The sequence below is a fragment of the Paenibacillus tyrphae genome, from assembly GCF_000722545.1.
GTDB classification, from domain to species: domain Bacteria; phylum Bacillota; class Bacilli; order Paenibacillales; family NBRC-103111; genus Paenibacillus_G; species Paenibacillus_G tyrfis.
On record NZ_JNVM01000039.1, the window covers coordinates 1 to 55,344 of the forward strand.

72 protein-coding genes and 1 other annotated feature (1 of these 73 only partly in view) are annotated in these 55,344 nt (G+C 50.6%); of the genes, 2 read left to right on the forward strand and 70 right to left on the reverse strand.

Annotation, left to right across the window (positions count from 1 at the left end):
* Positions 1–359: 359 nt before the first annotated feature.
* Both ET33_RS30965 and ET33_RS30970 read right to left on the reverse strand, forming a co-directional pair.
* Positions 360–578, reverse strand: a complete 219-nt coding sequence (locus ET33_RS30965) for a hypothetical protein (RefSeq protein ID WP_036691499.1) — start codon at positions 576–578, stop codon at positions 360–362.
* Positions 579–767: 189 nt separating this feature from the next.
* Positions 768–1,379 carry a stage II sporulation protein M gene (locus ET33_RS30970; protein WP_036691362.1) on the reverse strand — a complete coding sequence of 204 codons (612 nt, stop codon included), beginning with the start codon at positions 1,377–1,379 and terminating at the stop codon, positions 768–770.
* A gap of 99 nt (positions 1,380–1,478) precedes the next feature.
* Here ET33_RS30970 and pdaB point away from each other — a divergent pair, with 99 nt between their 5' ends.
* Positions 1,479–2,264, forward strand: a complete 786-nt coding sequence (gene pdaB / locus ET33_RS30975) for a polysaccharide deacetylase family sporulation protein PdaB (RefSeq protein ID WP_036691364.1) — start codon at positions 1,479–1,481, stop codon at positions 2,262–2,264.
* Between the two features lie 36 nt (positions 2,265–2,300).
* Here the strand turns inward: pdaB and ET33_RS30980 are convergent, their stop codons facing one another.
* Positions 2,301–2,897 (reverse strand): KinB-signaling pathway activation protein, encoded by a 597-nt coding sequence (locus ET33_RS30980; RefSeq protein WP_036691366.1) that lies wholly within the window; start codon positions 2,895–2,897, stop codon positions 2,301–2,303.
* A 135-nt stretch (positions 2,898–3,032) separates the two neighbouring features.
* Here ET33_RS30980 and gerD point away from each other — a divergent pair, with 135 nt between their 5' ends.
* Positions 3,033–3,719: a spore germination lipoprotein GerD gene (gene gerD / locus ET33_RS30985; protein ID WP_036691368.1), complete on the forward strand. Its 687-nt coding sequence runs from the start codon at positions 3,033–3,035 to the stop codon at positions 3,717–3,719.
* Positions 3,720–3,750: 31 nt separating this feature from the next.
* On the opposite strand, the gene ET33_RS30990 is transcribed toward gerD, so the two are convergent.
* The 67 genes from ET33_RS30990 to clpC form a co-directional block, all read right to left on the reverse strand.
* Positions 3,751–4,857, reverse strand: coding sequence for an Mrp/NBP35 family ATP-binding protein (locus ET33_RS30990; protein ID WP_036691502.1), 1,107 nt, complete (start codon positions 4,855–4,857; stop codon positions 3,751–3,753).
* Positions 4,858–4,917: 60 nt separating this feature from the next.
* Positions 4,918–5,673 (reverse strand): N-acetylmuramoyl-L-alanine amidase CwlD, encoded by a 756-nt coding sequence (gene cwlD, locus ET33_RS30995; RefSeq protein WP_036691370.1) that lies wholly within the window; start codon positions 5,671–5,673, stop codon positions 4,918–4,920.
* A gap of 69 nt (positions 5,674–5,742) precedes the next feature.
* A complete protein-coding gene (gene sat / locus ET33_RS31000; protein WP_036691373.1) occupies positions 5,743–6,918 on the reverse strand; it encodes a sulfate adenylyltransferase in 1,176 nt (391 codons plus the stop codon).
* Between the two features lie 30 nt (positions 6,919–6,948).
* Positions 6,949–7,641 carry a phosphoadenylyl-sulfate reductase gene (locus ET33_RS31005; RefSeq protein ID WP_036691375.1) on the reverse strand — a complete coding sequence of 231 codons (693 nt, stop codon included), beginning with the start codon at positions 7,639–7,641 and terminating at the stop codon, positions 6,949–6,951.
* A 199-nt stretch (positions 7,642–7,840) separates the two neighbouring features.
* Entirely contained in the window at positions 7,841–8,233 is a 393-nt protein-coding gene (gene rpsI / locus ET33_RS31010) for a 30S ribosomal protein S9 (protein ID WP_010498826.1), read from the reverse strand.
* An 18-nt stretch (positions 8,234–8,251) separates the two neighbouring features.
* Positions 8,252–8,689, reverse strand: a complete 438-nt coding sequence (gene rplM / locus ET33_RS31015; RefSeq protein ID WP_036691379.1) for a 50S ribosomal protein L13 — start codon at positions 8,687–8,689, stop codon at positions 8,252–8,254.
* 156 nt (positions 8,690–8,845) lie between these two features.
* Positions 8,846–9,622, reverse strand: a complete 777-nt coding sequence (truA, locus tag ET33_RS31020) for a tRNA pseudouridine(38-40) synthase TruA (protein WP_036691381.1) — start codon at positions 9,620–9,622, stop codon at positions 8,846–8,848.
* A gap of 101 nt (positions 9,623–9,723) precedes the next feature.
* A complete protein-coding gene (gene rplQ / locus ET33_RS31025; protein WP_010498832.1) occupies positions 9,724–10,089 on the reverse strand; it encodes a 50S ribosomal protein L17 in 366 nt (121 codons plus the stop codon).
* 49 nt (positions 10,090–10,138) lie between these two features.
* Positions 10,139–11,083: a DNA-directed RNA polymerase subunit alpha gene (locus ET33_RS31030; RefSeq protein WP_036691383.1), complete on the reverse strand. Its 945-nt coding sequence runs from the start codon at positions 11,081–11,083 to the stop codon at positions 10,139–10,141.
* 125 nt (positions 11,084–11,208) lie between these two features.
* Positions 11,209–11,604: a 30S ribosomal protein S11 gene (gene rpsK, locus ET33_RS31035; protein ID WP_010498836.1), complete on the reverse strand. Its 396-nt coding sequence runs from the start codon at positions 11,602–11,604 to the stop codon at positions 11,209–11,211.
* Between the two features lie 22 nt (positions 11,605–11,626).
* Positions 11,627–11,995, reverse strand: coding sequence for a 30S ribosomal protein S13 (rpsM, locus tag ET33_RS31040; protein ID WP_036691386.1), 369 nt, complete (start codon positions 11,993–11,995; stop codon positions 11,627–11,629).
* A gap of 16 nt (positions 11,996–12,011) precedes the next feature.
* A complete protein-coding gene (gene rpmJ / locus ET33_RS31045) occupies positions 12,012–12,125 on the reverse strand; it encodes a 50S ribosomal protein L36 (protein ID WP_003333770.1) in 114 nt (37 codons plus the stop codon).
* Between the two features lie 122 nt (positions 12,126–12,247).
* Positions 12,248–12,466 carry a translation initiation factor IF-1 gene (gene infA, locus ET33_RS31050; protein WP_009676800.1) on the reverse strand — a complete coding sequence of 73 codons (219 nt, stop codon included), beginning with the start codon at positions 12,464–12,466 and terminating at the stop codon, positions 12,248–12,250.
* Positions 12,467–12,468: 2 nt separating this feature from the next.
* Entirely contained in the window at positions 12,469–12,777 is a 309-nt protein-coding gene (locus ET33_RS31055) for a KOW domain-containing RNA-binding protein (protein WP_036691389.1), read from the reverse strand.
* A 6-nt stretch (positions 12,778–12,783) separates the two neighbouring features.
* Positions 12,784–13,536 (reverse strand): type I methionyl aminopeptidase, encoded by a 753-nt coding sequence (gene map, locus ET33_RS31060; protein WP_010498845.1) that lies wholly within the window; start codon positions 13,534–13,536, stop codon positions 12,784–12,786.
* A complete protein-coding gene (locus ET33_RS31065; protein ID WP_036691392.1) occupies positions 13,536–14,186 on the reverse strand; it encodes an adenylate kinase in 651 nt (216 codons plus the stop codon). The genes map and ET33_RS31065 overlap by 1 nt, the downstream gene beginning before the upstream one ends.
* A gap of 84 nt (positions 14,187–14,270) precedes the next feature.
* Positions 14,271–15,572 carry a preprotein translocase subunit SecY gene (secY, locus tag ET33_RS31070; RefSeq protein WP_036691395.1) on the reverse strand — a complete coding sequence of 434 codons (1,302 nt, stop codon included), beginning with the start codon at positions 15,570–15,572 and terminating at the stop codon, positions 14,271–14,273.
* Positions 15,572–16,012 carry a 50S ribosomal protein L15 gene (gene rplO / locus ET33_RS31075; protein ID WP_036691397.1) on the reverse strand — a complete coding sequence of 147 codons (441 nt, stop codon included), beginning with the start codon at positions 16,010–16,012 and terminating at the stop codon, positions 15,572–15,574. Before rplO ends, secY begins: the two co-directional genes overlap by 1 nt.
* Positions 16,013–16,045: 33 nt before the next feature.
* The gene (gene rpmD / locus ET33_RS31080) at positions 16,046–16,234 is read right to left on the reverse strand and encodes a 50S ribosomal protein L30 (protein ID WP_010498853.1); all 189 of its coding nucleotides are present in this window, start codon (positions 16,232–16,234) and stop codon (positions 16,046–16,048) included.
* A gap of 10 nt (positions 16,235–16,244) precedes the next feature.
* Complete coding sequence (gene rpsE, locus ET33_RS31085) at positions 16,245–16,742, reverse strand: 30S ribosomal protein S5 (RefSeq protein WP_010498854.1); 498 nt, start codon at positions 16,740–16,742, stop codon at positions 16,245–16,247.
* A gap of 29 nt (positions 16,743–16,771) precedes the next feature.
* Entirely contained in the window at positions 16,772–17,140 is a 369-nt protein-coding gene (gene rplR, locus ET33_RS31090; protein ID WP_010498856.1) for a 50S ribosomal protein L18, read from the reverse strand.
* Positions 17,141–17,205: 65 nt separating this feature from the next.
* Positions 17,206–17,748, reverse strand: coding sequence for a 50S ribosomal protein L6 (gene rplF, locus ET33_RS31095; protein ID WP_036691401.1), 543 nt, complete (start codon positions 17,746–17,748; stop codon positions 17,206–17,208).
* Positions 17,749–17,779: 31 nt separating this feature from the next.
* A complete protein-coding gene (gene rpsH, locus ET33_RS31100) occupies positions 17,780–18,178 on the reverse strand; it encodes a 30S ribosomal protein S8 (protein ID WP_010498862.1) in 399 nt (132 codons plus the stop codon).
* A gap of 33 nt (positions 18,179–18,211) precedes the next feature.
* The gene (locus ET33_RS31105) at positions 18,212–18,397 is read right to left on the reverse strand and encodes a type Z 30S ribosomal protein S14 (protein ID WP_010498863.1); all 186 of its coding nucleotides are present in this window, start codon (positions 18,395–18,397) and stop codon (positions 18,212–18,214) included.
* A gap of 51 nt (positions 18,398–18,448) precedes the next feature.
* Positions 18,449–18,991 carry a 50S ribosomal protein L5 gene (gene rplE, locus ET33_RS31110; RefSeq protein ID WP_036691402.1) on the reverse strand — a complete coding sequence of 181 codons (543 nt, stop codon included), beginning with the start codon at positions 18,989–18,991 and terminating at the stop codon, positions 18,449–18,451.
* A 32-nt stretch (positions 18,992–19,023) separates the two neighbouring features.
* Positions 19,024–19,377, reverse strand: coding sequence for a 50S ribosomal protein L24 (gene rplX / locus ET33_RS31115; protein WP_081481723.1), 354 nt, complete (start codon positions 19,375–19,377; stop codon positions 19,024–19,026).
* A 57-nt stretch (positions 19,378–19,434) separates the two neighbouring features.
* Positions 19,435–19,803: a 50S ribosomal protein L14 gene (gene rplN, locus ET33_RS31120; protein ID WP_010498867.1), complete on the reverse strand. Its 369-nt coding sequence runs from the start codon at positions 19,801–19,803 to the stop codon at positions 19,435–19,437.
* 41 nt (positions 19,804–19,844) lie between these two features.
* Positions 19,845–20,108, reverse strand: a complete 264-nt coding sequence (gene rpsQ / locus ET33_RS31125; protein WP_013921152.1) for a 30S ribosomal protein S17 — start codon at positions 20,106–20,108, stop codon at positions 19,845–19,847.
* A 24-nt stretch (positions 20,109–20,132) separates the two neighbouring features.
* Entirely contained in the window at positions 20,133–20,333 is a 201-nt protein-coding gene (rpmC, locus tag ET33_RS31130) for a 50S ribosomal protein L29 (protein ID WP_010498869.1), read from the reverse strand.
* Positions 20,323–20,757, reverse strand: coding sequence for a 50S ribosomal protein L16 (gene rplP, locus ET33_RS31135; protein ID WP_036691403.1), 435 nt, complete (start codon positions 20,755–20,757; stop codon positions 20,323–20,325). The genes rpmC and rplP overlap by 11 nt, the downstream gene beginning before the upstream one ends.
* 2 nt (positions 20,758–20,759) lie before the next feature.
* Positions 20,760–21,425: a 30S ribosomal protein S3 gene (gene rpsC, locus ET33_RS31140; protein ID WP_036691406.1), complete on the reverse strand. Its 666-nt coding sequence runs from the start codon at positions 21,423–21,425 to the stop codon at positions 20,760–20,762.
* Positions 21,426–21,438: 13 nt separating this feature from the next.
* Positions 21,439–21,774: a 50S ribosomal protein L22 gene (rplV, locus tag ET33_RS31145; protein WP_036691409.1), complete on the reverse strand. Its 336-nt coding sequence runs from the start codon at positions 21,772–21,774 to the stop codon at positions 21,439–21,441.
* Positions 21,775–21,819: 45 nt separating this feature from the next.
* Positions 21,820–22,101 carry a 30S ribosomal protein S19 gene (rpsS, locus tag ET33_RS31150; RefSeq protein WP_010498873.1) on the reverse strand — a complete coding sequence of 94 codons (282 nt, stop codon included), beginning with the start codon at positions 22,099–22,101 and terminating at the stop codon, positions 21,820–21,822.
* 39 nt (positions 22,102–22,140) lie between these two features.
* Positions 22,141–22,971, reverse strand: a complete 831-nt coding sequence (gene rplB, locus ET33_RS31155) for a 50S ribosomal protein L2 (RefSeq protein WP_036691412.1) — start codon at positions 22,969–22,971, stop codon at positions 22,141–22,143.
* 26 nt (positions 22,972–22,997) lie between these two features.
* Positions 22,998–23,294, reverse strand: coding sequence for a 50S ribosomal protein L23 (gene rplW, locus ET33_RS31160; protein ID WP_010498877.1), 297 nt, complete (start codon positions 23,292–23,294; stop codon positions 22,998–23,000).
* Positions 23,294–23,917, reverse strand: coding sequence for a 50S ribosomal protein L4 (rplD, locus tag ET33_RS31165; RefSeq protein WP_036691415.1), 624 nt, complete (start codon positions 23,915–23,917; stop codon positions 23,294–23,296). Before rplD ends, rplW begins: the two co-directional genes overlap by 1 nt.
* Positions 23,918–23,941: 24 nt before the next feature.
* Positions 23,942–24,568 carry a 50S ribosomal protein L3 gene (rplC, locus tag ET33_RS31170; RefSeq protein WP_036691417.1) on the reverse strand — a complete coding sequence of 209 codons (627 nt, stop codon included), beginning with the start codon at positions 24,566–24,568 and terminating at the stop codon, positions 23,942–23,944.
* A 54-nt stretch (positions 24,569–24,622) separates the two neighbouring features.
* The gene (gene rpsJ / locus ET33_RS31175; protein WP_006212922.1) at positions 24,623–24,931 is read right to left on the reverse strand and encodes a 30S ribosomal protein S10; all 309 of its coding nucleotides are present in this window, start codon (positions 24,929–24,931) and stop codon (positions 24,623–24,625) included.
* 245 nt (positions 24,932–25,176) lie between these two features.
* A complete protein-coding gene (tuf, locus tag ET33_RS31180; protein ID WP_036691420.1) occupies positions 25,177–26,367 on the reverse strand; it encodes an elongation factor Tu in 1,191 nt (396 codons plus the stop codon).
* A 33-nt stretch (positions 26,368–26,400) separates the two neighbouring features.
* Positions 26,401–28,476, reverse strand: a complete 2,076-nt coding sequence (fusA, locus tag ET33_RS31185) for an elongation factor G (RefSeq protein ID WP_036691423.1) — start codon at positions 28,474–28,476, stop codon at positions 26,401–26,403.
* A 35-nt stretch (positions 28,477–28,511) separates the two neighbouring features.
* Positions 28,512–28,982, reverse strand: coding sequence for a 30S ribosomal protein S7 (rpsG, locus tag ET33_RS31190; RefSeq protein ID WP_010498883.1), 471 nt, complete (start codon positions 28,980–28,982; stop codon positions 28,512–28,514).
* A gap of 42 nt (positions 28,983–29,024) precedes the next feature.
* Complete coding sequence (gene rpsL, locus ET33_RS31195; protein WP_010498884.1) at positions 29,025–29,444, reverse strand: 30S ribosomal protein S12; 420 nt, start codon at positions 29,442–29,444, stop codon at positions 29,025–29,027.
* Positions 29,445–29,568: 124 nt separating this feature from the next.
* Positions 29,569–29,820: a ribosomal L7Ae/L30e/S12e/Gadd45 family protein gene (locus ET33_RS31200; RefSeq protein ID WP_036691426.1), complete on the reverse strand. Its 252-nt coding sequence runs from the start codon at positions 29,818–29,820 to the stop codon at positions 29,569–29,571.
* 149 nt (positions 29,821–29,969) lie between these two features.
* On the reverse strand, positions 29,970–33,590 hold the full coding sequence (gene rpoC / locus ET33_RS31205; RefSeq protein WP_036691428.1) for a DNA-directed RNA polymerase subunit beta': 3,621 nt from the start codon (positions 33,588–33,590) through the stop codon (positions 29,970–29,972).
* A gap of 89 nt (positions 33,591–33,679) precedes the next feature.
* The gene (gene rpoB, locus ET33_RS31210) at positions 33,680–37,234 is read right to left on the reverse strand and encodes a DNA-directed RNA polymerase subunit beta (RefSeq protein WP_036691431.1); all 3,555 of its coding nucleotides are present in this window, start codon (positions 37,232–37,234) and stop codon (positions 33,680–33,682) included.
* A gap of 551 nt (positions 37,235–37,785) precedes the next feature.
* Entirely contained in the window at positions 37,786–38,382 is a 597-nt protein-coding gene (locus ET33_RS31220) for a class I SAM-dependent methyltransferase (protein WP_036691437.1), read from the reverse strand.
* Positions 38,383–38,464: 82 nt separating this feature from the next.
* Positions 38,465–38,827 (reverse strand): 50S ribosomal protein L7/L12, encoded by a 363-nt coding sequence (gene rplL, locus ET33_RS31225; RefSeq protein ID WP_036691439.1) that lies wholly within the window; start codon positions 38,825–38,827, stop codon positions 38,465–38,467.
* A gap of 58 nt (positions 38,828–38,885) precedes the next feature.
* A complete protein-coding gene (rplJ, locus tag ET33_RS31230; RefSeq protein WP_036691441.1) occupies positions 38,886–39,395 on the reverse strand; it encodes a 50S ribosomal protein L10 in 510 nt (169 codons plus the stop codon).
* Positions 39,396–39,546: 151 nt separating this feature from the next.
* Positions 39,547–39,694 (reverse strand) — a sequence feature (ribosomal protein L10 leader region).
* Between the two features lie 54 nt (positions 39,695–39,748).
* A complete protein-coding gene (gene rplA / locus ET33_RS31235; protein ID WP_010498897.1) occupies positions 39,749–40,441 on the reverse strand; it encodes a 50S ribosomal protein L1 in 693 nt (230 codons plus the stop codon).
* 58 nt (positions 40,442–40,499) lie between these two features.
* Positions 40,500–40,925, reverse strand: coding sequence for a 50S ribosomal protein L11 (gene rplK / locus ET33_RS31240; protein ID WP_036691446.1), 426 nt, complete (start codon positions 40,923–40,925; stop codon positions 40,500–40,502).
* A gap of 41 nt (positions 40,926–40,966) precedes the next feature.
* The gene (gene nusG, locus ET33_RS31245) at positions 40,967–41,500 is read right to left on the reverse strand and encodes a transcription termination/antitermination protein NusG (RefSeq protein WP_010498900.1); all 534 of its coding nucleotides are present in this window, start codon (positions 41,498–41,500) and stop codon (positions 40,967–40,969) included.
* 28 nt (positions 41,501–41,528) lie between these two features.
* Positions 41,529–41,741, reverse strand: a complete 213-nt coding sequence (gene secE / locus ET33_RS31250; protein WP_010498901.1) for a preprotein translocase subunit SecE — start codon at positions 41,739–41,741, stop codon at positions 41,529–41,531.
* 17 nt (positions 41,742–41,758) lie between these two features.
* Positions 41,759–41,908 carry a 50S ribosomal protein L33 gene (gene rpmG, locus ET33_RS31255; protein WP_025851018.1) on the reverse strand — a complete coding sequence of 50 codons (150 nt, stop codon included), beginning with the start codon at positions 41,906–41,908 and terminating at the stop codon, positions 41,759–41,761.
* Positions 41,909–42,338: 430 nt separating this feature from the next.
* Complete coding sequence (gene sigH, locus ET33_RS31260; protein WP_025851016.1) at positions 42,339–42,983, reverse strand: RNA polymerase sporulation sigma factor SigH; 645 nt, start codon at positions 42,981–42,983, stop codon at positions 42,339–42,341.
* 130 nt (positions 42,984–43,113) lie between these two features.
* Complete coding sequence (locus tag ET33_RS31265) at positions 43,114–43,629, reverse strand: NYN domain-containing protein (RefSeq protein WP_036691451.1); 516 nt, start codon at positions 43,627–43,629, stop codon at positions 43,114–43,116.
* A gap of 24 nt (positions 43,630–43,653) precedes the next feature.
* On the reverse strand, positions 43,654–44,394 hold the full coding sequence (rlmB, locus tag ET33_RS31270) for a 23S rRNA (guanosine(2251)-2'-O)-methyltransferase RlmB (RefSeq protein ID WP_036691455.1): 741 nt from the start codon (positions 44,392–44,394) through the stop codon (positions 43,654–43,656).
* 1 nt (position 44,395) lies between these two features.
* Positions 44,396–44,863, reverse strand: coding sequence for a Mini-ribonuclease 3 (locus ET33_RS31275; protein ID WP_036691458.1), 468 nt, complete (start codon positions 44,861–44,863; stop codon positions 44,396–44,398).
* A 4-nt stretch (positions 44,864–44,867) separates the two neighbouring features.
* A complete protein-coding gene (gene cysS / locus ET33_RS31280) occupies positions 44,868–46,265 on the reverse strand; it encodes a cysteine--tRNA ligase (RefSeq protein WP_036691461.1) in 1,398 nt (465 codons plus the stop codon).
* On the reverse strand, positions 46,255–46,905 hold the full coding sequence (gene cysE, locus ET33_RS31285) for a serine O-acetyltransferase (RefSeq protein ID WP_036691510.1): 651 nt from the start codon (positions 46,903–46,905) through the stop codon (positions 46,255–46,257). The genes cysS and cysE overlap by 11 nt, the downstream gene beginning before the upstream one ends.
* A 427-nt stretch (positions 46,906–47,332) precedes the next feature.
* Positions 47,333–48,784, reverse strand: a complete 1,452-nt coding sequence (gene gltX, locus ET33_RS31290; protein WP_036691464.1) for a glutamate--tRNA ligase — start codon at positions 48,782–48,784, stop codon at positions 47,333–47,335.
* Between the two features lie 73 nt (positions 48,785–48,857).
* A complete protein-coding gene (gene ispF, locus ET33_RS31295) occupies positions 48,858–49,343 on the reverse strand; it encodes a 2-C-methyl-D-erythritol 2,4-cyclodiphosphate synthase (RefSeq protein WP_036691468.1) in 486 nt (161 codons plus the stop codon).
* On the reverse strand, positions 49,340–50,047 hold the full coding sequence (gene ispD, locus ET33_RS31300; RefSeq protein ID WP_036691470.1) for a 2-C-methyl-D-erythritol 4-phosphate cytidylyltransferase: 708 nt from the start codon (positions 50,045–50,047) through the stop codon (positions 49,340–49,342). Before ispD ends, ispF begins: the two co-directional genes overlap by 4 nt.
* An 85-nt stretch (positions 50,048–50,132) precedes the next feature.
* Positions 50,133–51,230: a PIN/TRAM domain-containing protein gene (locus ET33_RS31305; protein ID WP_036691473.1), complete on the reverse strand. Its 1,098-nt coding sequence runs from the start codon at positions 51,228–51,230 to the stop codon at positions 50,133–50,135.
* Positions 51,231–51,395: 165 nt separating this feature from the next.
* Positions 51,396–52,130, reverse strand: a complete 735-nt coding sequence (pssA, locus tag ET33_RS31310; protein ID WP_036691478.1) for a CDP-diacylglycerol--serine O-phosphatidyltransferase — start codon at positions 52,128–52,130, stop codon at positions 51,396–51,398.
* A gap of 75 nt (positions 52,131–52,205) precedes the next feature.
* Positions 52,206–53,285, reverse strand: a complete 1,080-nt coding sequence (gene disA, locus ET33_RS31315) for a DNA integrity scanning diadenylate cyclase DisA (protein ID WP_258959319.1) — start codon at positions 53,283–53,285, stop codon at positions 52,206–52,208.
* A gap of 192 nt (positions 53,286–53,477) precedes the next feature.
* Positions 53,478–54,845, reverse strand: a complete 1,368-nt coding sequence (gene radA, locus ET33_RS31320; protein ID WP_036691481.1) for a DNA repair protein RadA — start codon at positions 54,843–54,845, stop codon at positions 53,478–53,480.
* A gap of 178 nt (positions 54,846–55,023) precedes the next feature.
* Positions 55,024–55,344, reverse strand: the end of a protein-coding gene (clpC, locus tag ET33_RS31325; RefSeq protein WP_036691483.1) for an ATP-dependent protease ATP-binding subunit ClpC. The gene runs 2,124 nt beyond the window's last position; 321 of the gene's 2,445 nt are visible here — the last part of the coding sequence; its start codon lies beyond the right edge, outside the window — the gene reads right to left on this strand; its stop codon occupies positions 55,024–55,026.

Genomic DNA, 55,344 nt, shown 5'->3' on the forward strand with positions numbered 1-55,344 from the left:
TCGGCAGCGTTCGTCCTGAGCCAGGATCAAACTCTCCATTAAAGAAAAGCTGATTAAAGCTCAAAATTTACTACTGACGAGAATTTGCATTCTCTTATATGACACTCACTCGATGTTCAGTTTTCAAAGGGCAATTTCCTTCAACAAGTGCTGCGTTATCAAGCTCTGCAGCCTTTGTTTCTTGTTGTCACCTTGTTTAGCGGCGACTTTTATAATATATCACATTCGCCTATCGAAAAGCAAGCACTTTTTTTATTTCTTTTTGTTTCCAGAGGTGAAGCTGCTCGCTTGCAAAAGGAGAACGAGTAATAAAATATCATAAGAGCGCACCGGAAGTCAAGCGATTTTTCGATTTTATTTTAATGGTACATCCGGTTTCTTGCGTATTTCGAAATTTCTTTTGGCGAGGCTAGGCGGGCATACATGCGGAAAATGACTTTGTACCGCGATTCGATCGCCGTTTTGATGTCCGCATCGATTCTCTTGTCACTCAAGTCGAAGAGCATTTCATCCAGTTCCTTGCGCAGGACGTAATCCAGTTCTCTGCATTCCCGTTCGTTAAACAAAAAGCCAAGCATGCCGATGTGGCCCCTTTCCAAAATGAAGTGCGCAAATGCAAAAAAGATATGCAGCTTAAGCGTAATCGAATCCAAACCAAGAAAGTTCGGCGCTTGTCTGCATACCTCTTTATATCGCCAAAACCGATCTTGTGTTTTACTGTTATGCACAGTTTTGGGCATTTTTATGAGTTTGCGTTTCATTTATTTTTATCCGCGGGCCAACCATAAGGTTAACGTGCTTTCGATTAGCGCGGCTACGAACAGCACGGCTACGAGCATTACACTGACAGGCAGCAGCGCTTTGATAAACAGAAGAAACTGTTCTCTTGTCTTGACGGAACGGGTCGGACTAAGTGCGGAAAGCAGCATCTTCAGCACTATCACGCCCAATCGCAGCCCGAAGGCACAAGCCACGATAATCGCCGGAATCTCCAGGATCCCGTGGGGAAGGATTGTTTTGATCACATACAGCCAGGATTGCTTCTGGGCCGACACCGTACATACGTAGCCAAGCAGCAAGCCGTTGGCAAGAAGAAAAAACAGCGGGAATACTCCGAAAAACAATCCCAAGGCAATGATCAATAACGATTTGGAAGCATTATTCCAAAAAATGAGCCAAAATAAAGACCATTGCTGATTCGGCTTGCTTGCAATGGAATCCGAGATTTGTTTTAACGCTTCGAGCTGGCCGTTGATAAACGCATGAAACTGGCTTGAGTACAGCGCGCCCATGACGATACCGGTGACAAATACCAAGGTGGATGCAATAAAGTAATGTTTCATCAGCTTCATTTGCGTAAATGCATTTTTCCAATTCAAAAGAGAGTCCCTCCTTTTTAAGCATAAGATATCGGTACGAGCATACACATCTATTAATACAAGCCTTTTCGGACGAGATGGGCAAAGGAGGCCTAGCCAGTGAATTATTTTTATGTCATGAACGGCAAAAAACTAAAACAAGCGCTAATTATTACCGTTGCTGTCCTGTTCGCCATCGGCATCATTTATTCGGAAAGGGAAAATGTTTCGGTCTTCTCCCAATACGAACCCGCTGCGGTCTACAGTATTCCCACGGAAAGAAAGCTGATCGCTCTCACCTTCGATATCAGCTGGGGGGATACGCGCACGGAGCCGATTCTTCAAATTCTGGAAAACAAAGGAATTCGAAACGCAACCTTTTTCTTATCGTCACCTTGGACCAAAAGTCATCCCGATACCGTAAGCAAAATCGTCAAAGGCGGGTGGGAAATCGGCAGTCACGGACATAAGCACGTGAATTACAGCAGCTTGAACGATGAGGAAATTCGTGCCCAAATTAAGACGGCTCACCAAATCATTCAGGAAGTTACCGGTACAAGTCCGAACCTGCTGCGGCTTCCGAACGGCGATTTTGACAAACGCGTGCTGCAGATCGCTAACGAACTTCGTTATACGGTCATTCAATGGGATACGGATTCTCAGGATTGGATGAATAAAGGAGTCGACACGATCATCAACCGCGTCTTATCTAAAGCGCATCCCGGCGATATCATTTTATTTCACGCCAGCGACTCCGTGAAGCAAACCCACGAAGCGCTCCCCGTTATTATCGACAAATTACGCGAAAAAGGTTACGAGTTCGTGACCGTCAGTCAATTGATGAAGCAAACGAAGGTCAGCAATCAGCCGCCTGTCGAAGATCAAACGATGAAGCCTGTACGTTAACCCCGCTTCTTACATATGAAAAAACAGCAAGAGCCGTTACATCGGCTCTTTATTTGTGTTCAGCACTTTGCTAAGGATCAATATTTGCCAAGCATTACACAAGTACAGCGGAACCATCATAAAGATGGTGGAAGCTGCGTTGTCGAGCCGCAGGGAAGGAATAGCTTCGATCGCCGTGACCGCGATCATAAAAAATAATGTCGGAATAGCTGCGCTCCGATTCGTCATTTTTACTTTCCACCAAGCTACGCCGATCGACACTATAATTAGCGAAAGCGGAAGGATCATATACACGCCCCAGCTCATCTGCTGCTCACTGCTAACATAGCGCAAATAGATCAGATCGAACAAGACGATCACCGTAATGATCACTTGGACGATATCCCAGGCCCATTTTCGAAGGATGCCGCCGATAATATACCGCACAATCAAATAAGCGAAAAAACCCATCTGGCTCAACACACTGATCGTGGCACCGCCAAGAATCATCGTGATCATACTAAAGCCGATTTGTTTTCCGCCGAGCTCAACCTGTTGGTCCGTCAATTGTAGTACAAGCCCGGCAATAACGGCCGCCACCGCACCGATCAGCAGCGTGGTCCAAAATAAATAAAACCATTTTCTTAACGTCACGACCGCTATACCCCCAATAAGTCATTTCAACAGTTAATTGTACCAACCTTCACAATAAAAAGCTAACAACAATTGTGTTAATCCCCGGGTACGTAACAAATACTAACGGCAAAACAATGAAAGGAGCCCGAACTGATGATAGCGCGATGGATTCGTTTTTTACCCGCCGTCCTAATCGTCGGCTTCTTGACTTCCTGCGGTTCCGAATCTAAAGCTTCATCCGCCGGTGGCGGGAATACTTACAAAGACACCAAGTCGATGGTTCTCGATATTTTGAAGACCGAAGACGGGCGGAAAGCTATCCAAGAGGCTACCATACATGAGAACAGCAAGCTCCAATTATTATCGGCCGGCGATACGCAGCAGCTGCAGCTAGCGGTAAAGGATGTGCTGACCGATACGGAGAGCAACCAGTTTCTGCAAAAAATGATCAGCGATCCGAAATTCGCCGGCCAATTCGCCAAAGCCATTCAAAAAGATACCAAACAAATTCATAAGGATTTATTAAAGGACCCCGAATATCAAAAAGCCATGATGGATGCCATGAAAAGCCCTGATTTTGAATCGATGCTGATGGATACGTTGAAGGGAACAGCCTACCGCACTCAAACCAAAGCTGTCATTCAGGAATCACTGCAAAGTCCGATTTTCCGCTTGGAAATGATGGATTTGATGAAAAAGGTGCTGCAGGAAGAATCGAAGCCTAAGGAGGAGAAAGGCAAGAAGAAGGGCGGTGAAGGCGAAGGCAAGGGTAAGCAAAAAGGAGGACAAGGCAAGCAAGGTGGCGGATCTAAGCAAGGCGGCGGAAGCGGTGGAGGTTGACATTAAAGCTTAAAAAAAAGGATCGGCCTCGTCAGGCTGATCCTTTTTCCTCTAATTGTTGAATAAGTTGCTCCGCCATATCGCGGTAAATGAGCCCTGTCTCGGTATCGGCTTTATAAACCGAAGGAGAATAATCCAGCTCGGCCACATGGTTGTCCGGAACGCCCAGAGGAATTTGCGCCAGCAGCTTCGTATGCAGCTCCTCAGCTAGCTTGCCGCCGCCTCCGCGGCCGAACACATAGTCTTTATTGCCGCATTTGCCACAGGCATAGTACGACATATTCTCAACAACGCCGATAATCTCATGCTCCGTATGAATGGCCATCGCTCCTGCCCGTGCCGCTACAAAAGCTGCTGTAGCATGGGGCGTGGTAACGATAATTTCTTTGCTGTGCGGAATCATCTGATGGACGTCAAGGGCCACATCTCCGGTCCCCGGGGGCAGATCCAGCAAAATATAGTCAAGCTCGCCCCACTCCACTTCGTTAAAGAAGTTGCGAAGCATTTTGCCCAGCATCGGACCGCGCCAAATGACCGGTGTATTTTCTTCGACAAAAAAGCCCATGGAAATCACTTTAACGCCGAACCGCTCAACCGGAATAATCCGGTTGTTCACAAGCTGCGGCCGTTCTTCGATGCCCATCATATCGGGAACGCTAAATCCGTAAATATCGGCATCGACCAAGCCGACTTTCTTCCCTAATCTTGCTAACGCTACGGCCAAGTTGACCGTGACTGTCGATTTCCCGACGCCGCCTTTTCCGCTCGCAATAGCAATGAAACGCACTCCCGATTGCGGGTCAAGCACATTGACAGAAGGCTCGGAAGGTTGTTCGGTTTTTTCGTGAACAGAAGCGGATTCTTGAGTCTTACGCGCCGCTTCGTTGCGCTCGAATTCAGACAGCAGCCGAAAGCGCAGGTGAACGTCCGCAGCGCCCGCTTGTTTGAAAGCTTCAGCAACCTGATCCTGCAGCTGCTGCTTGTACGATTCGTTATCATTGGACAGCAGTACGGTAGCCGACACATGTTGTTCCTTGATCATGATATCGCGAATAAAATTCAAATCGGCTAAGCTTAAGCCAAATTCCAGGTCCTTCAGCGGGCTTATGGAAGCCAGCAATTGTTCTTTGGTTAGCACGATGTCACCTCGGCGATCCATTGTTTAAGTTCTACTGCGGTATATTATACCACAAATTCATCAGGAACCCACTTTTTCACCCGAGTAGTACCGGAGAATGCCTTGATAAATGGAAGTCGCTATCTTTTTCTGGTAAGCCGGATCTCGAAGGAGCTGAGCCTCGCCCGGATTGGATAAAAATCCGACTTCGACGAGAGCGCTTGGGATGGTCATCGCTTTAAGCAAATAGATTTCTTTGTCGGCCTGCTTCGCGACCCGATCCGTATTTTTCAAATTCCTTTTAATCTCCTCCTGAATCAACGTTGCCAAGGTCGAATTGTCGGCATGATTCGGATAAAAGAACGTCTGGGCACCCGACCAGCGGGGGGACGGGATGCTGTTCAGATGGATGCTAACGAATAGATTGGACTTTTGCTTGGAAACAAACTCAGCCCGTTTCAACAGATCTTCGGTTTTGCGTTTACTGTACCCTTTCGTTTCCGGAGAGGCCAGGTCCCGATCGTCCTCCCGGGTCATGACCACCAATGCTCCCGACTGCTGCAAATAATCCCGAAGGTGCAAGGCAATGGCCAAATTGACATCCTTCTCCTCCAACCCATCCTTGCTTCGAGCGCCTCCATCCGGCCCGCCATGCCCGGCATCCAATGCGATGATTTTGCCGGACAGCGGCATCGTCCAATACGTCCATGTTTTGGTGGATGGGAGCTCGTAGGTGAACATGAACAGCATGAGCGCCACCAACAAGGCTGACATCACGATTTTGATTCCGCTATGCATGGTCAGCCAAACGATGACCCTCTTTCTTTTTCCGAACATGAAAAAATCCACCTCACATCCCTAGACTCTCTTTCATCTTATGGGACGAGGTGGACAATTATACCTTACTTATACCTGATATTCGGGGTCCTTCATACCTTGGATCAACACTTCCGCCACTTCCGGCCGCGTGAACTGCGGTGGAGGGCATTGGCCGTCACGCAGCAGCGCACGAACTTTTGTTCCGGAGAGATGCAAATGGTCTTCTTTGCCGTGCGGACACGTCTTGCTGGAAGCCATGTTAGCGCATTTCGTGCAAAAGAAGCTGTGCTCGAAGAACAGCGGCGTGATGCCAAGCTCTTCGGGAGTGAAATTGCTGAAGATTTCCTGGGCTTCATACGTTCCGTAATAGTCGCCTACGCCCGCATGATCGCGCCCAACAATAAAATGCGTGCAGCCGTAGTTTTTCCGGACCATTGCATGGAAGATCGCTTCGCGCGGACCGGCATAGCGCATCGCCGCGGGGAATACACCCAAAAATACGCGGTCCTTCGGATAGTAATTTTCCAGCAGGACCAAATAGCTGCGCATCCGGACGTCGGCCGATATATCGTCAGACTTGGTCTCGCCCACGAGCGGGTTCAAAAAGAGCGCATCGACGATTTCCATCGCGCTTTTTTGAATGTATTCATGCGCCCGATGAACCGGATTCCGAGTTTGAAAGCCGACTACGCTCTTCCAGCCCTTTTCAGAAAAAAGCTGCCGCGTTACGGCCGGGTCGTAGTAAAACTCCTCGAATTTATCCGGCTTCGGACGGTTCAATACTTGGATCGGCCCGCCGATATAAGTCGACGGTCTGGAGAACAGCTTCTGGACGCCGGGATGCGCTTCGTCGTCGGTTTTAAACACGTTCAGCGCTTCTTTGCGCTGGTCAACATGATAAATGCTTTGGACCTCAATAATGCCGTAGATGATGCCGTCTTGCGCCCCTACAAGTGCTACTTCCTGTCCAATGGCGAAGTCACTAGCGATTTGCGGCTCGACGGCTAACGTAATCGGAATGCTCCAGACCGTCCCGTCTTTCAAACGCATACGTTCCACGACCGAATGATAATCCTGTTCACCCAAAAAGCCAGTAAGCGGCGAAAAAGCACCGACACCGATCAAATCAAGATCGGAAATCGTCCATGCGTCAATGTTAAGCGAATATAACGTTGCTGCATGCTCCAGCTGGCTTGTTCTTTTCTCGCCCTCAATCACCCGATTAATGAGCGCCCCGCCATGTGGTCGAATGGTTTCTCCCATCGCTATTGCTCCTCCTATTGCTCTCTCTGCTTATTTATGAAGTCCGCATTCCGTCTTCTCGAAACCGGCCCAACGGCCCGTTCTCGGGTCCTCACCCGCCGCTACTGGACGAGTACAGTGCTCACAGCCGATACTTGGATAGCTCCGGTCATGAAGCGGATTATAAATAATGTTGTTACTTCGAATATAATTCCAAACGTCTTCAGATGTCCAGCCGGCGAGCGGATTGAATTTGACAAGACCGAACTTGACGTCATATTCGGCCTTCTTGGAGTTAGCGCGTGTCGGAGCTTGGTCACGGCGAATTCCTGTGATCCAGGCATCGTAGTTTTTGAGGATGTCCGTTAATGGATCGACTTTGCGGATGTTGCAGCATTGGTTTGGAGCGCTCTTCCACAGTTCTTCGCCAAACTGCTGGGCCTGCTCCTCCAACGTAAGCTTCGGAAGCACTTGAACGAATTCGACTCCATAGTGCTGCTGCAGACGGTCGCGGGTTTCATAAGTTTCCTGAAAATGCACGTTCGTATCGAGGTAAAAGATATCGGTTTTGGGGCTGATCTTCTGGAGCATATCGACCAATACGACGTCCTCTGCTCCGAAACTACAGGCTAAAGTGATATTGGGGAATCTTTCTACCGCCCAGGATAAAAGTGCCTCCGGGCTTTGGAATTCAAAATCCTCTGCTGCTTGACGGATTAACTCTTCTTTCTCAAATAAATTCATGGCTTTTCGCACCTCCAGCAATTTAATTCCGAGTATATTTATGTGTTTTATTTTATTTATCTTAATTATAAACAACGGACCCTTTTTGTCAATTTAAAATTTTCTCTAGGCTTCTGCCTTATTTTATTGCTTTCCGGCTTGTTCGGTGAAAATAAAAAAACCTTTCCGACGTGAATCGGAAAGGTTCGTTGAGTCGATATTAACGTTTGGAGAATTGAGGAGCGCGACGTGCAGCTTTCAAGCCGTACTTTTTACGCTCTTTCATCCGCGGGTCACGAGTCAGGAAGCCCGCTTTTTTCAGGGCTCCACGGAATTCCGGATCTGCTTTCAACAGAGCGCGGGAAATCCCGTGACGGATCGCGCCGGCTTGTCCGGAGATCCCGCCGCCATGAGCCAGAACCAATACATCGTACTTGGACAATGTTTCGGTCAGGTTAAGCGGTTGTTTTACGATCAATTTCAGCGTTTCCAGACCAAAGTATTCGTCCAGCTCGCGTTTATTAATCACGATACGGCCTTCGCCCGGTACCAAACGTACACGTGCTACCGAATGCTTACGACGACCAGTGCCATAATATTGTACTTGTGCCACAAGACAGTCCTCCCTTTATTAACCGCGAAGTTCCCAAACTTCAGGTTGTTGTGCTTGATGCGGATGTTCCGAACCTGCATACACTTTCAGCTTCGTTTTCAGGCGGTTGCCTAAACGGTTTTTCGGAAGCATACCGTGAATCGCCAGTTCCAACATACGCTCAGGCTTGTTGTTCAGCATATCTTGAGCCGAAGTCACTTTCAGACCGCCCGGATGCAGGGAGTGACGATAGTACATTTTGTTTTGCAGTTTTTTACCTGTCAAAACGATTTTCTCAGCATTGATGACAACGACGAAATCGCCAGTGTCTACATGCGGAGTAAATTGAGGCTTATGTTTGCCGCGCAGAATGCTTGCCGCTTCGCTGGCCAGACGTCCGAGCGTCTTGCCGGTAGCATCGATGATGTACCATTTGCGTTCAACTTCACTAGGCTTCGCCATATATGTGGTACGCATGTTAATGTTCCTCCTAAATCTATCTTCATCACAGGTCATTCATAGTCATGGTTATAGGTTAAAACAAGTTGGTTGGCCGTTTCATTGACCCGGGGCCGTGGGGTAGCCAGTCATAAGAAACACCATCTGTTATTTTACTACATCCGCATGCAGTAATCAAGCATTTGGCGCATCTTTTCCGTAAAAAACTTCCCACAGCATAAGCCCGTGCGCCATCGCCGTCGGCCCTGCCAAAGCCCTATCTTGCGCCGCCAATACGTCACGAATACTAGACGGGCTCCGCTTCCCTTCGCCAACCTCAATCAAGGTACCTACAATGATCCGCACCATATTATATAAGAAACCGCTGCCGGTCAAATAAATGTGGATAGCGTACGACTGCAAGTGCGGCTCCGTCGGCTCGCACTCCAAGCGAGCTTCGAAGATCGTGCGAACATGGCTATCTGCCGATGATCGGCTCGAACAAAACGAAGTGAAGTCGTGCTCGCCGATAAAGCAGCTCAGCGCGTCCTGCATGGACGTTATATCAAGGGGAGTGGGATGGTGAAACTCCGTGTGCCGCTTAAACAGGTCCGGATATTTCCCGCATCGCATCGTATATCGGTACGTCTTGCGCTTAGCAGACCTTCGGGCATGAAAATCATCCGGCACCAACTTAGCATCCCATACCACAATATCATCCGGCAATCGCGAGTTCATCGCCATGCACCAGCGTTCAATCGGGATTTGAGAACCGGTCTGAAAATTAAAGACCTGTCCCCGCGCATGAACCCCCGCATCGGTCCGCCCCGAAGCCGTCACTTTGATCTCCTCAAAGGTGAGCTGATGCAAAGCTTGTTCCAGCTGTTGCTGAATGGTAATCTTCTGAGGCTGCGTCTGGAAGCCATGGTAGCTCGCCCCGTTATAGGATACCGTCATGCAGATGTTTCTCACGGCAGTCCTCCGTGCTTGGAAAAACGAATTTTCGATCCTACAAAAAAAAGGGTTTCATCAGAATCGTAAGATCCCGTCCACCCTTTCCCATCCTTTTTCTCTTAAGCCCGGTCTACAAGCTCCAAGTAAACCATTGGAGCAGCATCGCCGCGACGAGGTCCAAGCTTCAAAATGCGGGTATAGCCGCCTTGACGCTCAGCGTAGCGAGGAGCCAGATCGGAGAAAAGCTTTTGAATCGCATCTTGGTTTTCGTTTGCCGCTTCGCGACGAACGAAGGAAGCCACTTGCCGACGTGCATGCAAGTCACCACGTTTTGCCAAGGTGATCAATTTTTCTGCGATGGAACGAAGTTCTTTGGCTTTCGCTTCCGTCGTTTGAATGCGCTCATGTATGAACAAGTCGGTTACCAGATCGCGAAACAAAGCTTTACGCGCGCTGGAGTCACGACCCAACTTTTGGTATGCCATGTGAGCAACCTCCTTCTGCTTGATTGGTCAGAGGTGCGCGACTTGAGACTTAATCTTCCATTCTCAGGCCAAGACCAAGCTCTTCGAGCTTCTCTTGAACTTCCTCCAGAGATTTGCGACCCAAGTTGCGGACCTTCATCATGTCTTCTTCCGTTTTCGTAATCAATTCCTGCACCGTATTGATGCCGGCGCGCTTCAGGCAGTTGTAGGAACGAACCGAGAGATCGAGTTCTTCGATAGTCATCTCCAGAACTTTCTCTTTCTTGTCCTCTTCCTTCTCCACCATAATCTCGGCGTCCTTGGCTTCGTCGGTCAGACCGACGAACAGCATCAGATGCTCCGTCAAAATTTTGGCGCCCAAGCTTACGGCTTCTTCCGGGCGGATGCTTCCATCCGTCCAAACTTCAAGGGTCAACTTATCATAGTTGGTAACTTGACCGACGCGAGTATTTTCTACGCTGTAATTGACACGAGTAATCGGAGTGTAGATCGAATCGATCGGAATCACGCCGATCGGCTGATCCTCTTTTTTGTTCTTGTCTGCCGATACGTATCCCCGGCCGCGGCTCGCATGAATTCTCATATGCAGCCTTGCATCGGAGGACAGCGTAGCAATGTGCAAATCCGGGTTTAAGATTTCCACATCGCTATCGCCGCGAATATCGCCAGCCACAACAGCCCCTTCACCTTCGGCATCAATCTCGAGCACTTTCTCCTCATCGGAGTGAATCTTGAGCGATAGCCCTTTCAGGTTCAGGATAATCTCCGTAACATCTTCCATGACACCCGGAATGGTGGAGAACTCATGCAGCACGCCGTCGATTTGCACGGACGTCACAGCGGCGCCCGGCAAAGACGAAAGCAAAATTCTGCGAAGCGAGTTCCCAAGAGTCGTTCCGTAGCCTCGTTCCAATGGCTCTACAACAAACTTGCCGTAGGTGCCGTCTTCGCTCAATGATACGGTTTCTATTTTCGGCTTTTCGATTTCGATCATGGTTACACCCTCCTTCAAACGTCGTTTCCCTTTGGATAACTTAAGACGTATAAACGCGCAGTATGCCTATCCAAATAGTATTCACAACTTTTGGAAAAATATACCGCTTGGCTTAGCGATCCTAATTAGACACGACGACGTTTCGGAGGACGGCAACCGTTATGAGGAATCGGTGTAACGTCTTTAATCAGGTTTACTTCCAAACCTGCAGCTTGCAGCGAACGAATCGCAGCTTCGCGACCTGCACCCGGTCCTTTAACCATAACCTCAACTGCTCTCATGCCATGCTCCATCGCAGCTTTTGCCGCAGATTCGGCAGCCATTTGCGCAGCAAACGGAGTGCTTTTACGCGAGCCTTTGAACCCGAGGTTACCGGCACTTGCCCAGGAGATTGCATTCCCGTGCGGGTCGGTAATGGTTACGATAGTGTTGTTGAACGTAGAGCGGATATGAGCCACTCCGGAGTCGATATTTTTCCGATCACGACGTTTTGTACGAACGACTTTTTTAGGTTTAGCCATTTTTAAAGGTTACCCCCCTTTACTATTTTTTCTTATTAGCTACCGTACGACGAGGACCTTTACGCGTACGAGCATTTGTTTTAGTACGTTGACCGCGAACAGGCAGGCCGCGGCGGTGACGAACGCCACGATAGCAGCCGATCTCGATCAGGCGCTTAATGTTCAGCGAGATTTCACGACGCAGGTCGCCTTCCACTTTCAGCGTTTTGTCGATGACGTCGCGGATTTTGCTTACTTCGTCTTCTGTCAAATCGCGAACGCGAGTATCAGCATTGATACCGGTTTGAGCCACGATTTTCTGAGCAGTCGTGTTACCGATCCCGAAAATGTAGGTCAGCGCGATTACTACTCGTTTGTCACGAGGCAAGTCTACACCAGCAATACGTGCCATTTAACACAGCACCTCCTTAACCTTGTTTTTGTTTGTGTTTCGGATTTTCGCAGATTACCATAACGTTGCCTTTGCGGCGAATGACTTTGCATTTTTCGCAAATCGGCTTGACCGACGGTCTAACCTTCATGGTGTTAACCTCCTCAAAGTTTTCGTGAGAAAACTTACATCGTAAGAGTTAGCTGAGTTTTCGATAGAAAACTTACTTCGTAAGCGTTAGCTGAGCTTTGTGAGAAAACTGACTTCGTACATTTATTTAAAACGATAGGTTATACGGCCTCTGGTCAAATCATAGGGCGAGAGCTCGACCGTCACTTTATCGCCGGGCAGGATCCGGATAAAGTGCATTCTGATTTTACCGGATACGTGAGCAAGTATCTTATGACCGTTCTCCAGTTCAACCTTAAACATTGCATTCGGAAGAGGTTCAATCACTGTACCTTCAACTTCAATCACATCTTCTTTGGCCACAGTCATTCTCCTTTCTCTTGCGCTTTCGCTGATTCATGGTCCGCATACTTCGTCAATGCAAACCGCAGCTTTCCGTTGGTGACTCGACCGGTAGTCATAATACTATCAGCCACTTCACTGCTGATCGCCAGCAGAAGCTCAAGATGAATCACGTTTTTCTTTTTGGGTGCGTCTGATTTCCGTTTTCCGCCGTCTGCAATCCACACGTACCGTTGGTCTACGACGCCGATTATGACAGCGTACGATCCGGATTCCCGTCCCCGATTCACCCTAACGATTTGTCCGATTTGGGGCATGTTCGATGTTGCCATCGTGCTTTACTTACCGGGCAGCGTAAAAATCTCGTAGCCGTCCGGCGTAATCGCTATGGTATGCTCAAAATGCGCGCACAGTGTGCCATCCACCGTCACAACCGTCCAATTGTCTGCAAGGGTCTTCACATAACGTTCGCCCACGTTGACCATTGGCTCGATTGCAAGTACCATACCGGGCTTCAGCCGCGGACCGCGCCCTGGAATGCCGTAGTTCGGAATCTGCGGCTCCTCGTGGAGCTTCGTTCCGATGCCATGTCCTACGTATTCCCGAACAACCGAAAAACCTTCATCTTCAATCACTTTTTGAATGGCGTGGGATATCGTGTACAGTCTGGCGTCCGGTTTGGCTTCGGCAAGTCCTGCATAAAGCGACCTTTCGGTTACTTCGAGCAGCTTGCGGGCCGTATCGGAAATCTCGCCAACACCGTAGGTCCATGCGGAATCTCCATGATATCCTTTGTACTCTGCACCGATGTCGATACTGATGATGTCACCGTCTTTAAGCTTTCGTTGACTGGGTATGCCGTGAACCAGTTCGTCGTTGACCGAAGCGCAAATACTGCCAGGAAAACCATTGTAGCCTTTAAAAGACGGAATTGCGCCCTGACTGCGAATAAAATCTTCTGCGATCTGGTCGAGCTGTTTCGTTGTAATATCGGGCTGAATGGCTTGCCGCAGCACCCGATGCGTTTCGGCGACAATCCGTCCCGCCTCCCGCATCAATTCCAATTCAGCAGCTGACTTACAGATGATCATTACGCAAGCCCCCGCAATTGTGAACTGATTTGTGCAGTAACCGTATTAATCTCTTGCTCACCGTTAACCTCACGCAATATTCCCTTGTTACGATAATACTCCAAAAGCGGAGCGGTTTTATTGGTATACTCGTCCAAACGAGTCCCTACCTTTTCTTCGGTGTCATCCGAACGCTGATACAACTCACCAGAACATTTGTCGCAAACATGCTCACGTGCAGGAGGGTTAAACAAGACATGATACGTAGCACCGCAGGATTTACAGATCCGGCGACCTGTCAAACGGGCAAGCAGCAAATCCCGATCCACTTTCAGATTGATCACGTGCTCGATGGTTTTATCCAGCGATGCCGCAATTTCATCCAAAGCTTCGGCTTGGGAGATGGTTCTTGGAAAACCGTCCAGCAAAAAGCCTTTGCTGCAGTCCGGCTGCTGAAGGCGTTCGCGAACGATCCCGATCGTAATTTCATCCGGTACGAGCAAACCTTGATCCACATACTTCTTCGCTTCGAGCCCGAGCGGCGTTTCCTGCTTCATCGCCAGCCGAAAGGCGTCTCCCGTAGAAATATGCGGAATTTGAAACTCATCAACGATTCGTTCCGCCTGAGTACCTTTTCCTGCACCCGGGGGCCCCATAAAGATGACGTTCATCAGACTTCCTCCCCACTGGCATCTATCGATACTAACAGCACAATAGGTGCCGATAGCTAAAAGCTCACTATCAGTACCTATTTGCTATTTATTAATGAAGCCTTTGTAGTGGCGTTTGATCAGTTGGCTCTCGATTTGTTTCATCGTCTCAAGTCCTACACCGATAACGATCAGCAAAGACGTTCCGCCAATGGTAACCGAGTTCGGCAGTCCAGCCACAGAACCGATAATCATTGGAAGGATCGAGATGGCAGCCAGGAACAGCGCACCGGACAATGTAATTCGGCTCATGACTCGCGTCAAGTAAACCGAAGTGGTTTTACCCGGACGAATCCCTGGGATATATCCGCCGTTTTTCTTCATCTGATCCGCCATTTGCACAGGATTCATCTGTACAAACGTGTAGAAATACGTGAAGCCGATGATCAACAAAACGTACAGCACCATACCGAGCGGATGCGTGTAGTTCAAGTTGGTGATAATCCATTCCGCCACCGCATTGCCTCTCCAGAAGCTTGCGATCGTCGGAGGAAACACCAACAACGAAAGCGAGAAGATGACCGGAATGACGCCCGCCGCATTCACTTTAAGCGGAATATGCGTCGACTGTCCTCCGAACATTTTTCGGCCTACCACCCGTTTTGCATACTGCACCGGAATTTTACGAACGCCCTGCTGGACGAAAATCACACCGGCGATCAAAGCAATGACCACGACGGCAATAATGGCGATCTTCAAGATGTTAAGGAAGAGCGCGCCGCCTGCATCTGCAAATTGCGTTTGGTATATTTGTCTGATGCCAGTCGGGATTGCCGCGACAATCCCTGCGAAGATGATAATGGAAATACCATTTCCAATGCCATTTTCGGTGATTTGTTCCCCTAACCACATCAGAAAAGCAGTCCCAGCCGTAAGAACGATCGCGATCAACGCATACGTCGTAAAGTTCGGATTGATCACAAGACCGGCATATAGACGGTTAAATCCGATCGCCAGACCAAAAGCTTGAACGATTCCCAGCACAATGGTCCCGTAACGGGTGATCTGGCTTAACTTCTTTCTGCCGACTTCTCCTTCTTTAGCCCATTGCGTGAATGTCGGAATGACATCCATGGAAAGAAGCTGCACGATGATGGATGCCGTGATATACGGCATAATCCCCATCGCGAAGATGGAGAATTGGAACAACGCGCCGCCGGAGAATGTATTCAGCAAGCCGAATACACCACCTGCGTTAGCTTGGTCTTGAAGCTTGAGAATGTCTGTGTTGATGTTAGGTACCGGAATAAAAGCACCAATTCTGTAGACGATCAGCACCAGAAGGGTGAACAGGATCCGTCTCCTCAGATCGTCTACTCTCATAATATTGGATATGGTACGAAACATTAAATCACCTCGGTTTTACCGCCGGCAGCCTGGATTTTCTCTACCGCAGATTGGGAGAACTTGCTAGCCTTAACGTTCAACTGAACCGTGATTTCACCGTTACCCAAAATTTTGATGCCATCTTTAGGGTTTTTCACGATGCCGGATTCCAAAAGAACTTCAGGAGTTACTTCCGTACCTGCTGCAAACTTGTTCAAATCCTCTACGTTGATAACCGCATATTCCGTACGGAATCTGTTGTTAAATCCACGTTTTGGCAAGCGACGATAAAGCGGGTTCTGACCGCCTTCGAAGCCCGGACGGACACCGCCGCCGGAACGGGCGTTTTGACCTTTGTGACCGCGAGTAGCTGTTTTACCCATCCCACTACCGATACCACGACCTACACGCTTGCGCGTATCGCGGGAACCTGAAGCGGAAGAAAGCTCATGCAATTTCATCGTTTGCACCTCCTCTAGCTATATGTTAAAACCTTAAGCTTCAATTTCTTTAACTTCGACCAAGTGACTTACTTGGTTAACCATGCCGCGAATCGCAGCATTGTCTTGTTGAGTAACGGATTGATGCAATTTGCGAAGTCCGAGAGCCGTAACCGTACGACGCTGAGTTTCAGGACGACCGATCAGGCTGCGCTTGAGGGTAATTTGCAGTTGCTTAGCCATGGTATCCCTCCTAACCTAAGAGTTCTTCTACGGTTTTACCGCGAAGCTTAGCAACCTCTTCCGCACGCTTCAGGCGCTGTAAGCCTTCCAGAGTAGCGTTAACCATGTTGATGGAGTTCGAAGACCCGAGGGACTTCGTCAGAATATCGCCTACGCCTGCCAGTTCAAGAACCGCACGAACTGGGCCGCCGGCGATAACTCCGGTACCTTTCGAAGCAGGCTTAAGCAATACGCGTCCTGCGCCGAAATGTCCGATCACCATGTGAGGAATTGTCGTTCCGACGATAGGAACGTGAATCAGGTTTTTTTTCGCATCTTCGATACCTTTGCGAATCGCATCAGGTACCTCGGAAGCTTTACCGATTCCCGCGCCTACCCAACCTTTGCCGTCGCCCACAACCACGAGTGCGCTAAAGCTGAAACGGCGACCGCCCTTTACGACTTTAGCTACGCGGTTAATATGAACGACTTTTTCAGTCAGTTCTAATGTATTGGGATCAATACGCAAGTCCTTTACCTCCTTATTGATGAATTGGATTAGAATTCAAGACCTGCTTCACGAGCAGCGTCTGCAAGTGCTTTAACACGTCCATGGTACAGGTAACCGCCGCGGTCGAAAACGACTTTCACGACACCTGCTTTTTTCGCACGCTCAGCGATCAGAGCGCCTACTTTCGAAGCTGCTTCTGCGTTACCGCCGTTTCCGAGCCCTTCTTTGAGCTCTTTGTCCTGCGTAGAAGCCGCTGCGATCGTTACGCCTTTAACGTCGTCGATCAGTTGTGCGTACATATGCTTAGAGGAACGGAAAATGTTCAAACGAGGACGTTCCGTCGTTCCTTGAATTTTCTTACGAACGCGAAGATGTCTTTTCAAACGCGCTTTGTTTTTATCGCCTTTAGTAATCATTCGAGGTTCACTCCTTTCGAGTTGGATCATCCGAAGTTCGGATTATGCGATCAGCTTAAGCAGCCTTATTTCTTCTTACCGGCTTTACCTTCTTTGCGAAGGATACGCTCGCCTTCGTACTTGATACCTTTACCTTTATACGGCTCAGGCTCACGAACGGAACGAACTTTTGCTGCTGTAGCTCCAACTAACTCTTTGTCGATCCCTTTAACGATGATCTTAGTGTTGGAAGGAACTTCGAACTCGATACCGTTCTCCGGCTCGATTTCAACCGGGTGGGAGTAACCAACGTTCAGAACCAGCTTGTTGCCGGATTTGTTCGCACGGTAACCTACGCCGACGAGATCAAGATTTTTAGCAAAACCATCAGTTACTCCGCTAACCATGTTTTGTACGACACTGCGGGTCGTACCATGCAGAGAGCGGTGCAATTTATTGTCGGAAGGACGTTCTACGGTCAGAACATTGTCCTCAACGCTGATCTTCATATCTCTATGCAATTCACGGCTCAAAGTGCCTTTCGGACCTTTTACCGTAATGAGTGTATTGTCAATAGTCACGTTTACTCCGCTTGGGATCGTGATCGGTTTGCGACCAATACGGGACATGTTGTGCACCTCCGTTCATTCAAAATCTAGATTACCAAACGTAGCAGATTACCTCTCCGCCAGCTTTGGATTGACGAGCTTCTTTATCCGTCATCACGCCTTTGGACGTGGACAGAATTGCGATTCCCAAACCGCCAAGTACGCGAGGCACTTCTTGGCTTTTCGCGTAAACGCGAAGACCCGGTTTGCTGATTCTTTTGAGTCCTGTAATAACGCGCTCATTGTTAGGGCCGTATTTCAGGAACAAGCGGATGATGCCTTGCTTGCTGTCTTCGATATATTCAGCGTCACGAATGAAGCCTTCCTTCTTGAGGATCTCAGCAATTTCTCTTTTGACCTTCGAAGCCGGAATTTCGACAGTTTCATGACGAACGACGTTAGCGTTGCGGATGCGTGTAAGCATATCTGCAATTGGATCGGACATAACCATGTGTAGTGAACCTCCTTCCCGAGAGCTTAAAGTTTACCAGCTTGCTTTCTTCACGCCAGGAATCTGGCCTTTGTATGCCAATTCGCGGAAGCAAATTCTGCAAATTTTGAATTTCCGTAGTACGGAATGCGGGCGACCGCAGCGTTCGCAGCGTGTGTAAGCCTGCACCTTGAATTTCGGAGGACGCTGCTGCTTAATCTTCATCGAAGTTTTTGCCACTTCAGTTTACACCTCCAAAGTCTCCATTAGGAAACTTGCTTCGTAAGCATGTTATTTGGAAAACGGCATGCCCAATTGAGCCAACAATTCGCGGGACTCTTCGTCCGTTTTAGCCGTTGTGACGATAACGATATCCATACCGCGCACTTTATCCACTTTATCGTACTCAACCTCTGGGAAGATGAGTTGTTCTTTCAAACCGAGCGTGTAGTTACCGCGGCCGTCAAAAGCCTTGGTGGAAACGCCGCGGAAGTCGCGTACGCGAGGAAGAGCAACGTTGAACAATTTATCCAAGAAGTGATACATACGCTCGCCGCGAAGTGTAACTTTCACACCGATCGGCATATTTTCACGCAGCTTGAAGCCTGCGATCGATTTTTTCGCTCTGGTGATAACCGGCTTTTGTCCGGAGATCAACTGCAGATCGTTAACAGCGGTATCGAGCACTTTGGAGTTAGCAACTGCTTCACCAACACCCATGTTGATAACCACTTTTTCAATTTTCGGAACCTGCATCACCGTGGTGTAGTTGAATTTCTGCATCAGGGCAGGCGTAATTTCGTTCAAAAAGCGACCTTTCATTCTTGCAGCCATGAATCCGTGTACCTCCTTTCTTACTTATACGATTAGTCGATAACTTCGCCGGATTTTTTCGCAACGCGAACTTTTTTACCGTTGTCCAGCACTTTGTAACCTACGCGAGTAGGTTGGCCGCTCTTCGGATCAACCAGCATCACGTTGGATGCGTGGATCGGAGCTTCTTGCGTGATAATGCCGCCTTGCGGATTTTGTTGGGAAGGCTTCGAATGCTTCTTGATCATGTTCACGCCTTCGACCAGCACACGGTTTTCACGAGGGAATGCTGCGATAACGCGGCCTTTCTTCCCTTTGTCTTTACCGGTGATAACAAAAACCGTATCGTCTTTTTTCACGTGCAATTTATTGTTATGAGACTCGAGTTTCTTCGGTTGTTTTGGCACTGTGTACACCTCCTACAAACTTTCCTATGAAAGCCGACTTCGTAAGCAGCTGGTTTATTAGATAACTTCCGGAGCCAGAGAAACGATCTTCATGAAGTCTCTGTCGCGAAGTTCGCGAGCAACCGGTCCGAAGATACGTGTGCCGCGCGGGCTCTTATCTTCTTTTACAACTACGGCTGCGTTCTCGTCAAAGCTAATGTAGGATCCGTCCTTACGGCGAGCACCGCGTCTCGTACGCACGACTACTGCTTTAACAACGTCGCCTTTTTTGACAACGCCACCTGGTGTTGCTTCTTTCACGGAGCAGATGATCAGATCACCGATGTTAGCCGTACGACGACCCGTACCACCCAACACGCGGATACACATCAGTTGCTTCGCACCAGAGTTGTCAGCTACGTTCAAACGAGTAAATGGTTGAATCATTGTGTATTCCCTCCTTCCGGAATTGATGCCCGATGCTTATATTAAACGATAACCGCTTTTTCTACGACTTCGACCAGTCTCCAACGCTTGTCTTTGGAAAGCGGACGAGTTTCCATGATTTTAACAACATCACCGATTTTCGCTTCGTTGTTTTCGTCATGAGCTTTGAACTTCTTCGTATATTTAATGCGTTTGTGGTACAAGTCGTGTTTTTTGTAGGTTTCTACAGCCACAACGATGGTTTTGTCCATTTTGTCGCTTACGACTTTACCCAGCTGCGTTTTACGCTCGTTGCGTTCAGCCATTCTGAGATCCTCCTCTCTCATTCATTAACTAGTGATTCCCAATTCTCTTTCACGCAAAACAGTCTTTGCCCGGGCAATCTCTTTGCGGACTTTTTGAATTTGTACGGGATTATCCAGTTGACCTGTAGCCAGTTGAAAACGGAGGTTAAAGAGCTGCTCTTTAAATCCGGAAATCTTTTGTTCGATTTCAGCAGTGGTTAAGTTGCGAAATTCACTAGCTTTCATTTACTTCACCACCTACTTCTTCTCTTTTCACAAACTTCGTTTTCATCGGCAGCTTGTGAGAGGCGAGACGCATAGCTTCACGGGCGATTTCTTCGCTTACGCCGGCCAGTTCGAACATAACTTTGCCAGGTTTAACGACAGCAACCCATTTTTCTACGTTACCTTTACCGCTACCCATCCGAACTTCAAGCGGCTTTTGGGTGATCGGTTTGGAAGGGAAAATCTTGATCCAAACTTTACCACCCCGCTTGATGTAACGAGTCATCGCAATACGGGCAGCTTCGATTTGACGGTTGGTTACCCAAGCCGGCTCCATTGCTTGCAAGCCGTATTCACCGAAATGAACTTCCGTGCCGCCTTTAGCGCGACCGCGCATTTTGCCGCGGTGCTCTTTGCGGTGTTTCACACGTTTAGGAACTAACATGATTAGTTGCCTCCTTCCGTAGCAGCCTTTTTCTTAGCCGGTGGAAGAACTTCGCCACGATAGATCCATACTTTTACGCCGATCCGACCGTAAGTGGTGTGAGCTTCTGCCGTACCATAGTCGATGTCCGCACGCAATGTATGAAGAGGAACCGTACCCTCGCTGTAACCTTCCGTTCTGGCGATTTCCGCTCCGCCCAGACGACCGCTGACCGATGTCTTAATCCCTTTTGCACCGGATCTCATCGTTCTTTGAATCGCTTGTTTCAGTGCACGACGGAACGATACGCGACGCTCCAATTGTTGTGCAATGCTTTCAGCAACCAAGATTGCATCCAGTTCTGGATGTTTCACTTCAGAGATGTTGATGTGTACTTTTTTGCCGTTCGTCAGCTTAGTCAGGTAACCGCGAATCACTTCAACCTCGGAACCGCCTTTACCGATAACCATGCCTGGCTTCGCCGTATGAATCGTCACGTTCACGCGATTAGCGGCACGTTCGATTTCAATGCGGGAAACGGCAGACTCTTTCAACTTTTGTTTCAAATATTCACGGATTTTTACGTCTTCCATCAGCAGATCGCCGAAATCTTTGCCGGCGTACCATTTGGATTCCCAATCACGGATAATGCCGATACGAAGTCCTACCGGGTTTACTTTTTGACCCACACGTTGTCCCTCCTTATTTCTCAGATACCACTAATGTAATGTGGCTGGTACGTTTATTGATGCGGCTCGCACGACCCATCGCACGAGGACGGAATCTCTTCAAAGTCGGGCCTTGGTCCACAAATGCTTGCGAAACCACCAGACTATTAGGATCCATGGAGTAGTTATGCTCCGCATTGGCAATAGCCGAGTTGAGCAATTTCTCAACGATCGGGGAAGCCGCCTTCGGCGTGTGACGCAGGATTGCGATCGCTTCGCCCACTTGCTTGCCGCGGATCAAGTCAACAACGAGTTGCGCTTTGCGCGGAGCAATTCGAACGTATCTTACAATAGCTTTAGCTTGTTGCATGGATGTACCTCCTCTCATTCACAAACTGATCTGTAGGTTCCGAACCTAGCGTTTACCCGTCTTCTTATCGTCGTCGTGTCCTTTGTAAGTACGGGTTGGTGCAAACTCACCGAGTTTATGTCCGACCATATCTTCCGTTACATATACCGGAACATGCTTTCTGCCGTCATACACACCGAACGTGTGACCGATGAATTGCGGGAAAATCGTGGAGCGGCGAGACCAAGTTTTGATCACTTGCCTCTTCGCGCCCTCAACGTTCATGCCTTCGACTTTCTTCAAAAGGTAGCCATCTACGAAAGGCCCTTTTTTCAAACTGCGACCCATGTTTCGTTCCTCCCTTCTTTAACCGAACCGAAAAAGTAATTACTTCGTGCGGCGACGTACAATATATTGATTGGAAGCTTTGTTTTTCTTCCGCGTTTTGTATCCGAGCGTCGGTTTGCCCCAAGGAGACATCGGGGATTTGCGTCCGATCGGGGAACGACCTTCACCACCACCGTGCGGGTGATCGTTCGGGTTCATAACGGAACCGCGAACTTCCGGTCTTTGACCGAGCCAACGGGAGCGACCGGCTTTACCGATCTTCACGAGTTCGTAATCTTCGTTACCTACGGAACCGATTGTCGCGCGGCAAACTTTGAGGATTTTTCTCATTTCGCCGGAAGACAAGCGAACCGTTACATACTGCTCTTCTTTACCGAGCAATTGAGCTTCCGTACCAGCTGCGCGAACCAATTGTCCGCCTTTGCCAGGCTTCAGCTCGATGTTGTGGATAACCGTACCTACCGGAATGTTTTCCAAAGGAAGCGCGTTACCGATTTTGATGTCGGCATCCGGACCGGATACGACTTGATCGCCCACTTTCAAGCCTTTCGGAGCGATAATGTAGCGTTTCTCGCCATCCACGTAGTGGATCAGTGCGATGTTAGCGGAACGGTTCGGGTCGTATTCGATTGTAGCAACGCGACCAGGTATTCCATCTTTGTTCCGTTTGAAATCGATGATGCGGTATTTACGTTTGTGTCCGCCGCCTTGGTGACGAACCGTAATTTTACCTTGGTTGTTCCGACCCGCTTTTTTGCTCAAAGGAGCCAAAAGCGATTTCTCCGGTGTGGACGTTGTGATTTCTTCAAAAGTAGAAACCGACATCGCACGTCTTGCAGGAGAGGTTGGTTTATATTTTTTAATTGGCACGTGGATTCCCTCCTTACTTCAAAAAATTAAACTTGCGAGTTTTCAAAGAACTCCAGTTCTTTGCTGTCTGCGCTTAAAGTGACGATCGCTTTTTTCCATTCGGACGTATATCCGGAATAGCGGCCATAACGCTTCGGCTTCGCCGGCATTCTGAGCGTATTCACGTTCGTTACTTTTACTTTGAAGATTTGCTCGATCGCTTGTTTGACTTCCGTTTTATTCGAACGGATGTCCACTTCGAACACATATTTCTTTTCCGCCATCATTTCGCTGGAACGTTCGGTAATGACCGGGCGCTTAATAATATCGCGAGGGTTCTTCATTACGCAAACACCTCCTCTACCTTTTGCACCGCATCCTTCGTAATGATCAGCTTGTCGTAAACCATAACATCAAGCACGTTGATTCCTTCGGCAGCAACAAACTTCACGCCAGGAATGTTACGTGCGGACAATGCTACGTTTTCGTCATACGCGGCCGTCACAACCAAAGCTTTACGATCCACTTTGAGGTTATTCAAAATCGCTGCAAATTCTTTCGTTTTCGGTTGAGCCAATTGCAATTGGTCAAGCACGATAATTTCGCTAGCCTTCACCTTGGAAGACAACGCGGATTTGATCGCCAGACGACGAACTTTCTTAGGCAGTTTGTAGGCATAGCTGCGAGGTGTCGGACCAAAAACGGTACCGCCGCCTTTCCATTGCGGAGAGCGAATGCTACCTTGACGAGCACGGCCTGTGCCTTTTTGTTTCCACGGTTTACGGCCACCGCCGCGAACTTCGGAACGACCTTTCGTTTTATGCGTACCTGCACGAAGGGACGCACGCTGCATCAATACCGCTTCATTCAATACATGAACGTGCGGCTCGATTCCGAACACGCTATCCGCGAGTTCCACTTCGCCTACTTGGGCACCACTAACGTTAAACACTGCTACTTTTGGCATTTGTTATCCTCCTTTCCTACTTTCTTACTTCTTCACTGAAGACTTTATCGAAACGAAGCTGTTTTTAGGACCCGGAATGGAGCCTTTGATCAGAAGAACGTTGCGTTCAACGTCTACTTTCACAACTTCGAGCTTTTGAATCGTAACGGTTTCCGTACCCATGTGACCTGGCAATTTTTTGCCTTTAGGAACACGGTTAGCTTGGATGGAACCCATCGAACCCGGGCCGCGGTGGTAACGGGAACCGTGAGCCATCGGACCAGTGGATTGGTTATGTCTTTTGATAACGCCTTGGAATCCTTTACCTTTGGACGTTCCTGTTACATCAACGAATTCACCTTCGGAGAATACGTCGGCTTTGATTTCTTGGCCAACTTCATACTCGGAAATCTGAACGCCGCGAAACTCCTTAACGTAGCGCTTAGGCGTTGCGCCCGCTTTTTTCGCATGGCCCAACTCAGGTTTGTTCGCGTTCTTTTCTTTCTTATCGGCAAAACCGATTTGGATGGCTTCGTAACCGTCGTTCTCCGAATCCTTCTTCTGCAGCACTGTGCAAGGACCCGCTTGAATTACAGTTACCGGTACAACCAATCCTTCTGGCGTAAATACTTGAGTCATCCCAAGCTTTTTACCTAAGATACCTTTTGTCATCGTTGACACCTCTTTTCCTCTCTTGCTTGTCGCTTTTTTATCCACAAACGTATATTACAGTTTGATTTCGATATCCACACCGGACGGCAGATCCAGACGCATCAGCGCATCAACGGTTTGCGGCGTCGGATTGACGATATCGATCAAACGCTTATGTGTGCGCATTTCGAATTGCTCACGCGAATCTTTGTACTTGTGAACCGCACGCAGAATCGTGATGATTTGCTTCTCAGTTGGAAGCGGAATCGGACCAGACACTCCTGCACCGGAACGTTTGGCTGTTTCCACGATCTTCTCTGCGGATTGATCCAGCACTCTGTGATCATAAGCCTTCAAACGAATACGAATCTTTTGCTTTGCCATAGTATTCCCTCCTTCTATCGCCCAATTTAGTATCGGACATACTCCGTGAAAATCTCCTGACGCCGTCCCTATGGCAAAGGGGCCGGGTGTGTCAGCAACCTCTCACATCATCGCAACGTCACAGACCAACGTTCACTATTATATTAAATACAGAACCAAAAAGCAAGAAAAAATTCGACGTTTACCTAAAAAAATTAAAAACCCTTCATCTCATAGAGATGAAGGGCAAAGTCCGGAGACTAAAATTACTTCGTGATGGAAGCAACGGCACCGGCACCAACGGTACGGCCGCCTTCGCGGATAGCGAAGCGAGTACCTTCTTCGATAGCGATCGGAGCGATCAGCTCAACCGTTACCGTGATGTTGTCGCCAGGCATAACCATCTCTGTGCCTTCCGGCAGGTTGATGATACCCGTAACGTCCGTTGTACGGAAGTAGAACTGCGGACGGTAGCCAGTGAAGAACGGCTTATGACGTCCACCCTCTTCTTTAGTCAAAACGTAGATTTGAGCAGAGAAGTTCAAGTGCGGTTTAACCGAACCCGGTTTAGCCAAAACTTGTCCACGCTCGATGTCTTTACGGTCTACACCGCGAAGCAGTGCGCCGATGTTGTCGCCCGCTTGAGCGGAGTCCAGAAGCTTACGGAACATTTCTACGCCCGTAACAACGGATTTGCGAGTTTCTTCAACCAGACCGATGATTTCGATCTCGTCGCCAACTTTAACTACACCGCGCTCTACGCGACCTGTAGCAACGGTACCACGACCAGTGATCGTGAACACGTCCTCTACCGGCATCAAGAAAGGCTTGTCAGTGTCGCGCTCAGGCGTCGGGATGTAGGAATCGATGTGCTCGAACAGCTCAACGATTTTGTCAGCCCAAGGACCGTCTGGGTTTTGCAGTGCTTCACGAGCTGCGCCGCGAACGATCGGAGTGTCGTCGCCCGGGAACTCGTACTCGTTGAGCAGGTCGCGAACTTCCATTTCAACCAGTTCAAGAAGCTCTTCGTCTTCAACCATGTCGCATTTATTGAGGAATACGACGATGTAAGGTACGCCTACCTGGCGGGAGAGCAGGATGTGCTCGCGAGTTTGCGGCATAGGGCCGTCAGCTGCGGATACAACCAGGATCGCGCCGTCCATTTGAGCTGCGCCAGTGATCATGTTTTTAACATAGTCGGCGTGACCTGGGCAGTCAACGTGTGCGTAGTGACGGTTAGGAGTTTCATATTCAACGTGCGCAGTGGAGATCGTGATACCGCGCTCGCGCTCTTCCGGAGCTTTGTCGATTTGGTCGAATGCTACAGCGGCACCGCCGTATTTTTTGGACAATACAGTCGTGATTGCAGCAGTCAAAGTTGTTTTACCATGGTCAACGTGACCGATGGTACCAATGTTAACGTGCGGTTTATTACGCTCAAATTTCGCTTTTGCCATGAGTAGATTGCCTCCTTAAATAATCTAAATATATTAGGCGCCTTTGTTCTTGGAGACGATTTCGTCAGCAATGGACTTAGGCACTTCTTCATAATGGGAAATTTCCATCGAGTATACGCCGCGACCTTGCGTACGCGAACGCAGCGTCGTGGAGTAACCGAACATTTCGGAGAGAGGCACTTTCGCACGAATGACTTGAGCCCCGTGACGAGTATCCATACCCTCGATCCGTCCGCGGCGGGAGTTCAGGTCGCCCATAACGTCGCCCATGTACTCTTCCGGTACGGTAACTTCCACTTTCATGATCGGCTCAAGCAGAACCGGGCGGCATTTTTCCGCAGCAGCTTTGAGGGCCATGGAACCTGCGATTTTAAACGCCATCTCGGAGGAGTCGACATCATGGTAAGATCCGTCGACAACGGTAGCTTTGATGTCTACAAGCGGGAAGCCTGCATACACGCCGTTTTTCATCGACTCTTCGATACCTGCTTGGATCGGAGCAATATACTCTCTCGGAATCGAACCACCGACAATTTTGCTCTCGAATTGGAAGCCAGTTCCCGCTTCAAGAGGCTCGAACTCCACCCAACAATGACCGTATTGACCACGGCCACCGGATTGGCGAACGAACTTACCTTCGACTTTAGCCGCTTGACGGAACGTTTCGCGGTAGGCAACCTGCGGTTTACCCACGTTGGTTTCTACCTTGAACTCGCGAAGCATACGGTCAACGAGAATCTCGAGGTGAAGCTCACCCATACCTGCGATAATCGTTTGGCCTGTTTCTTCGTCCGTATGAGCGCGGAAGGTCGGGTCTTCTTCGGACAGTTTCGCCAAAGCAATACCCATTTTGTCTTGGTCGGCTTTTGTTTTCGGCTCAACCGCGAGTTGGATAACCGGCTCAGGGAAGTTCATCGACTCCAGGATAACCGGGTTTTTCTCGTCGCAAAGGGTGTCGCCAGTAGTCGTATCTTTCAAACCTACGGCAGCTGCGATATCACCAGCATAAACAACGCTGATTTCTTGGCGGCTGTTCGCATGCATTTGGAGAATACGACCGATACGTTCACGCTTGCCTTTCGTTGCATTGACCACGTAGGAACCGGAGTTGAGGATACCGGAGTATACGCGGAAGAATGTCAACTTACCAACAAACGGGTCGGTCATGATTTTGAACGCCAGCGCCGCGAAAGGCTCTTCGTCAGCGGATTTGCGCACAACTTCCGTTCCGTCTTCCAGCGTACCTTTGATATCCGGTACGTCGAGCGGGGATGGAAGGTAAGCAACAACGGCATCCAACATAGGCTGTACGCCTTTATTTCTGTACGAAGATCCACAGATAACCGGGAAGATTTTCACTTCGCATACCCCTTTACGAAGGGCAGCCTTGATTTCATCAACGGTAAGCTCTTCGCCTTCGAGGTATTTCATCATGAGTTCTTCGTCCAGTTCGGCTACTTTCTCTACGAGTTCCAGGCGAAGCTCTTCCACTTTGTCCTTGAACTCAGCCGGGATTTCGCTTTGCTCAACGTCTTTGCCAAGGTCGTCTTTGTAGATATAGGCGACTTGTTCAACTAGGTCGATAATGCCTCTGAAATCACTTTCAGCACCGATCGGCAGTTGGATGGCAACGGCATTCGCGCCCAATTTCTCGCGCATTTGCTGTACGGCACCCAAGAAGTCTGCACCGATGATATCCATCTTATTGACGTAAGCAATCCGAGGAACGCCGTAACGGTCCGCTTGACGCCAAACGGTTTCCGACTGCGGCTCAACGCCTTCCTTGGCACTGAATACGCCTACTGCTCCGTCCAATACGCGCAGGGAACGTTCAACTTCAACAGTGAAGTCAACGTGACCCGGGGTGTCGATAATATTGATGCGGTGACCTTTCCATTGAGCGGTTGTAGCGGCGGACGTGATCGTGATTCCGCGCTCCTGTTCCTGCTCCATCCAGTCCATCGTTGCGCCACCCTCGTGAACTTCACCGATTTTGTGCACGCGGCCTGTGTAGAACAGAATACGCTCGGTCGTGGTCGTCTTACCGGCATCGATATGCGCCATGATCCCGATGTTACGCGTATCTTTTAAGGAGAACTCTCTTGCCATCAGGTTGTCTCCTTCCTATTGATAGGAATAAAATTTTACCAACGATAGTGCGCGAACGCTCTGTTGGCTTCAGCCATTTTGTGCGTGTCTTCACGTTTTTTAACGGAAGCGCCTGTGTTGTTGCTTGCATCGATGATCTCTTGCGCCAATCTTTCTTCCATCGTCTTCTCACCGCGCAGGCGGGAGTAGTTGACGAGCCAGCGAAGTCCGAGCGTCGTGCGGCGTTCAGGTCTAACCTCAATCGGCACTTGGTAGTTAGCTCCCCCCACACGGCGGGCTTTAACTTCGAGAACAGGCATGATATTTTTGATGGCTTGTTCGAAAACTTCCATCGGCTCTTTACCTGTACGCTCTTGGATCAGATTGAAAGCATTGTAAAGCAGCTGCTGCGCTACTCCCCTTTTACCATCAATCATGATGCGGTTGATCAAACGGGTAACAAGCTTGCTGTTATACACCGGATCTGGCAATACGTCTCTGCGAGTAACTGGACCTTTACGAGGCATAGTTATCCCCCTTTCTCAAAAAGTTGATTGGATTCCTACTCATTATTTCTTCACTTTCGGGCGTTTCGCGCCGTACTTGGAACGAGCTTGTTTACGGTTGTTCACGCCTGCAGTATCAAGCGCACCGCGAACGATATGGTAACGTACCCCCGGAAGGTCTTTTACCCGGCCCCCGCGGATCAGAACCACGCTGTGCTCTTGCAGGTTGTGTCCGATACCCGGGATGTAAGCCGTAACCTCGACACGGTTGGTCAAACGAACACGCGCATATTTACGAAGTGCGGAGTTCGGTTTTTTCGGCGTCATCGTACCTACACGAGTACACACACCGCGTTTTTGAGGGGAGCTCAGATCCGTCGCTTCTCTTTTCAGGGCGTTGAAGCCTCTTTGAAGAGCAGGGGATTTGGATTTTACAACTTTAGCTTGACGTCCTTTACGAACGAGCTGGTTGATTGTTGGCATATTGGCCACCTCCTTCATCATAATTGATGTTGCATTTTTCAAGCCCACAGATCCAGGCGAGTCGTAAATGAACAAAGGAAAAGTTTTTGCCTTCGATCCATCACTGTTTCTCAGACAAAAACGTCTATTCATTCACCACCGCAGCCACAGCTGCGCCTACATCGATTCCACACGCTTTACCTAACATATTCATGGAGTCCACGTATGTCACTTTAACCCCGCATTTCTTGCAGAGGTTAACTATTTTTATCGTAATTCGCGGATCTGCATCTTTCGCAATGAACACTTCCGTGGCTTGGCCTTGCTCCACTGTCTTCATCGCTTGCTTTGTGCCGATAGTCAGTTTCGCTGCCTGCTTCACTCTATCATAAGACATGTGACAACCCCTCCAAGGGACAGGTGACGAGCCTCTAAAATGGCACACTTTGATATATTAGCACTTCAGTTATACCCTGTCAAGAATAAAGACTTGCCTTTAAACAAGATTTTTCAATCCAAATTTTAAAGGCAAGTCTATGACATGCTCTATTCTACCGTTACGACTTCCGCCTCGGTCATTTCTTCATCCAGCGGAACGGCGTTCGGATCGGTGATACGGATGTTGCGGTATCTCGACATCCCCGTACCGGCCGGAATCAGCTTCCCGATGATGACATTTTCTTTCAAACCGAGCAGTTGGTCGACCTTGCCTTTGATCGCCGCATCGGTAAGAACCCGGGTGGTTTCTTGGAACGATGCCGCAGACAGGAAGGAATCGGTCTCCAGCGATGCTTTGGTGATCCCGAGGAGCACCGGCTTCGCAACTGCAGGCTCTTCGCCCGCGAAGAGAGCCACTTTGTTCGCTTCCTCGTATTCGTGGATATCCACGAACGAGCCCGGAAGCAGCGTCGTATTGCCCGCATCGACGATACGGATTTTACGCAGCATCTGGCGGATCATAACCTCAACGTGCTTGTCGTTGATTTCTACCCCTTGGTTCCGGTATACGCGCTGAACCTCTTGCAAAATATAGTTCTGCACGCCACGGATCCCTTTGATGCGCAGCATTTCTTTCGGGTCGATCGAACCCTCGGTCAGCTCGTCGCCAGCCTCTACGTTCTGGTTGACGGAGACCCGGATACGGGAACCGTAAGAGATGGAGTACACCTTGGATTCCGCTTCGCCTTGAACCTCGATCTCCCGGCGGTCTTTGGCTTCGCGAATTTCTTTTACCACGCCGTCGATCTCCGAAATCGTCGCTTGCCCTTTCGGATTCCGCGCTTCGAAAAGCTCCTGAATCCGCGGCAAACCTTGGGTAATATCGTCGCCCGCAACGCCCCCGGTATGGAACGTACGCATCGTCAGCTGCGTTCCCGGCTCCCCGATGGATTGCGCCGCGATAATACCTACGGCTTCACCGATCTCGACGTGTTGGCCTGTTGCCAAGTTGCGTCCGTAACATTTTTTACATACGCCGTGTCTGGAGCGGCAGCTAAGTACGGAACGAATTTGTATTTTTTCAATGCCGGCTTCAATAATCCGGTCGGCTTTCCCAGCTTCAATGAGATCGTTGCGGGAAACAATAACTTCACCGGTCTGCGGATCGCGGATCGTTTCAAAGGAATATCGGCCTTCGATCCGATCGTACAGATCTTCGATAACCTCTTTACCGTCTTGAATGCGACTGACCAAGAAGCCTTTGTCCGTACCGCAATCCTCGTCGCGTACGATGACGTCCTGCGCCACGTCGACAAGACGACGGGTCAAGTAACCGGAGTCGGCGGTACGAAGCGCCGTATCGGCCAAACCTTTCCGCGCGCCGTGCGTGGAGATAAAGTACTCCAAAACCGTCAGCCCTTCGCGGAAGTTCGATTTGATCGGCAATTCATAAATCCGGCCTGTTGGCGTCGCCATCAAACCGCGCATCCCGCCAAGCTGGGTGATCTGCGATTTGTTACCGCGTGCCTTGGACTCGACCATCATGTTGATGGAATTGTACTTGTCGAGCGACTTCATCAAAATGTCGGTAATTTCATCCTTCGCCTTACTCCAGATCGCAATGACGCGTTCATACCGCTCGTCGTCTGTAATCAGACCACGACGGTATTGGTTTGTCACGACCTTGACTTTCTCGTCGGACTCTTGAAGAATTTCATCCTTCTCCTGTGGAACGGTAACGTCCGCCACCGCGATCGTGATCCCTGCCCGCGTGGAGTAGGTAAAGCCAAGCTGCTTAATGTTATCCAGCGTAATCGATGTTTGCGTCGTATGGTAACGGCGGAAGCATTCGGCGATGATTGTACCCAGGTAGTCTTTACCTACGGCTTTCGTCTCCGGCAGCTCTTCCATCGCTTTGCGGATGTCTCCGCCTTTTTCAAATACGAAATAATCATCCGACGCACCGTTCAACAAATTCGCTTTTGTGGCTTCGTTAATGAACGGGAAGTCAACGGGATAAATCTCATTAAAGATGATTTTTCCGATCGTTGTAATGAGCACCGCTTCTTGCTGTTCCGGCGTAAAGCTCGTCTTCCCGAGTGCTTTGGTCGGAATGGCCACGCGGGCATGAAGCGAAGCGTCTCCGCGATGATACAAGGACACAGCTTCGGCAACGGTACGAAGAATCGTCATCGAGCCTTTAGCCTGCTTGTTATCGGTCGTCAAGTAGAAGCTTCCGAGAACCATATCCTGCGAAGGTGTAACGACAGGCTTGCCGTCTTTCGGGTTCAAAATGTTCCCCGAAGCCAGCATCAGGACGCGAGCTTCCGCTTGCGCTTCTGCGGACAGCGGCACGTGAACGGCCATCTGGTCGCCGTCGAAGTCGGCGTTATAAGCCGTACATACGAGCGGATGCAGCTTGATTGCGCGCCCTTCGACCAGGATCGGCTCGAACGCCTGAATCCCAAGACGGTGAAGCGTGGGGGCGCGGTTAAGCAGGACCGGATGCTCCTTGATGACTTCTTCGAGCACGTCCCATACTTCCGGGCTGACGCGTTCTACTTTGCGCTTCGCACTCTTGATGTTGTGCGCAAGACCTTTGTTGACAAGCTCCTTCATGACGAAAGGCTTAAACAGCTCAAGCGCCATTTCTTTCGGGAGCCCGCATTGGTACATCTTCAGGCTCGGTCCTACGACGATAACGGAACGGCCGGAATAGTCAACCCGCTTACCGAGCAGGTTTTGACGGAAACGGCCTTGTTTCCCTTTCAGCATATGGCTGAGCGATTTGAGCGGACGGTTACCTGGACCCGTTACAGGACGGCCGCGGCGGCCGTTGTCGATCAAGGCGTCAACGGCTTCCTGCAGCATCCGTTTCTCGTTCTGCACGATAATGTCGGGAGCACCCAAGTCGAGCAGTCTTTTCAGACGGTTGTTCCGGTTAATTACCCGGCGGTACAAGTCGTTCAAGTCGGAGGTCGCGAAACGACCGCCGTCCAGCTGTACCATCGGACGGAGCTCCGGAGGAATGACCGGCAGCACGTCCAGCACCATCCACTCCGGCATATTTTTTGAGTTACGGAAAGCTTCCATGACTTCCAACCGCTTGATTGCGCGGTTGCGGCGTTGGCCCTGTGCGGTTTTCAGCTCTTCCTTCAGCATATCGACTTCTTTCTCGATGTCGATGTCCTGAAGAAGCTTCTTCACCGCTTCGGCGCCCATGCCGGCTTGGAACGCATAGCCGTACTTTTCGCGATAGCTGCGGTATTCCTTCTCGGAGAGCAGCTGTTTTTTCTCCAGCGGCGTGTCTCCCGGATCCGTTACGACATAGGATGCGAAATAGATAATCTCCTCCAGCGAACGGGGAGACATGTCAAGCGCAAGCCCCATGCGGCTCGGAATGCCTTTGAAGTACCAAATATGCGAAACCGGCGCAGCCAGTTCGATATGGCCCATACGTTCGCGGCGCACTTTTTGGCGAGTAACCTCTACGCCGCATCGGTCACAGACGACGCCTTTGTAACGGACGCGTTTATATTTACCGCAGTGACATTCCCAGTCTTTGGTCGGCCCGAAGATTTTCTCGCAGAACAAGCCTTCCTTTTCCGGCTTCAACGTTCGGTAGTTGATCGTTTCCGGCTTCTTTACTTCGCCTCTGGACCACGAACGTATCTTGTCGGGGGAAGCCAATCCGATTTTCATGTACTCAAAATTATTGACGTCGATCAAGGAGCAACCCTCCTCCATGTTTTGTGCAGCAAAATCTGTGTGCGGGCATATGCCCATGAGTTACGTCCGTAAAGCATTCCATCACAGCCTTACTCTACACCAAGCTCCGCGCCTTCGAGATTCAGGTTCAGCTTGTCGCTGGTCACCTCATCCTCGTCGTCCATTTCCTTCATTTCGATCTCTTCTTCGTTCTCGGACAAGATCTTCACATCCATACCCAAGCTTTGAAGCTCTTTGATCAATACTTTGAAGGATTCTGGAACGCCCGGCTCCGGAACGTTCTCGCCCTTGACGATCGATTCGTACGTCTTCACGCGGCCGACGACATCGTCGGACTTGACCGTCAAGATTTCCTGCAGCGTATAAGCTGCGCCGTACGCCTCAAGCGCCCAAACCTCCATCTCCCCGAAGCGCTGACCGCCGAACTGCGCTTTACCACCGAGCGGCTGCTGCGTAACGAGTGAGTATGGTCCTGTAGAACGGGCATGGATTTTATCGTCAACCATGTGCGCCAGCTTAATCATGTACATGACGCCAACGGTAACTTCACGTTCAAATGCTTCTCCGGTCCGGCCGTCATACAGCATCGTTTTACCGTTGCGCTGCATTCCGGCTTCTTCCATTGTATCGAAAACGTCGTATTCACGAGCACCATCGAATACAGGCGTAGCCGTGTGAATGCCGAGATATTTCGCGGCCATCCCCAAGTGAACTTCCAACACCTGTCCGATGTTCATCCGGGAAGGAACCCCCAACGGGTTCAGTACGACTTCAACCGGCGTCCCGTCCGGCATGAACGGCATGTCCTCTTCCGGCAAAATGCGTGCGATAACCCCTTTGTTACCATGGCGTCCCGCCATTTTGTCGCCTTCGGAAATTTTCCGTTTTTGAGCGATATAGACGCGTACCAATTGATTGACGCCCGGAGGAAGCTCGTCGCCATTCTCGCGGGTGAACACCTTCACGTCGACTACGATTCCGTCCGTACCGTGAGGCACGCGAAGCGAAGTATCGCGGACTTCGCGGGCTTTCTCACCGAAGATCGCATGCAGAAGACGCTCTTCCGCAGTCAGCTCGGTTACCCCTTTAGGCGTTACTTTCCCGACCAGAATATCGCCGGCGGCGATCTCCGCACCGACGCGGATAATACCGCGTTCGTCCAAGTTCTTCAGCGCATCTTCGCCCACGTTCGGAATATCACGGGTAATTTCTTCCGGTCCGAGTTTCGTGTCGCGCGCTTCGGATTCGTATTCTTCAATGTGAATGGAAGTATAAACGTCTTCCTTCACTAATTTTTCGCTAAGCAGAATCGCATCCTCGTAGTTGTACCCTTCCCAAGTCATGAAGGCAACGACGACGTTGCGGCCAAGTGCAAGCTCGCCCTGCTCGGTCGAAGGACCGTCGGCCAAAATGTCACCGACGCGAACCTGTTCGCCCTTATGGCAAATCGGACGCTGATTGATGCAAGTTCCTTGGTTGGAGCGCAAAAACTTGTGCAGCTTATGCTTGATAATGTCTCCGTTGACCAAGCGGCCGTCCACCATCTCTTGGCGGCGTACCCAGATTTCGTTAGCCGAAACCCGTTCGACGACGCCGTTCACTTTGGAAACGATACATACGCCGGAATCTTTGGCCGATTTATGCTCCATCCCCGTACCGACAAGCGGCGACTTCGGAATAAGAAGCGGTACCGCCTGACGCTGCATGTTCGAACCCATCAGGGCGCGGTTGGAGTCGTCATTTTCAAGGAACGGAATCAAAGCGGTCGCCACGGACACAACCTGTTTCGGGGAGACGTCCATGTAGTCGACTCGCTCTTTCGGAAGCGTCAAAATGTCGTCTTTGTAACGCACGATGACGGAGTCGTTCGCAAACTTGCCGTCTTCGGTCAGTTCGGCGTTCGCCTGAGCGACCACGTAATTATCCTCTTCATCGGCCGTCAGGTAGGAGATTTCATCCGTCACAACGTCCGTGTGCGGGTCGACGCGACGATAAGGCGCTTCGATAAAGCCGAATTCATTCACACGCGCAAAGGTCGAAAGGGAGTTGATCAACCCGATGTTCGGTCCCTCCGGCGTCTCAATCGGACACATCCGTCCATAGTGAGAGTGGTGAACGTCCCGGACTTCGAAACCTGCACGCTCCCGTGTCAAACCGCCGGGTCCCAATGCGGACAAACGACGTTTGTGCGTAAGCTCGGCAAGCGGGTTCGTTTGGTCCATGAACTGCGAAAGCTGGGAGCTTCCGAAAAATTCTTTGATGGACGCAATGACCGGACGAATATTGATCAGCTGCTGCGGCGTGATGGTGTTCACGTCTTGAATCGACATCCGCTCGCGCACAACGCGCTCCATCCGGGACAACCCGATCCGGAACTGGTTCTGCAGAAGCTCGCCGACGGAGCGCAGACGACGGTTCCCCAAGTGGTCGATGTCGTCCGTGCTGCCGATACCGTGCAGCAGGTTAATGAAATAGTTAATGGATGAGATAATATCGGCCGGGGTAATGTTTTTGACCGTTTTATCGATCTTGCCGTTGGCAATAACCTTGACGACCTTCCCATCCTCAAGCGGAGAATATACGCTGACGCACTGCAGCGGAATTTTATCCGACTCGGTTACACCATTAACTACATTGTATTCCGTGAAGCCGACGCTTTCTTCCAGATAAGGAATGATCGTGTCGAGCAGACGGCGGTCGAGCAATTGGCCGGCTTCGGCAACGATTTCTCCGGTATTCGTATCGACAAGCGTCTCTGCCAGCCGCTGATTGAACAGACGGTTTTTGATGTGCAGCTTCTTGTTGATTTTGTACCGGCCGACGTTCGCCAGATCGTACCGTTTCGGATCGAAAAAGCGCGCAACAAGCAAGCTTCTCGCGTTATCCAGCGTAGGCGGCTCGCCCGGACGCAGGCGCTCATAGATCTCGATCAAGGCCTTGTCCGTCGAATCGGTATTGTCCTTGTCCAGCGTATTGCGGATATACTCGTTATCGCCGAGTAAATCTATGATTTCCGCATCGGTACCGAAACCAAGAGCACGGAGCAGCACCGTGACCGGAATTTTCCGCGTACGGTCGATCCGCACGTAGATAATGTCCTTGGCGTCCGTCTCCAGCTCCAGCCAGGCTCCGCGGTTCGGAATAACGGTTGCGGTATATGTTTTCTTTCCGTTCTTATCGACTTTCGTGCTAAAATAAACGCTAGGGGAACGAACCAGCTGGCTGACGATAACCCGTTCAGCGCCGTTGATAATAAAGGTACCCGTCTCGGTCATCAAAGGGAAGTCGCCCATAAACACTTCCTGCTCTTTAACCTCGCCGGTTTCTTTATTGATCAAGCGTACTTTCACACGAAGCGGTGCAGCAAAGGTGACGTCGCGTTCCTTGGATTCATCGACCGAATACTTCGGCTCTCCCAAGCTGTAGTCGATAAATTCCAACACCAAATTCCCCGTAAAGTCTTGGATCGGGGAAATATCTTGAAACATTTCACGCAATCCCTCATCCAAAAACCATTGATATGATTTTTGTTGGATTTCAATCAGGTTCGGAACCTCCAAAACCTCATGAATCCGAGCGTATGACCTGCGTTTACGTCTACCTAATCGAACAAGATGTCCCGCCAACTTAGATTCACCCCTCATGTCTACTCAATAGAACAAAATAAAAGCCTCTTTGGGAAGCCTTCTCGAGTAAATAACTGCGCGAAGTGTCACTTCTTCAAGAAGCTTCTAAATGACTAAATACAATAGTAATATGTGTGTCCGCCCTTCGACTTGCCATAATTTTCCTTATACCTTGTATGGTTTACCTAAAATTTTAACATTATACGTCAAATGGAAAAATTTTATTCATACCTGTATAAAAAAATCTTGACATTTTAGTCGACTAAAGAGATTTCACCCTATCTTAATGCTGACATTTTATAATAATATCACAAAACAAAAGTCAAGTCAACATATTTCCTGCTGCGGAATATATCGGTCAGCTTAAGCTCAGACACGTTTTGTCCCATTCCTTCTAAACTACATATCACATTGAAAGGAATGGGACAAAAAACTCGCCGCCGACCGATATATTCCTCCGCTAACGCTGGCCTAGTCACGGAAGTTATCAAAACCTTCAAGTAGAAAAGCAAGTAATCCGTATTGAACAGAATCTTCTTCCTTGCCAAAAGAAGAGCCTCTCCAAAATATCACTTCACAGCCTTGATAATCCAATAGCCCTTATCGCGCTCAGCTTCTTCTACTTGGGAGTATAGAGACTCGAGCTTGGCGTAAGCGGAAGGAGCACCCTGCTTTTTCTGGATGACTACCCAGAGTGTCCCGCCGGGAACCAATACATGGTGGGCCTGCTCAAACACGCGGTGTACCGTCTCTTTGCCGGCGCGAATGGGCGGATTGGTCAGCACCGCATCAAAAGTCTGGTCCATCACCTCTGCCAGCAAGTCGCTTTGCAAGATCCGGACGTTTGCGATCCGGTTGCGTTCGGCGTTTCGTTTCGCGAGCTCAATGGCACGCTCGTTAATATCCACCATCGTAACGCTTCCTTGCTCCGCCAACACTGCGGCCGCCAATCCAATCGGGCCGTACCCGCAGCCCACATCCAGCACTCTGGCTTGCTTCGCCAATTCCATAGTCTGCACAAGCAGCTTCGATCCGTAATCGACCCCCTTTTTGGAGAAGACCCCAGCATCCGTCCAAAAAACAAAGCTGCGGCCGCGCAGCGTTTCCTCGATGGTATGCAAATCGTGCTCTACGCTGGGTCTCGGGGTATAGTAATGCTCGGACACGTATCCACCGCCTCCTGGTTCGGGATTGAAAAGGAAAACCCCTTGAAGAGGATCGCCTCTGCAAGGGGTGTTGTAGCTCGAATTACTTCACTTCTACGGAAGCGCCTGCTTCTTCCAATTTTGCTTTAACGGAATCAGCTTCTTCTTTGGATACTTTCTCTTTAAGCGGCTTCGGTGCGTTGTCTACGAGATCTTTTGCTTCTTTCAGGCCGAGACCCGTGATTTCGCGAACAACTTTGATTACGTTGATTTTGGACGCGCCAGCGCTGGTCAGAATTACGTCGAATTCCGTTTGCTCTGCAGCTTCTGCCGCAGCGCCGCCTGCTACAACAGCTACCGGAGCTGCTGCTGTTACGCCGAACTCTTCTTCGATTGCTTTAACCAGATCGTTCAGTTCCAAAACAGTCATGCCTTTAATGGCTTCCAAGATTTGCTCTTTGCTCATGGTTAAACCTCCATTATCTTCAATTAAGAATGTTTTGTAATCATTTCAAACGGCACAATTACGCTTGCGCGCCGCCTTCTTGCTTCTCGGACACAGCTTTAACCGCAAGGGCGAAGTTGCGAACCGGAGCTTGAAGCACACTGAGCAACATGGACAGAAGACCTTCTCTGGAAGGCAGTTCCGCCAGTGCTTTGATTTGGTCGAAATCAACCACTTTACCTTCAACGACACCCGCTTTTACGCTGAGTTGGTCGTTTTTCTTGGCGAACTCGGTCAAGATTTTGGCCGGAGTTATAATGTCGTCTTTGCTGAATGCAATCGCGGTAGGACCGGTCAAGTACTCATCCAGATCAGACAATTCCGCACTAGCCGTTGCGCGTCGAATCAGCGTGTTTTTCAACACTTGGAATTCTACGCCCGCTTCACGCAGTTGTTTGCGAAGCTCGGTTACTTGCTTCACGTTCAAACCGCGGTAGTCGGCCACGATGGAGCAAGAGTTCTCTTTCAGCTTTTCAGATACTACCGTAACCTGCTGAGCTTTTTGCTCGATAATTTTTACGTTTGCCATTTTGCACCTCCTACAAGTTTTCGTAAGAAAACTATTTCGTAAGCATCAGCTCTCGTGAGAAAACTGCTTCTTAAGCGTCCGAAAACTTACTTCGTAAACACGTTCTCGAGGTCGTTCCCTTTCCTCGCCGCTACTCTCCGCCGACATTCCCGCTAAAAGCGAAAATGCCTTCGCAGACACGGCGAAGGCATGACGATTCATATATTCCGTACAGAATATCGAATTTATATCACAACACCTCGGCAGGAAATTAAGCTCGAACGAGCACCTACTGTCTACGGTAAGCATATTCGTTTGTCAACCTAAAACAGGTTAGCATGGATGACTCCAAAAGTCAACTACCAAGCTTTACCTTATCTCAGGGCTGTTGCATTGACGCGAGCGCTTGGCCCCATTGTCGAGGATACCGCGATGTTTTTCAGGTATACCCCTTTGGCTGCAGCCGGTTTTGCTCTGTTGAGCGCATCGATCAAAGCTTTGAAGTTCTCAGCAAGCTTCTCAGCGTCGAAGGATACTTTACCGATCGGCGCATGGATTTGTCCGGCTTTATCCAGACGGTATTCGATTTTACCTGCCTTAATCTCCTGAACGGCTTTCGCTACGTCGAACGTAACTGTGCCCGCTTTCGGGTTCGGCATCAAACCTTTACCACCCAAGATACGGCCGAGTTTACCCACTTCGCTCATCATGTCCGGCGTAGCTACGCAGACATCGAAGTCGAACCAGCCTTGCTGAATTTTGTTGATCATGTCTTGATCGCCTACGAAATCGGCGCCTGCCGCTTCCGCTTCTTTGGCTTTGTCGCCTTTGGCAAATACAAGAACGCGTTTCGTTTTACCTGTGCCGTGAGGCAGTACAACCACACCGCGAACGGCTTGGTCTTGTTTTCTAGGGTCTACGCCCAGACGCACAGCTACTTCAACGGTTTCGTCGAATTTAGCGCGTGCCGTTTTCTTAACGAGTTCGATGGCTTCGAGCGGCTCATAGAACGTCTCAGCATCGATTTGCTTAGCAACTTCAAGGTATTTCTTACCGTGTTTAGCCACTTTTATGTCCTCCTATGTGGTATTAGCGGAATATCCTCCCACTGAATGCAGCAAGCGATTAGTCTTCGATGACTACGCCCATGCTGCGAGCCGTACCTTCGACCATGCGCATAGCAGCCTCAACGGATGCAGCGTTCAGGTCAGGCATTTTTTGCTCGGCGATTTCACGCACTTTCGCACGTTTTACAGCTGCAACCTTCTTCTTGTTCGGTTCGCCGGATCCTTTTTCGATCCCTGCAGCTACGCGCAGCAATACGGCAGCCGGCGGCGTTTTCGTGATGAACGTGAAAGAACGGTCTTCGAATACGGAGATCTCAACCGGAATGATAAGACCTGCTTGATCGGCAGTACGAGCGTTGAACTCTTTGCAGAATGCCATGATGTTAACGCCTGCTTGACCGAGAGCCGGACCGATCGGCGGAGCCGGATTCGCTTTCCCTGCAGGAACCTGCAGTTTCACAACTTTAATAACCTTTTTTGCCATTGTGTGACACCTCCTCGCCCGTGGTATGGCAGTGTTTCACGCTACAGCTTCTCCACCTGGTGGTAGTCGAGCTCAAGCGGCGTTTCTCTGCCGAACATGTTGACATGGACCTTCAGCTTACTTTTGTCGAGCAGAATTTCTTCCACGGAACCGACGAAGTTGGCGAACGGTCCGACTTTCACGCGCACGGTCTCTTTGAGTTCGAAGTCGATTTTCGGCTTCGGCTCTTCGATACCCATATGCTTGAGAATAGAATCGACTTCCTCCGGAAGCAAAGCCGTTGGCTTCGATCCCGAACCGGTTGAACCCACGAACCCGGTAACGCCGGGCGTGTTGCGCACCACGTACCAAGAGTCGTCCGTTTGGATCATCTCCACAAGAACATACCCCGGATACACCTTGCGCATAACCGTTTTTTTCTTGCCATCCTTATTCACAAGCTCCTCCTCCATGGGAACGAGCACACGAAAGATCTTGTCCTTCATATCCATGGATTCGACGCGTTTCTCCAAATTGGCCTTTACCTTGTTTTCATACCCAGAGTAGGTATGTACGACGTACCATCTTTTTTCCATTTCCATAGCGCCACCCTATAGCCTAAATTTATTTAAACACGAGGCGAAGCAGCTCAGAAATTCCTAAGTCCAAAACGTAGAAGTACACCGTCACGAAGGCAACCGTAAACAACACGACCAGCGTATAGCTAATCAGCTCTTTACGGGTAGGCCACTTCACCTTTTTCAGCTCAGACCAGCTATCGCCGAAAAAGGAAAATGTGTTGCCGAATCCCTGCTTCATTTTAGCCAAAAAGGACACAACTACACCTCCAAAAACTAGCGAGTCTCGCGATGAGCAGTTTGTTCATTGCAAAACTTGCAATATTTCTTGAGCTCCATGCGGTCAGGATGGTTGCGCTTATTTTTGGTGGATGTATAGTTTCTTTGCTTGCAGTTTGTGCACGCTAACGTGATGATCACCCGCATGATGTACACCTCCTACGGACCAGCCTCGAAATTTACAACCTTACACGACCAGCAAAAAAACGCCTTTTCGTCTAAGGCTACCCGATATACTTTAGCACATGGCCTATCTTCTGTCAAGGAAAAAGGATTAACATAGCGCCTGTCCCGTCTCATCCATTATTGACCAGGCGGCTCGTTCCTAAACGAAAACTTGATCATTTTTTTATAAAAGGCACCTTGCCATGCGCGAACATTCGTTCTATAATAATCTCTAAACCTATAAGAAAGGCTTCTTATCGAAGCCATTTCGAGGAAGATACATTCGTGTTTTAGCGGAAGCTTTTGTTGCCATATAGAATGCAATCAGCTCCGCTGATAACTTATAAATTCTATATCTATAAAACAAAAAAAGCACCTTGCTATTGCAGCAATAAAGGCGCTTATCTATGTTTTATGCGTCACGCACTTCCAAATACCTCTCCAGCTTGCGCTTTACGCGCTGCAATGCATTGTCAATCGACTTTACGTGCCTGTCCAAATCGACGGCGATTTCCTGATAGGACCGTCCGTCCAAATACAGCATCAGCACCCTGCGTTCCAGGTCGCTCAATATCTCTCCCATTTTATCTTCCAGCCCGCTGAACTCCTCTTGATTAATGATCAATTCCTCGGGATCGGATACGCGGGAGCCGCAAATGACATCGAGCAGCGTCCTGTCGGAATCTTCATCATAGATGGGCTTGTCCAACGAAACGTAGGAATTTAGGGGGATATGCTTCTGGCGAGTGGCGGTTTTGATGGCCGTAATGATTTGACGGGTGATGCAAAGCTCGGCAAACGCTTTGAAGGAGGCTAGCTTATCGCCGCGGAAGTCGCGGATCGATTTATACAGGCCGATCATTCCCTCTTGTACGATATCCTCTCTATCAGCGCCGATTAAAAAATAAGAGCGCGCTTTGGCGCGAACGAAGTTCTTGTACTTGTTGATCAAGTACTCCAAGGCGTCGCTATCCCCTTCACGGACGGCTTCGACCACATCTTCGTCTGCCTTGAGGTCGTATTCGTACATTCTCAACTCTTTGAGGTCGACACTCACTACAATCCCTCCGGCCCAACGCTTGAAAGATAGGACTAGTATACATTATGTAATCTAATGCCGTCAACCGGATTCCCGCTACAAAAAGCTAGATTGTTGCTGGATTCACAGGCCTCGCCTTTCACAGCCCCTAATTCCCCCTGCGCCATTTCTCCAGCTGATCCCGTATATCTCCGCTAATTCTGCTGTCAAACGAATTGCGCTTCGGCGATGCTTCGGTGTCGATCGTCCGGCGGATTTCCTGGCGAATCTGCCTCACCTTAACCAAAAGTTCGCTTGCCGGAATCCGGAAAGCCCCTTTGCCAAAAATTACATGCTGCTCCGTCATATCGGAAGTCGCGACGTATACCTGCTTGCGCCGTCCGATATGGACGGTGACGAGCCTTTCGATCAGCTCGTCCGCCGTTTCCTTTTCCTTGGTGTAATAAACCGGGAGCTTGCTCTGCAAATATTTGCCGCCAAGCCCCGGAACGTAGTAAGCGTCAAACACCACGATGACCTTCATCCCGGAGAACGACTGGTATTCGGCCATCGTTTCGATCAGCCGGTCGCGTGCTTCCTCCAGCCGGATCTCCTTCAGCCTTTGCAATTCCGGCCATGATCCGATGATGTTGTAACCGTCTACGATGAGGATCTCCTGAATCATGCCGCATCGCCCCGCAGCATGACGTTATTCCGAAGCCATTCGCTGCCGGACGACTTCATACATGAACACCGAAGCCGCGACCGAGGCGTTAAGCGAGTTGATTTGACCGAACATCGGCAGCTTCAACAAAAAGTCGCATTTTTCGCGAATGAGCCGCCCGATGCCTTTGTTCTCATTGCCGATCACGATAGCCAGAGGCAGATTCAAGTTCGTTTGATAGACTGGCTGCTGCGCCCCCACATCGGCTCCGGCGATCCAAACGCCCTGCTCCTTAAGCTGTTCGATCGTCTGGGCGAGGTTGGTGACGCGGGCCACGGGCACGTATTCGACCGCGCCAGCGGAGGTCTTGGATACCGTTGCGGTCAGCCCTACGGAACGCCGCTTCGGAATGATGACCCCATGGACACCGGTACAGTCCGCCGTCCGCAGGATGGACCCTAAGTTATGCGGGTCCTCGATTTCGTCGAGAATGAGCAGGAACGGCATTTCGTTTCGTTCCGCGGCAAAAGCCAGCAAGTCCTCTACTTCGGCATAGGCATATGCCGCTACCTGGGCAACGACGCCTTGATGCTGCACACCGCCGGCCATTTGGTCCAGCTTGCGCTTGTCCGCAAATTGCACGATGACGCCGTTCTGCTTCGCTTCCGCGAGGATGGGTTGAGTAAGTTGTTTTTGAGCCTGCTCGGCGATCCAAATCTTATTGATGGTCCGCCCGGAACGCAGCGCTTCGAGTACGGAATGCTTGCCTCCGATAAATTCTTCCACGTCAGGCGTCCCCCTTTCCTGTTGTCGTTGATGTTTCGTCCCGCTCCAAGGAGAGCATCAGCAGCTGCTGAAGCCTCTCCCACCGCTGCGTATAATACAAGTAGCCGATCAGGCACTCGAACGCCGTGCTGTGGCGGTATTCGAGCACATCGGCATTTTTGGCCGTTGTGCCCGATTTGGCGTTTCTTCCCCGCTTGACGATATCCGTCTCCTCTTCGGTCAGGATCGGCAGCCAGCGCCGCAGCGCCTTCGCCTGTGCCTTGGCCGAGACATAGCGGGTAGATAGCCGGTGAAGATGGTTCGGCTTGTGATTCGTCTGCGAGACGACATATTGCCGGATAAAGACCTCATAGACGGCATCGCCCATATAGGCCAGCACGAGGGGGTTCAACAGCCTCGGCTCGCGTGAAGGCGGAAAAGAAAACAAATTCGCTTGCAAATATGGCAGCGCCTGTTCATCTCGTTCCATCGCTCTAGCTCCGCCGCCAACGAATGCCTTGGGCCGTATCCTCAAGCACGATGCCGCGCTCGGTCAACAGATCGCGGATTTCGTCGGCACGCGCCCAATTTTTCGCTTTGCGGGCTTCTGTCCGCTCGACGATCAATTGTTCGATTTCTTCATCCAGCAGGTCCTCGGCTTCAGGAGCTAGTATACCCAGCACTTGATCCATCGCTTCAAACTGCTTCAACAGCAGCTCCAAGGTGGGAGCCGTCACCTGCTCGCGGTTGATGTAAGGATTCGCCGCATTGACAAGCTCGAACACCGCCGTGATTGCGTCCGGCGTATTGAAATCGTCGTTCATCTTGCTTTCGAACTGCTGCTGCGCGGTTCGCACCGCCGCCGCCATTTCGGCATCGACTTCCCCCGCTTCCGCCGTCTTGAGACGGTGCTTCAGCACGGACAGACAGTTCTCAATCCTAGCCAAGCTTCCTCGCGCCTGCTCCACGGCTTCGTCGCTGAAGTTCAGCGGATTGCGGTAATGACCGGACAGCATGAAGTACCGGATCACCTCGCCCGGAATCGTCTTCAGCAGCTCATGCACATTGATTCCGTTGCCGAGCGATTTCGACATTTTCTCATCATTGACGTTCACGAACCCGTTATGCATCCAGTAGTTCGCCATCCGCTGTCCTGTCAAGCCTTCGGATTGGGCAATTTCGCATTCATGGTGCGGGAAGGTCAGGTCTAGTCCGCCTCCGTGAATGTCGATGGAATCGCCCAAATATTTGCGGATCATCGCCGAGCATTCGATGTGCCAGCCCGGGCGTCCCTCACCCCACGGACTCGACCAACTGATTTCGCCCGGCTTCGCCGCTTTCCAGAGCACGAAATCTTGCGGGCTTTCCTTCCGCTCGTCGACATCCACGCGAATGCCATATTGCAGCTCTTCCAAGTTTTGGTGCGACAGCTTGCCGTACTCCGGAAATTTGGCCGTCCGGAAGAAGACGTCCCCGCCGGCCTCGTAGGCATAATCCTTCTCCACCAGTCCGGAGATGAAATCGATGATCTCGGTCATGTTCTGGGTGACGCGCGGATGAAGCGTCGCTTCCCGCACTCCGAGCCCTTTGGTGTCTTCGTAATATTTTTGCACGAACAAGTCGGCAACCTCCGGTACGGTGACTCCCATTTCGGCCGCTTTTTTAATCAGCTTGTCATCCACATCCGTAAAGTTGGCGGCATACGTCACTCCGTAGCCGATCGATTCCAAATAACGTCGCACGACGTCGAAAAAGATGGCCGGACGCGCGTTTCCGATGTGAATATAGCCGTACACGGTGGGACCGCAGACGTACATTTTCACCTTACCCGGCTCCAGCGGTTTGAACTCTTCTTTTGTCCGAGTCAACGTATTATAAATCTTAAGACTCATGTTTTACGGCTCCTCCAATTCTGGTCTTTTCTTTATGGGCCTCAACCTTCAGCTCGTCGATTTGCTGCTGCATTTGGCGAATCATATCGAGAACGGGGTCCGAAAGCTTGTCATGCTCCAAGCGTCCGACACGCACGCCGTCCCGCTTGACAATTTTGCCCGGGATTCCGACGACGGTGCTGTTGGCCGGAACTTCGCTTAATACGACAGAGTTCGACCCGATCCGCGAGTTATCCCCGACCGTGAAGGACCCGAGCACCTTCGCCCCGGCCGAGATGACCACATTGTTGCCGACGGTCGGATGCCGCTTCCCCCGTTCCTTGCCGGTGCCCCCGAGCGTTACGCCGTGATAGAGCAGCACGTCGTCGCCGATCTCGCACGTTTCTCCAATGACGACGCCCATGCCATGGTCGATAAAGAAACGTCTCCCGATCACAGCGCCGGGATGAATTTCGATCCCTGTCATAAAGCGGCTGGCTTGCGAAATGATGCGCGCGACGGTGAACCAGCTTTTTTTATAAAACCAGTGCGCCACGCGATGCGCCCAGAGGGCGTGCAAGCCGGAATAGGTGAACACGACCTCAAACCAGCTTCTCGCCGCCGGATCGTTCTCAAAGATCGTTTCGATGTCTTCTTTCATTCTGGCAAACACGTATCATCCCCCATTCCTGTGCAACGCCTTCGTCTACGAATCACGCAAAAAAACGCCTTCTACAGCCGTTTCGGCTGCAGAGGCGTCTTCTTTCGCGGTTCCACTCTGCTTGGATAAACGTACAAGGGCAGCGCAAGGCCCTACGTCTATCCGTCTCTATCGTTCGTATCGTGAACGTCACGGTAAAGACTACCCTGCCACTGCACCGGAGCGCTCGCGTCAGATCGTCTTTACGGCTCCCGGGTGCACTTCCGCAAAAGGGGAATTGGACGACTCGCAGCCGGTTCGTTGCCGAACCGATCGTCCTCTCTGGGAATCCCAACACTTTTCCGTACTTTCCCGTTCGTCGCCGTAGATGTATGTTATCGAAGAATTGATCTTATTTTTTTCTAAGTATATAAGAAATTCATAGGTATTACAATAACTTCTTGATACGCCCGGCCACCGTTTCTTTTCCAAGCAAATGCAGCGCCATATTCAGGTCAGGCCCGTGCATTTGTCCCGTCAGGGCTACACGGATCGTCATGAATAGCTGCTTTCCTTTATAGCCGGTCTCTGTCTGCACCGCCTTGATCATCGCTTTCAGCGCATCCACGGTAAGCTCGGTCGCGGCGTTGACCTGCTTCAAGAAGCTGCCAAGGACGACCGGCGCGTGCTCTTCGGCCAGCATCGCTTTAGCCTCGTCGTCGTAGCTGACGTCCTCACGGAAGAACAGCTCGGACAACGGCACGATTTCGGCGGCGTAACGCAGCTGCTCCTGATAAAGCCCGACGAGCTCGTGAGCCCACTGCTCCTGCTCGGGACTGAGCGTTTCCGGCAGCTTCCCGGCTTTTTGCAGATGAGGCAGCGCCAGCTTTGCAATCCGGGCCGTATCCGCTTTTTTAATATAAACGTTATTCATCCAATTGAGCTTATCCATATCGAATACGGCCGGGCTCTTGGACACCCGGTCCAGATCGAACTGCTCGATCAGCTCTTCTCTGGTGAAAATTTCTTCCTCACCTTTGGGCGACCAGCCGAGCAGGGCGATAAAGTTCATCACCGCTTCCGGTAAATACCCGAGCTCTTTGTACTGCTTGATGAATTGGATGATGGACTCGTCCCGCTTGCTCATCTTCTTGCGGTCCGGGTTCAAGATGAGCGCCAAATGGGCAAACTCCGGCACAGGAAGCCCAAGCGCCTCGTACATCATAATTTGCCGCGGCGTATTGGTCAGATGCTCTTCGCCACGTATGACCAATGAAATTTTCATCAGATGGTCGTCCAGAATAACGGCAAAATTATAGGTCGGAATCCCGTCCGGACGTACGATGATGAAGTCGCCGATCCCGTTGCTCTCAAATTCGACATGCTCGCGGATGCGGTCCTCGAAGGCGATTACCCGGTTCTCCGGTACGCGGAAACGAATCGACGGCTTGCGGCCCTCGGCCACAAACGCTTCGACCTGCTCCGGCGTCAAATGACGGCATCTGCCGGAGTACATCGGCATCTGTCCTGCCGCTTCCTGCTCTGCGCGCTCCTTCTCCAGATCCGCCTCTGAGCAATAGCAGCGGTACGCATCGCCGCTTTCCAGCAGCTGATCGACAAACGGCTGATACAAGTGCAGCCGCTCCGTTTGCCGGTACGGCCCGTACGGTCCGCCGATGTCCACGCTCTCGTCCCAATCCACGCCGAGCCATTTGAGACCGTTAAGCTGGCTGTCGACGCCCGATTCCACATGTCTCGTCTGATCCGTGTCCTCGAAACGGACAACGAATTTCCCGCCTTGCTTGCGGGCAATCAAATAATCGAACAATGCCGTCCGTGCTCCGCCGATATGCAAATGCCCCGTCGGACTCGGCGCGTATCTTACGCGAAACTCTGCCATAATGCCCTCTCCTCCCGTACTTCCGCGCCAACCGCTCGCCGGAAGCCATTTTGATCCGTAAAAAGATTATTTGTTATGATAGCACATCTTTCACAAGACAAACAACCGCCTGTGCGGCAATACCTTCGCCTCGCCCGGTGAAGCCGAGCTGCTCTGTCGTCGTCGCTTTCACATTAATCTGCGACGGCTCCGCTTCAAGCGCAGCTGCGATCCGCTCGATCATTGCGGGAATGTGCGGCGCCATCTTCGGCTTCTGCGCGATGATTGTACAGTCCGCATTGCCCAGACGGTACCCCGCTTGCTTGGCACTCTCCCAGACCTGCACAAGCAGCATATAGCTGTCCGCATCCTTATACGCGGCATCCGTGTCGGGAAAATGCTTCCCGATATCCCCAAGCCCCAGTGCGCCAAGAATCGCGTCGGTTAGCGCGTGCAGCAGCACGTCCGCATCGGAATGCCCGAGCAGCCCTTTTTCAAAAGGAATGTCCACGCCGCCGATAATGCACTTGCGTCCCTCCACCAGTTGATGCACGTCGAACCCTTGCCCCACTCGTATCATGACTCTCGCTCTCCCCTGACATGTCGAATGATCCACTCGGCCCAAGGCAAGTCCTCGGGCGTCGTGATTTTGATATTGTAATAGTCGGCTTCGACTACGGCGACCCGGACGCCAAGCCGCTCGACCAGCATGGCGTCGTCCGTCCCGACGAAGCCTTCCTCCCGTGCCCGCTCGTGCGCTTCGCGCAGCAATGAAAAACGAAAAGCCTGCGGGGTCTGAATCGCCCACAAGCTGCGCCGGTCCGGGGTCGCTTGGATCAACCCTTCGCCGTCCACGATTTTAATCGTATCCTTTACGGGTACGGCTAGAACAGCCGCTTCAGTCTCTATCGCTTTATCCAGGCATGCTGCGATATGCTCCCGGGCGGCAAACGGCCGGACGCCGTCGTGTACCATCACCCAACGGACGCTGCCGTCCAAGGCCAACAGCCCTTGGTACACGGAGTCTTGACGTTCCTTCCCCCCGGGAATGACCCGCTTCACCTTTCTTAGCCCGTAAGTCCCGACATAGCCCTGGCACCGCTCTACATCGTCCGCCCCCGTAACCAACACCACGTCGCTTACGGCTTCGAGCCGATCGAACAGCTCCAGCGTATGTACCAGAATCGGTTTGCCGTCCAGCAGCAAGTATTGCTTGCTTTCTTGCGTTCGCATCCGCGAGCCTCTGCCCGCCGCTACGACCACGACCCCCAGTTTATCCGTCAACTTGTCCACCTGCCACTATGGTTCGGCACCGAATGAAGCAAACCCGTTTGCCTTATTCTAAGCGCATCTCTCTTATCATACCGTGTTAGAGCGCTTTTTCCAATAGCTTCGGCTTAGCAAATATCATTCGACCGGCTGACGTTTGAAGAACACTTGTCACCAGCACATCGAGCGTCATGCCGATAAAGTCCCGGCCGCCTTCCACGACAATCATCGTGCCGTCATCCAAATAGGCGACGCCCTGCCCATGCTCCTTGCCGTCCTTGATGACTTGCACCAGAATTTCCTCTCCGGGCAGTACGACCGGCTTCACCGCATTGGCCAGATCGTTGATGTTCAACACCGATACGCCCTGCAGCTCGCATACTTTGTTGAGATTGAAGTCGTTCGTAATCACTTTCCCCTGCAAAGCTTTGGCCAGACGCACAAGCTTGCTGTCCACCTCGGAAATTTCTTCGAAATCCCCTTCGTAGATCAGTACTTTGACATCAAGCTCCTTCTGGATTTTGTTCAAAATGTCTAGCCCCCGACGGCCGCGGTTGCGCTTGAGCAAGTCCGACGAATCGGCAATATGCTGCAGCTCCTCCAGCACAAATTCGGGAATGACGAGGGTTCCCTCGATAAATCCGGTTTTGCAAATATCCGCAATACGCCCGTCGATAATTACGCTCGTATCGAGAATTTTATGCTCCTCGAATCCTTTGGCCTCCCCGGATGCTCCTTTCCCGCGATCCGATCGGCGTGCGTCCAGCACGGTGAACAACTCCTCCTGTTTCACTGCGCCAAGCCGGTAGCCCGCATACGAAAATGCCGCGATCAGCAGCATATGCAGCAGAGGGCTGAACACACCTGCCTGGCTGAACGGATGGAGCAGTACCGACGAAAAGAGCAATCCGACGACCATTCCGATCGAGCCCGCAAGCAGATCGGTCACCGGTACGTTGGCAATGCGTTCCTCTCCCCGCTGCACCACTTTCAGCAGATACGTTAATGCCCAAGAGCTGATCGAATAGAAGAGCAGCGCGCCGGCCCCCAGCATCCAGAGGGCCTGTCCTTGAATTTCTTCCCGTCCCAAAACCGATGCTATGAATTCAAAACATGGTTTCCCTATCGTATCAGTCCACCGTACTCCAAGCGCACCGCCGATAACAGCAAACAGAAGCTGGAACCATTTTTTCATCATAGACTTTCACCTCCATAAAAATAACAAATTCTGCCTTCTTCTACAATTATGATCCAAATTACTCCAGCCTAATCGTATCAGTTGAAGAAAATGAAAAAAAGCATTCATTTTCCTTGTGGAAAACAAATGCTTTTCATTTTCATAGCCTTGTGGAGTTATGCGGTTTTAGAGGCTCGTTGTTTTGGACTCCGGTTCTTCCATGGACGGACGTTTTCTTCGTTTCCAGAAGAACAGCCGATCAACGTTTTTTTTTAAGCCGTACAGCGCATAAAGAAGCAGCGGTACGAAGATGAGCTTGGACAACAGTCCCGGATACATGACAGCCAGTACAACGGCAGCCACGACGACAACGGGCGTAATCCAAATGGCGGCTTTCGGGATGCCAACCTTTTTGAAGTTCGGGTATTTGACGGTGCTGACCATCAAGTAGGACAGCAGAAGCGTCGACAAGACGAGTACGATCGTGTTCAATTCTTTATGGAACAGCGCGAGCGTACACAATACGCCGCCGGCTGCAGGAATCGGCAAGCCGATAAAATATCCCGGTGTCCCAGCAACGACATTGAAGCGGGCCAGACGAAGCGCGCCGCAGATCGGGAAGATCGCTGTGACGATCCACGCTGCCGCTGCATTCATCTCGGTAAAAGCCACCACATACATGATGAACGCCGGCGCTACGCCGAACGAGATGACATCGGACAGCGAGTCCAACTCTTTGCCGAATTCGCTCTGCGCATTGAGCGCACGGGCAACGCGTCCGTCCAAGCCGTCTAGAAGCATTGCAACGATGACCATGATCGCGGCAAGTTCGGGCTTACTATTAAACACGGAAATAATTGCAATAATACCTAAGAACAAGTTCCCAATCGTAAACAAGTTCGGAAGGGATTTTGTTATCATTGTTTTAGTCCACCTCTGGTTTTACTGTACCCTAATATCGTAATAATATTTGGCTATCCTCTGATTGTAAGCAAGTTAAATATGTCTGTCAATGAGCACCTGATCTTGGATTCGTTTCAACCCTTCTTTAATCGTGCGTGCGCGCACTTCCCCGATGCCGTCCACTTCGTCCAATTCTTCAATTGTCGCCATCATCAGATGCGGGAGCTGACCGAACCGTTCCACCAAATTATGTATAATGACGGAGGGAAGACGCGGTATTTTGTTCAGTACCCGATAGCCTCTTGGCGAGAGCGTCTCCTCCGCGCTGCCAGGCGTATGCGGATAGCCGAGCGCCCGTGCAATGTGCGAATGATCGAGCATCTCGTCGGTCGAATGCTTCTTGAGAGTCGCTTGGACTTCTTTTACCTTCTCTTCAGACAGTTCTTTGACGTAATCCTTAATCAACAGGTAAGCCTCATTCTCGGTGTTGCCAACCAATTCCTCCAACTGCATGCTGATCAGCCGGCCTTCGTTACCGAGCTCGTTAATGTAACGCTTGATCTCTGCTTTAATACGTAAAACCATCTCAATACGTTGCATCACACCGGTCACATCGTGTAAAGTAACCAGCTCCTCAAATTCGGAAGCGCCCAGATTGGTCATATCCTGATCCAATACGGACTTGTATTTCTCCAGCGTTTGAATCGCCTGATTCGCTTTCGTCAAAATGACGCCGATATCTTTCAGCGAATAGCGCAAGCTGCCTTGATACAAAGTAATGACATTGCGCCGCTGCGAGATGGACACCACGAGCTTGGAGGTCTGCTTCGCGACGCGTTCCGCCGTCCGGTGCCGAATGCCTGTTTCGCTAGATGTAATCGAAGAGTCCGGAATCAGCTGCGTATTCGCATACAGAATACGCTTCAAATCCTCGCTGAGGATGATCGCGCCGTCCATTTTGGCCAGCTCATATAAGTAGTTCGGGGAAAAATCGCAGTTGATCGAAAAGCCGCCGTCTACAATCTCCATCACTTCCGGGCTGTAGCCGACGACGATTAAGCCGCCCGTCTTGGCGCGGAGCACGTTCTCCAGCCCTTCCCGGAACGGCGTGCCTGGCGCAACGAGCTGCAGCAGTTGGCTCATGACGTCGCGTTTTGCTTCTTCCTTGCTCAATGGTGTCCCTCCTGACGAATTTTTTGAATCAAAGAGAGGTTGATTGCACAGCAGGGAGAACTGCCTCCGGCCGCTCTTGAACTCGGAAAGTTTGAATTATCATTTAAGGTAGCTTTCCGAGTTCAAAGGCGGCACGTAAACTCTCCGGCAGTTCCCCTGCGCTCCATCAAAACCTTTGATTCAAAAAATATATTATACTAAAGCAGCCGATAGCGCTTCGGCTACAGTGTTGACGCCGATAATTTGAATGCCTGCCGGGGGCGTCCAGCCTTTCAGGCTTTTTTGCGGGAGGATGACGCGGCGGAAGCCGAGCTTCTCCGCTTCCCGCACCCGCTGGTCGACGCGTGAGACACCGCGCACCTCGCCCGTCAGTCCGACCTCGCCGAAGATGACGTCAAACGGCTGCGTCGGCTGTTCGCGGAAGCTTGAGGCGATGCTGACCGCAACCGCAAGGTCGACGGCAGGCTCATCCAGCTTCACGCCGCCCGCGACGTTAAGGTAAGCGTCCTGATTTTGCAAAAACATGCCCATCCGCTTCTCCAGCACCGCAATAATGAGCGACAGCCGGTTATGGTCGAAGCCGGTCGCCATCCGCCGGGGAGATGGAAAGTTGGTGGACGAGACGAGTGCTTGAAGCTCCACGAGCACCGGGCGCGTCCCCTCCATACTGGCGACGACGGTTGAGCCGGCAACGCCCAGCGGACGCTCGGACAAAAACAGCTCCGACGGATTGTTGACCTCGACCAATCCGCTTTCCCGCATCTCGAAAATCCCGATTTCGTTGGTCGAACCGAACCGGTTTTTAACGGCGCGAAGCACCCGGTACGAATGATGGCGCTCCCCTTCGAAATACAGCACGCAATCGACCATATGTTCGAGTAATCGCGGTCCTGCAATGGCACCCTCTTTAGTAACATGACCAACGAGGACGGTTGCGATTCCTTTCATTTTGGCAATCCGCATAAAATGCCCCGTACATTCCCGAACTTGAGAAACCGAACCGGGAGCGGAAGCTACGGCTCCGTGGTATACCGTTTGGATCGAGTCGATGACGATGAAATCCGGCTCGATCTCATCAATCGCCGCTTCGATATGCTCCACATTCGTTTCGCAAAGCACGAACAACTGCGGGGAAACGGCTTGCAGCCGGTCTGCCCTCAGCTTCGTCTGGCGGACGGATTCCTCTCCGGAAATATACAGCACCTTCAAGTCCAGCTGCGTCAGCAAATGCGATGTTTGCAGGAGCAGCGTCGACTTCCCGATCCCCGGGTCGCCGCCTACCAGAATCAAGGAGCCGGGCACGATGCCGCCGCCAAGCACGCGGTTCAATTCCCGATTGTCCGTCACGATCCGCTCTTCTTGACTGCTTTCTATGTTTATGATAGAAACCGCTTTTTCTTTCTTGTTCAAAAAATTTGTGTGCAGCCCTTTGCTCTTAACAACGGTCTCCACTTCTTCCACAAATGTATTCCAAGCTTCGCAGCCCGGACATTTGCCGAGCCATTTCGGCGATTCGTAGCCGCATGACTGGCAGAAGAACTTTGTTTTTGTTTTCGCCATCATTTAACCTGCTTTCTGATCCCAACTCAAAGTTTACCATTTTGACCCTGTCTTGAAAACCCTTGCCGCCGCTGAAAAGAAAAAAAGCTTTAACGGTAAAGAAAAAAGCATCCCTCCGGCCCAACTTGCAGCCGTAGGATGCTTATTGAAGGAGCCTGCGCTCCTAAATTTTTTTGACTTAAGCCTGCGTAGCGACACCTTGGTTGCGGTGAACGATCAGTTCGCCGTCCTTCTCGTCGATCGTAAGCGAGTCGCCTTTGGCGATGTTGCCGCGCAGCAATTCTTCAGACAACCGGTCTTCGATGTGTTTCTGAATCGCTCTGCGCAGCGGTCTCGCGCCGAAGGTCGGATCGTAGCCTTCTTTGGCCAAGAACGCTTTGGCCGAATCGGTCAGGAAGAATTCGACTTCCTGCTCTTTCAACCGTTTGCGAAGCTCTTCGGCCATCAAAGTCACGATTTCGGCGATATGATGTTCTTCCAAGGAGTGGAACACGATAAT

Excerpts from the sequence above, each read along its gene's own strand:
- secY (WP_036691395.1), bottom strand. The coding sequence starts at position 15,572 with ATGTTTCGTACCATATCCAATATTATGAGAGTAGACGATCTGAGGAGA.
- rpmC (WP_010498869.1), bottom strand. The coding sequence starts at position 20,333 with ATGAAAGCTAGTGAATTTCGCAACTTAACCACTGCTGAAATCGAACAA.
- rpsQ (WP_013921152.1), bottom strand. The coding sequence starts at position 20,108 with ATGGCTGAACGCAACGAGCGTAAAACGCAGCTGGGTAAAGTCGTAAGC.
- rplE (WP_036691402.1), bottom strand. The coding sequence starts at position 18,991 with ATGGCTGCAAGAATGAAAGGTCGCTTTTTGAACGAAATTACGCCTGCC.
- ET33_RS31005 (WP_036691375.1), bottom strand. The coding sequence starts at position 7,641 with ATGAATTTATTTGAGAAAGAAGAGTTAATCCGTCAAGCAGCAGAGGAT.
- rpsM (WP_036691386.1), bottom strand. The coding sequence starts at position 11,995 with ATGGCACGTATTGCTGGTGTAGACTTGCCTCGTGACAAACGAGTAGTA.
- pssA (WP_036691478.1), bottom strand. The coding sequence starts at position 52,130 with ATGATAACAAAATCCCTTCCGAACTTGTTTACGATTGGGAACTTGTTC.
- cysS (WP_036691461.1), bottom strand. The coding sequence starts at position 46,265 with ATGAGTCTTAAGATTTATAATACGTTGACTCGGACAAAAGAAGAGTTC.
- cwlD (WP_036691370.1), bottom strand. The coding sequence starts at position 5,673 with ATGTTCGGAAAAAGAAAGAGGGTCATCGTTTGGCTGACCATGCATAGC.
- ET33_RS31065 (WP_036691392.1), bottom strand. The coding sequence starts at position 14,186 with ATGAACGTCATCTTTATGGGGCCCCCGGGTGCAGGAAAAGGTACTCAG.
- ET33_RS31030 (WP_036691383.1), bottom strand. The coding sequence starts at position 11,083 with ATGATCGAAATCGAAAAGCCGAAAATAGAAACCGTATCATTGAGCGAA.
- rplN (WP_010498867.1), bottom strand. The coding sequence starts at position 19,803 with ATGATTCAACCATTTACTCGTTTGAACGTAGCTGACAACTCTGGTGCG.
- rplM (WP_036691379.1), bottom strand. The coding sequence starts at position 8,689 with ATGCGTACCACATATATGGCGAAGCCTAGTGAAGTTGAACGCAAATGG.
- ET33_RS31265 (WP_036691451.1), bottom strand. The coding sequence starts at position 43,629 with ATGATTCAGGAGATCCTCATCGTAGACGGTTACAACATCATCGGATCA.
- rplW (WP_010498877.1), bottom strand. The coding sequence starts at position 23,294 with ATGAAGAACCCTCGCGATATTATTAAGCGCCCGGTCATTACCGAACGT.
- ET33_RS31200 (WP_036691426.1), bottom strand. The coding sequence starts at position 29,820 with ATGTCTTATGATAGAGTGAAGCAGGCAGCGAAACTGACTATCGGCACA.
- rplJ (WP_036691441.1), bottom strand. The coding sequence starts at position 39,395 with ATGGCAAACGTAAAAATTATCGAGCAAAAAGCTCAGCAGGTTACGGTA.
- rpsG (WP_010498883.1), bottom strand. The coding sequence starts at position 28,982 with ATGCCTCGTAAAGGTCCAGTTACTCGCAGAGACGTATTGCCAGATCCG.
- rplO (WP_036691397.1), bottom strand. The coding sequence starts at position 16,012 with ATGAAATTGCATGAGCTTTCTTCCGCTTCAGGTTCCCGCGATACGCGC.
- ispF (WP_036691468.1), bottom strand. The coding sequence starts at position 49,343 with ATGATACGAGTGGGGCAAGGGTTCGACGTGCATCAACTGGTGGAGGGA.
- gltX (WP_036691464.1), bottom strand. The coding sequence starts at position 48,784 with ATGGCAGAGTTTCGCGTAAGATACGCGCCGAGTCCGACGGGGCATTTG.
- tuf (WP_036691420.1), bottom strand. The coding sequence starts at position 26,367 with ATGGCAAAAGCGAAATTTGAGCGTAATAAACCGCACGTTAACATTGGT.
- ET33_RS30965 (WP_036691499.1), bottom strand. The coding sequence starts at position 578 with ATGCTTGGCTTTTTGTTTAACGAACGGGAATGCAGAGAACTGGATTAC.
- rpsJ (WP_006212922.1), bottom strand. The coding sequence starts at position 24,931 with ATGGCAAAGCAAAAGATTCGTATTCGTTTGAAGGCTTATGATCACAGA.
- rpsK (WP_010498836.1), bottom strand. The coding sequence starts at position 11,604 with ATGGCTAAACCTAAAAAAGTCGTTCGTACAAAACGTCGTGATCGGAAA.
- rplL (WP_036691439.1), bottom strand. The coding sequence starts at position 38,827 with ATGAGCAAAGAGCAAATCTTGGAAGCCATTAAAGGCATGACTGTTTTG.
- rpmG (WP_025851018.1), bottom strand. The coding sequence starts at position 41,908 with ATGCGGGTGATCATCACGTTAGCGTGCACAAACTGCAAGCAAAGAAAC.
- ET33_RS31055 (WP_036691389.1), bottom strand. The coding sequence starts at position 12,777 with ATGGCAACATCGAACATGCCCCAAATCGGACAAATCGTTAGGGTGAAT.
- rpmD (WP_010498853.1), bottom strand. The coding sequence starts at position 16,234 with ATGGCTAAGCAACTGCAAATTACCCTCAAGCGCAGCCTGATCGGTCGT.
- fusA (WP_036691423.1), bottom strand. The coding sequence starts at position 28,476 with ATGGCAAGAGAGTTCTCCTTAAAAGATACGCGTAACATCGGGATCATG.
- ET33_RS31275 (WP_036691458.1), bottom strand. The coding sequence starts at position 44,863 with ATGGAACGAGATGAACAGGCGCTGCCATATTTGCAAGCGAATTTGTTT.
- ET33_RS31305 (WP_036691473.1), bottom strand. The coding sequence starts at position 51,230 with ATGATGAAAAAATGGTTCCAGCTTCTGTTTGCTGTTATCGGCGGTGCG.
- rpoB (WP_036691431.1), bottom strand. The coding sequence starts at position 37,234 with ATGAGGGGTGAATCTAAGTTGGCGGGACATCTTGTTCGATTAGGTAGA.
- sat (WP_036691373.1), bottom strand. The coding sequence starts at position 6,918 with ATGGGAGAAACCATTCGACCACATGGCGGGGCGCTCATTAATCGGGTG.
- rpsL (WP_010498884.1), bottom strand. The coding sequence starts at position 29,444 with ATGCCAACAATCAACCAGCTCGTTCGTAAAGGACGTCAAGCTAAAGTT.
- rplV (WP_036691409.1), bottom strand. The coding sequence starts at position 21,774 with ATGCAACAAGCTAAAGCTATTGTAAGATACGTTCGAATTGCTCCGCGC.
- rplC (WP_036691417.1), bottom strand. The coding sequence starts at position 24,568 with ATGACAAAAGGTATCTTAGGTAAAAAGCTTGGGATGACTCAAGTATTT.
- rplP (WP_036691403.1), bottom strand. The coding sequence starts at position 20,757 with ATGTTAGTTCCTAAACGTGTGAAACACCGCAAAGAGCACCGCGGCAAA.
- rpmJ (WP_003333770.1), bottom strand. The coding sequence starts at position 12,125 with ATGAAGGTTAGACCGTCGGTCAAGCCGATTTGCGAAAAATGCAAAGTC.
- gerD (WP_036691368.1), top strand. The coding sequence starts at position 3,033 with ATGATAGCGCGATGGATTCGTTTTTTACCCGCCGTCCTAATCGTCGGC.
- rpsH (WP_010498862.1), bottom strand. The coding sequence starts at position 18,178 with ATGGTTATGTCCGATCCAATTGCAGATATGCTTACACGCATCCGCAAC.
- rplD (WP_036691415.1), bottom strand. The coding sequence starts at position 23,917 with ATGCCAAAAGTAGCAGTGTTTAACGTTAGTGGTGCCCAAGTAGGCGAA.
- map (WP_010498845.1), bottom strand. The coding sequence starts at position 13,536 with ATGATCATCTGTAAGTCAGCTGCTGAATTGGAATTGATGCGGGAGGCG.
- rplK (WP_036691446.1), bottom strand. The coding sequence starts at position 40,925 with ATGGCAAAAAAGGTTATTAAAGTTGTGAAACTGCAGGTTCCTGCAGGG.
- rplQ (WP_010498832.1), bottom strand. The coding sequence starts at position 10,089 with ATGGCATACCAAAAGTTGGGTCGTGACTCCAGCGCGCGTAAAGCTTTG.
- rpsS (WP_010498873.1), bottom strand. The coding sequence starts at position 22,101 with ATGGGTCGCAGTTTGAAAAAAGGGCCTTTCGTAGATGGCTACCTTTTG.
- nusG (WP_010498900.1), bottom strand. The coding sequence starts at position 41,500 with ATGGAAAAAAGATGGTACGTCGTACATACCTACTCTGGGTATGAAAAC.
- cysE (WP_036691510.1), bottom strand. The coding sequence starts at position 46,905 with ATGAAAGAAGACATCGAAACGATCTTTGAGAACGATCCGGCGGCGAGA.
- rplF (WP_036691401.1), bottom strand. The coding sequence starts at position 17,748 with ATGTCCCGTATTGGTCGCAAACCGATCACGATCCCAAGCGGAGTAAAC.
- radA (WP_036691481.1), bottom strand. The coding sequence starts at position 54,845 with ATGGCGAAAACAAAAACAAAGTTCTTCTGCCAGTCATGCGGCTACGAA.
- rplR (WP_010498856.1), bottom strand. The coding sequence starts at position 17,140 with ATGATTACTAAAGGCGATAAAAACAAAGCGCGTTTGAAAAGACATCTT.